Origin of the sequence: Nocardioides sp. NPDC057767, assembly GCF_042798275.1 — a bacterium.
Lineage (GTDB): Bacteria > Actinomycetota > Actinomycetes > Propionibacteriales > Nocardioidaceae > Nocardioides.
The window spans coordinates 112,132-167,934 of record NZ_JBHVKJ010000004.1; the positions used below are offsets into that span (position 1 = coordinate 112,132).

Below are 55,803 nucleotides of genomic sequence, written 5' to 3' on the forward strand. Positions count from 1 at the left end.
GGCCAGGTCGAGATCGACGGTGAAGTTGGCGGAGTTGCGGACCGCGCGGCGCAGGGGCGCCAGCGTCTCGGGGCCGGGGTCGTGGAGGTAGGCGGTGACCAGATCGGCGTACGTCGTCATTTCGACTCCTTCAGGAGGCGGTCGAGCTCAGCGGGCGTCAGGTTGTCGAGATATTCGCGGCCGGACTTGCGCGCATCGGCCTCGACGGGCTGGTTGTAGTAGGCATCGAAGTCCTGGTCGGAGGGCTTGTAGTCGTCGAAGTTGTCCTCCCACTCCTCGGCCTGCTCCTCGGTGATGCCGTCCTCCTCATGCATGGCGAAGGGGTCGTCCTCCCACCAGAACTGGAAGTCGTTGTTGTCCCTGATCGCCTCGTGCTGGCGCGCGTGGCGCAGCTCGTGGGCCACGGTGTGCAGGATGTCGGGGTTGTCGAGGTTGTTCGGGTTGAGGCGTACGGTGCGCTCACCCTCGCTCCAGGAGCCGTTGGTGCTGCCGAGCGAGCCGTCCCAGATGATGTCGTCGACCTCGAGCCCGTACTCGTCGGCCAGCTCCTTGATCTTCTGGTCGATGATCGCCCGCTTCTCGTCATCGGTGAGCTGGGCCCACCGCTCGGCGGTCTCGGGGGAAGCCATCCCGCGCTGGTCGCGGGTCTGGTCGAGACCTTGGTCGGTGCCGGTCGGGATGCCGTCGATGAGGAGCTGGTCCACGCCGGCTGCCTTGGCGAGGGCGTCGGTGATGTCGTCGGCGAGCTCCTGGGCGATGTTCTGGCGGCTGTTGCCCCACTCCTCGGCCTCGAACCGGCTCTTGAAGGTGGGCGGCGTGGCGGTGCTGGTCACCGAGCCGTCGTCGCCGACGGTGAACTCGTTCGTCTTGGCCCGGTCCAGGATCCCCTGCACGAGACGCTCGATGGCCTCGACCTCGGGCTCGGCGGCGTAGAGCGCCTTCTGCATCTGCTGCTTGCCGGTGATGTGGGTGCTCAGCTGGGCCACGATCGTGTCACGGTGGCCGCGCGCCGCGTCGGCGGCGGTGCCGGTCCAGGACTTGGGTACGCCGTTGGCCTCGAGCTCGTCGCGGCTGGTCTCCAGCTTGCGGAGGTCTGCCTTGAGCCCGTCGCCGGCGTCGCCCAGGGGCGCCGCCTTCCAGGTCTTGACCTGGCCGAACGTGATCGCCATCAGTTCGGGCCCATGACCTTTCCGCCCTTCTCACCGGCGGCCTTGTCGGCGGCCTCGAACTCGTTGAGCGCCTTCTGCATCTCGACGGCGAGCTTCTGGGAGCTGTCCGCCGCGGCCTTGGTCTCGTCGGTCCAGCGGGTGCCGAGCTCGGACATGTAGCCGACCGACTCCGCCCCGGGAACCGCTGCGCCAGCCTTGCTCAGATAGCCGGCGGAGTCGGCTTTGCGTACGGCGCTCTCGGCGTCGGTGGCGATGCCGATGGATGTCTTCATGTCCTTGGGGACGACATGAATTTCGCTCATGGTCTGCTGGTCCTCCTGGGCCCGAACGGGAGACGGCCAGGGCGTGTCTTCACAACAGACACGCCCTGGCCCGCAGACACTAACGGAAACTCGGGTCCAGCGTCTTCGTAAAAAGAGCACCGCCGTCGACGTCGCGGAGGGTGACGGTGAGCTGCTGCGTACGTCCGTCGATCTCGACCTCGCCGAAGAACTGGAAGCCGTCGGCGGGTGAGGTGTTGGCGGCCGGGGGAGCGGCCACGAACTCGGCGGCCGGACCGAAGGTCGGATCCAGCTTGTTGGGGCCGAAGGCGCCGGCGTTGAGCGGGCCGGAGACGAACTCCCAGAACGGGTCGAAGTCCTGGTAGGCGGCACGGTCGGGGTGGTAGGAGTGCGCGGCCGTGTAGTGGACGTCGGCGGTCAGCCAGACGTGGTTGCGGATGCCGAGGCGCTTGAGCCCGGTGAGCACCTTCGCGATGTCGAGCTCGCGCCCCAGCGGGGCACCGCCGTCGCCCTGGGAGATGCCCTCCTGCAGCGGGCCGTCGGGGACGACCAGGCCGATCGGCAGGTCGGCGGCGATGACCTTCCAGGTGGCGCGGGAGGCGGCCAGCTCGCGCAGCAGCCATGCGGTCTGGCGCTCGCCGAGCACGCCACCGTCGGCGGTCGGCTCCGCGTTGGTCGTGTTGGCGTCCTTGTGGGTGCGCATGTCGAGGACGAAGAGGTCCATCAGCGGGCCGTAGGAGAGCTTGCGGTAGATCCGGCCGTCCGGGTCGGGGGAGGCGTCGCCGACCGGGATGTACTCGTGGAAGGCCTGCTTCGCGCGGGCCGCCAGCACGTCCACGCGACGCTCGGTGTAGCGGCCGTCGTCGGGGAGGATCTCGCCCGGGTACCAGTTGTTGGTGACCTCGTGGTCGTCCCACTGCGCCACGATCGGCGTCCGGGCGAGGAAGGCGCGCCAGTTGTCGGCCAGCAGGTTGTAGGCGTACTGACCGCGGAACTCGGCCAGCGTCTCGGCGACCTTCTGCTTCTCCTCGGTGACGATGTTGTTCCAGACCCGCCCGTCGGGGAGGGTCACGGTCGAGGTGAGCGGGCCGTCGGCGTAGACGTTGTCGCCCGAGCTCAGGAAGAAGTCGGCCTCGCGCGCCGCCATCGCCGGGGCGATCCGGAAGCCGCCGAAGTCGGGGTTGGCTCCCCAGCCCTGGCCGGCGATGTCGCCGGACCACAGGAACCGGATGTCCTGGCGCTTGCTCGGTGCCGTACGCAGCCGGCCGATCTCCCAGGCGCTGCCGCGCCGCGGGTCGTCGGGGTCGACGGCGCGGACCCGGTAGAAGTAGTCGCGCCCCGCCTCCAGGCCGTCGACCTTCAGTTCGCCGGTGAAGTCGCTCTTCGCGGTCACCACGGGACCGCCGACCGGGCGCGCCCGGCGGAACGACTCGTCGGTCGAGATCTCCGCGACCAGGCGCGAGGTCTTGTCCGCGCGGCTCCACAGCACCCCGCCCCGGGCACCGACGTCGCCCGACTGGACGCCGTGGGTGAGGTTCGGGCGGTTGCCGCGTACGAAATTGGCGGCGCCGAAGGCGGGTGCGGAGGTGGGGACGGCGCGGGCGGCGTGCGCGGCTGCGGCGGTCGTGGGGACGACGAGTCCGGCACCGGCGGCGGCACCGAGGCCGAGGACGGAGCGGCGGTTGAGTGGGGTCATGAGCCAAACCTGCCGATGCCCGCGGAACTGCCGGTGAGTTCCGCGGGTCATGTCGGTGAACACGTACGCCCATCAGGGGTGCCTCGTTGGGATACGGCTGGCATCATCTGCGGTGATGTGGGCATGGAAGAAGACGTACGCTGCCGCGCTGCTGCTCCTGGTGGCGCCGGCGTTGTTCGGCTGCGCCGCCGAGCCGCGGGCCGAGGCGGAGTCGGCTTCGCCATCGGCCCCCGCGGAGCCTGAGACCGAGACGCCGGCCAGCCCGGCGCCGCGCGCGCCGGAGTCGCTCGACATCCCGTCCGTCGCACCCGCTCAGGACCGCGGGATCGTCGAGGGCGGTGATCTGAGCTGGCCGCAGTGTCCCGAGGGGATGGGCATCAAGGAGCGCCGGACGCTGGGCCTGCCGATGCCGCTCGAGTCGGCGGAGTACGTGATCATCGGGCTCACCAACGGCCCGGCGTTCACCCCCAACCCGTGCCTGGCCTCGCAGGCCGAGTGGGCCAAGACGAACAAGGTGATGACCTCGGCCTACGCGGTCGTCTCCTATCCCACCGCCGACACCCTCCGCGAGCGGGGCGAGGAGGGCCCTGGTGACCCGGAGACGAAGATCGGCCGGCTGACGAACGTGGGCTACCAGCAGGCTCGGTGGAACCTCGACCAGATGAAGCGTGCCGGGCTGGAGTCTCCCTCGGTGTGGCTCGACGTCGAGCCGGTCGCGGTGTGGGAGTGGTCCGATGACGTCGCGGCCAACCAGGCCGTCGTCCAGGGTGCCGTGGCCGGCTACCGAGACGCCGGGAAGCGGGTCGGGGTCTACTCGATCGAGGGGCTGTGGACACCGATCGTCGGAGACCTCCAGCTGCAGCTGCCCGAATGGCGCCCGGCGGGCGAGACGTCGCGGGCCGCGGCGCTCGAGCGCTGCGACGGCGAGTGGATGTTCCAGGGTGGTGCCGCGGTGATGGTGCAGTGGCTCGAGGACGGTCGCGACCGCAACGTGACCTGCCCGGGCGAGTCGGTGCAGCTGCCGCTTTGGTTCCATCAGCACTGAGCGTGGGAGGATGGCCCCCATCATGAGTGCTGCCCCGAAGCCCGGCTCCACGCCCCCGGCGATCATCCGCAACTTCTGCATCATCGCCCACATCGACCACGGCAAGTCGACGTTGGCCGACCGGATGCTGCAGCTGACCGGTGTGGTCGACGAGCGCGCCGCGCGGGCGCAGTACCTCGACCGCATGGACATCGAGCGCGAGCGCGGGATCACGATCAAGTCCCAGGCCGTGCGGATGCCGTGGACGGTCACCGAGGGTGAGAACGAGGGCGAGACGTACGTCCTCAACATGATCGACACCCCCGGCCACGTCGACTTCACCTACGAGGTCTCCCGGTCCCTGCAGGCCTGCGAGGCAGCGATCCTGCTCGTCGACGCGGCCCAGGGCATCGAGGCGCAGACCCTGGCGAACCTCTACCTGGCGATGGGTGCCGATCTGCACATCATCCCGGTCCTCAACAAGATCGACCTGCCCTCGGCGAACGTCGAGAAGTACGCCCTGGAGCTGGCCAACCTGGTGGGCTGCGAGCCGGAGGAGGTGCTCCAGGTGAGCGCCAAGACCGGCGTCGGCGTCGAGGACCTGCTCAACCACATCGTCTCCGAGACCCCTCCGCCGGTGGGCGACCCGGACGCACCCGCGCGGGCACTGATCTTCGACTCGGTCTACGACACCTACCGCGGAGTCGTGACCTACGTCCGGGTCTTCGACGGCTCGCTGAAGCACCGCGACAAGATCAAGATGATGTCGACCGGCGCCGTCCACGAGATGCTCGAGCTCGGCGTCATCTCCCCGGAGCCGGTGAAAGCCGACCACATCGGCGTGGGCGAGACCGGCTACCTGATCACCGGCGTGAAGGACGTGCGCCAGTCGCGCGTCGGTGACACCGTCACCAACAACGGCCGGCCCGCCGAGGAGATGCTCGGTGGCTACTCCCACCCCAACCCGATGGTGTTCGCCGGGCTCTACCCGATCGACGGCGACCAGTACCCGGACCTCCGCGAGGCGCTCGACAAGCTCCAGCTCAACGATGCTGCGCTGACGTACGAGCCGGAGACCTCCGGCGCTCTCGGCTTCGGCTTCCGCTGCGGCTTCCTCGGCCTGCTCCACATGGAGATCACTCGCGACCGGCTCGAGCGCGAGTTCAACCTCGACCTGATCTCGACCGCCCCCAACGTGGTCTACGACGTGGTCATGGAGGACGGCACCGAGCACATCGTGACCAACCCCTCGGAGTTCCCCGAGGGCAAGATCAACGAGGTCCGCGAGCCTGTCGTCAACGCCACCATCCTGGCGCCGTCCGACTACATCGGCACGATCATGGAGCTGTGCCAGAACAAGCGCGGCACCCTGCAGGGGATGGACTACCTCTCCGAGGACCGCGTCGAGATGCGCTACGTCCTGCCGATGGGCGAGATCGCCTTCGACTTCTTCGACCAGCTGAAGTCGAAGACCAAGGGGTACGCCTCGCTCAACTACGAGTTCTCCGGCGACCAGGCCGCCGACCTGGTCAAGGTCGACATCCTGCTCCAGGGCGAGCCCGTCGACGCCTTCTCCGCCATCGTCCACCGCGACGCCGCCTACAACTACGGCGTCATGATGGCCGGCAAGCTCAAGGAGCTCATCCCTCGGCAGCAGTTCGAGGTGCCCATCCAGGCCGCCATCGGCGCCCGTGTCATCGCTCGTGAGAACATCCGCGCCATCCGCAAGGACGTCCTCGCCAAGTGCTACGGCGGTGACATCTCGCGTAAGCGCAAGCTGCTCGAGAAGCAGAAGGAGGGCAAGAAGCGGATGAAGATGGTCGGTCGCGTCGAGGTCCCTCAGGAGGCCTTCGTCGCTGCGCTCTCCACTACTCAGACTTCCGGCGACAAGAAGTAGCTTCGCTGCTTGTCGAGACCACCCTTGAGGAAACCTCGCTTAGGTACTGTTTCTTCGTTTCAGGGTTCGCCGCCGACCCTTGCTTTGATTGTTTCTCGATCGGGCACCGCGTCAAGGACGGGCTTCGCCCGCCGCTTCGCGGTGGCCTTCGGCCATCCTTGACCCGGCACCCGATCGAGAAAGATTTCGCCTATATCGGGGCGGCGGCGAGGGTGTGGCGCAGCACTCACGCGTCTTGTTCGCTGACTGCTTAACTGGCTGCTGACCAGCAAAAACAGGTAGCGCGATGGTGTTCGATCGCATATAATAATCACTATGTACGAGACCATCGACCGCCTCCTCGACGGACCACCTCTGGGTGCGTCCGAGGGTGAGCTGGTCGACTGGATCTCTCGCCTCGAAGCGGTGAAGTGTCGCGCGGAGGCGGTGCAGGCAGAAGCAGCGGTACGTCTCGAGGAAGCCGCCCGCGCACGGCAATCAGCCGCGGGGGTTCCTGCCCGCAAGCTGGGCGAAGGGGTCGCCTCTCAGGTCGCGCTCGCCCGGCGGGTCTCTCCGGCTCGAGGTGTGAAGTTGCTCGGACTGGCGAAGATCCTTCTGGCCGAGATGCCGCACACCTTCGCGTTGATGAAGGCCGGGTTGTTCTCGCAGTGGCAGGCCACCATCCTGGCCCGCGAGACCGCGTGCCTGTCGTTGGAGGACAGGCGGGTCATCGACCACGAACTCTGCGCCACCGGGCCAGACGGTAAACCTGCCCGGGCGGTCGCGATGGGACTACGCCAGCTCGAGAACGCCGCCAAGAAACTCGCCATCACCCTCGACCAGGCCTCCGTCGTCGCCCGCGCCGCCAACGCCGCGAAAGACCGGCGAGTCAGTCTGCGGCCGGCACCGGACACGATGACCTGGCTCGGCGCCCTGCTCCCGGTCAAGGACGGCGTCGCGGTCTTCGCAGCATTGGACCAGGCCGCCAACGCCGCCCGCGTCGCCGGAGATCAACGCAGCCGGGGTCAGGTCATGGCCGACACCTCGTCGACCGCGTCACCGGCCGCAGCACCGCCGAGGCCAAGCGCCGGATCGAGGTCAAGATCGTCATGACCGCCGACACCCTCACCAACAACGCCGACCAGCCCGCCATGGTCGAGGGCTACGGACCCGTCCCCGCCACCTGGGCCCGCGAGGCCATGGCCGACGCCGACGTCTTCATCCGCCGCCTCTTCACCGACCCCGCCGGCCAACTCGTCGCGATGGAATCACGCTCCCGCAAAGCCCCCGACGGACTCGCGGAGTTCATCACCACCCGCGACGGTGGGATCTGCAGGACCGTCGGCTGTGACGCCCCGATCCGCAACATCGACCACATCCAACGCCACACCGACGGCGGCCAAACCAACGCCGAGAACCTCCAAGGGCTCTGCGAACGATGCAACCAAGCCAAAGAAGCCCTCGGATGGCAGACCAGACCCGGACCCGACGGCAGCATCACCACCATCACACCCACCGGCCACACCTACACCAGCCCACCACCCGACACCTGGCAGCCGGACCCACCACCCCTGTCCCGAGCAGAATTCACGCTGCGCAACGTACTCCTCGATCACACCCTCGCGGCCTGACTCCCGACGTCCTACTCTCGGAGGGGACAACCTTTCCCGGGGTCGAACTGGTCGTCCTTGATACGGGCGCCTCGTCGGAGGCGACGAGCGGGGAGGGGATGTGGACGCGACCCAGGTCTCGGGCAAGTGGAGCGGAGCGGGAGCTGCGCGGGAGTTCGACGACTTCGTCGAGGCCTGCTCCACGCGGTTGCTGCGGACCGCCTACCTGCTGACCCGCGACCGGGGGCGCGCCGAGGATCTCTTGCAGACGGCGCTGGTGAAGGCGTGGCTGTCCTGGTCGCGGATCGACGGTGACCCGGCGGCGTACGTGAGCAAGATCCTGGTCAACACCTACGTGACCTGGTGGCGCAGGTGGAGCGACGAGGACCATGCGGTGACCCATGACCTGTGGACGGCGTTGGGCAGGCTGCCGAGGAGGCAGCGGGCGGTGATCGTGCTGCGGTACGTCGAGGACCTCAGCGAGGAGGAGACGGCTCGGTTGCTCGGCTGCTCGGTCAGCACCGTGAAGCGCCAGCGGGTGAAGGCACTGGCCAAGCTGCGCCTCGATGACGCATCGGTCCAGGAGATTCAGGGGGAGGCGGCGCGATGAGCATCCAGCAGCTTCAGGACACGTTGCGCGCGCATGCCGATGCCGTCCAGGACACCGAGGTCGTCGGCCGGGGCGCGGCGGTCCGGCGACGTGCGGCCAGGGTCCGGGTCCGCCGTGCGCTGGTCGCGGCGGCCGTGGTGACGATCGTGCTGTCGACGGCCGGGTTGGCCGCTTTGGGAGTGAACCCGTTCGACCGCACCGCGCCGGTCGTGACTCCGCCCGGCCCGACGAACGCCCTGTTCGTCGAGGCGTTCGCCGGTCGCACACTGATCGACGCCGAGGTCGCCACCGGACGGAGCGAGATCGTGTTCACCGCCGAGGCCTCCCGCAACACCGAGTGGCGGGCCGTCTGCGAGGGCGTGGGTAGCGGGTACAACCTGCACGTCGCGATGGACGACGGAGAGCCGGAAGAGCTGCCGTGCGACGTCGAGCTGCTCTCGGGCCGCTGGATCGCCTACCAGTTCGGGCCGGAGTATCCGCCGGAGGGCGAGCACACGCTCCGGATCTGGCTCACCAAGGGATCCGGTGGTGAGAAGGCAGCGCCCGCTGACGGGCAGATCGGTGCCGCCGTCTACCGCATCCCCGAACCCGCGGCCACGGTCGCCGGCCACCAGGTGCAGGAGCTCGAGATGGACGGCGGGAGCGAGTTCCGCATGGTCCGTCACGACGAGTCCGCCCCGGGGTCACGGGAGCTCTTCTCGACGTACCGGGCCGGCGACATCCCTGTGGAGGTCGATTGGTACACCTCCGGATCGGCCGGCCCGAACGTACAGGTGTACGTCGACGGACGCCTGGAGACCAGTCTGCCGCTCGGCGAGGGAGGGCCGGGCCTCGTCCTGGCCGCGGGGAAGGTGCACACCGTGAGGCTGCAGATCCTCGGCGACGTACCGCCCGACGGCCTGCTCGGTCTGGTCTGGCGCGAGCAGAGATGAACCGAGCCGTTCTCCCCACGTCCTGGACGGTGGTCCCGACCTCGGGGGCTTTCGGCTCTCCCGGATGCCAGAGCGTCCGGAAAGCCTGGGTGGGTGAGCCAGAGCCTCCCCGCACACCTCCGTTTGTCGTCACCCGACTCGTCGGTGGGCACCCGCATCGATCTCGACGACCTCGCGAAGCGGTACGTCGTCGGCGAGTCGACGGTCACCGCCCTCTCCGGGGTGAACCTCCACGTCGACGAGAATGCGTTCGTGGTGGTCCTCGGGCCATCGGGGAGCGGCAAGACGACGTTGCTGAACATGATCGGGCTTCTCGACAGTCCCACCGAGGGCAGGGTCGCCCTCAACGGCCGGGACGTGTCCGGCGCGTCGCGGCGTGACCGGTTCGCTCTGCGGCGGCAGACCGTGAGCTTCGTCTTCCAGACCTTCAATCTGTTTCCAGGGCTGACCGCGGCGGAGAACGTCCAGTTCGGTGCCGACGTCGCCGGCCGTCCCGGCGCCATGGAGGTGGCCCAGGAGATGCTCGAACGGGTCGGCCTCGCCGACCGGACGGACCACTTCCCGCACCAGCTCTCGGGCGGGGAGCAGCAACGCGTCGCGATCGCCCGGGCGCTCGCCACCGACAACCCGATCCTCCTCGCCGACGAGCCGACCGGCGAGCTCGACTTCCGTACGGGCGTGCAGATCCTGGAGCTGCTCCAGCAGCAGGCCGAGTCCGGCAAGACGGTGCTCGTGGTGACCCACAACCGCGAGATCTCGAAGGTGGGCGACCGCGTCATCGAGCTGTCCAGCGGGCGCATCGTGAGCGACGGGCCACCCGTCGGGGGAAAGAGTCGCACAGAGAACGTGCGTTGGTAGCCGCCATGAGCACCTGGTCCGTTCGACTCTGGGTCCGCTGGTCGTGGCGCGACCTCCGTCGGCGCTGGCTGCTGGTGACGGCCCTGGCCCTGGTGATCGCGGTGGGGTCGGGCGTGTACGCGGGCCTGGGGGCCACCAGCGCGTGGCGGCTCCAGTCCAACGATCGCAGCTACAGCAGCCTGCGGATGCACGACCTGCGCGTGGAACTCCCGGACGGCGGGTTCGTCGCCGGAGGGACCCTGGAGCGTGCGGCCGGCGGGATGGAGGATGCCTCCTCGATCGAGGCGGCGGTCGAGCGACTCGTGGTGCCGACTCTGGTGGATGCCTCGACCCCGAGCGAGGACCTGCTCGTCCCGGGCGAGGTGGTCGGCATGTCGACGGGAGCATCTCGGGTCGATGATCTCCACATCGTCCATGGCCGAGGTCTGCGTGCTGGTGATGACGCAGAGGGTGTCGCCGTGCTCGAGTCCAAGTTCGCCGACGAGCACGGGCTTCCCTCGCAGGGCAGGCTGCTGGTCAGCGCAGGAAAGCCGGTCGAGTACGTCGGCACCGGCTACACGCCGGAGTACTTCCAGGTCACCGGCCGAAGCGGGATGGTGCTGGGGGAGACCGGCTTCGCCGTCGTCTTCATGCCGCTCGCCACTGCCCAGGAGATCAGTGGTCGCCCGGCCCAGGTGAACGACCTGGTAGTGCGGCTGCGGCCAGGTGCTGACGAGGACCGGGTGCGTGAACAGCTGACCGCTGCGGTGGAACCGTACGGTGGGACGGTCACGTCCAAGGCGGAAGATCCGGTCCATCGGGCGTTGTACGAGGACGCGCGCAACGACCAGACGACCTGGAACGTGTTCGCCTTCCTGATCCTCTTCGGTGCGGCGTTCGCGGCGTTCAACCTGGTGACGAGGATGATCGAGGCGCAACGCCGCGAGATCGGGGTCGGGATGGCCCTGGGCGTCTCGCCTGCGGTCCTGGCGATCCGCCCGATGCTCGTCGGGCTGCAGATCTCGGTGCTCGGCGTCGTGGCCGGAATCGGGGTGGGCTGGCTGACGGGGAACGCGATGCGTGGGGTGATGGCCGACCTGCTTCCGCTACCGGTCTGGGAGACGCCCTTCCAGTTCGGTCGCTTCGCCGAAGGCGCTGCGCTCGGCCTGGCCATCCCCGTGCTCGCCACGATCCTGCCGATCGTCCAGGCGCTGCGGATGGCGCCGGTCGATGCCATCCGGTCGGGTGCCTTCGGCTCCGCGCGATCGGGTGGACGTCTCCTACGGCTCATCACCAGGGTGCGTCTGCCGGGCAGGACCTACGTGTCGATGTCGCTGCGCAACGTGCTGCGCGCGCCCCGGCGCACCGTGCTGACCATGCTCGGGGTCGCGGCCGCCATGACGTCCCTGGTGGCAGTGCTGGGACTGCTGGACACGTTCAACGCTGCCGGTGACGCGAACGCCGCGGAGCTCGAGCACAGCAGCCCTGGGCGAGTGGTGGTCACTCTCGATACGTACCATCCCACCGGCTCGGACCTACCGCGTGCGGTCAGCGAGACCGACGGCGTCGCCGAGTCGCAGGCCCAGCTCGTCGTCCCCGCGACGCTCCGCCGTGGCGACGGCGACCTGGAGGCGGTCGTCCAGGTGGTGGACTTCGCGAACGAGATCTGGACGCCGACGCTGGTCGAGGACAGCGGCCCACGGGATGGCATCGTGCTGTCGGAGAAGGCGGCCGATGACCTCGAGGTGGCGCCCGGCGACGTGCTCGCCGTACGCCATCCGGTGCCGGAAGCGGCCGGGCCGCGGATCGTGACCAGTCAGATCCCGGTGCGGGCGCTCCACCCCGACCCGTGGCGTACCTTCGCCTATCTCGATGCGCAGGGTGCGGCCAGATTCGGTCTGACCGGGGTGGTCAATCAGATCGTCGTCGTTCCTGCCGGGGATGCCGACCAGGTCACTCGCAACCTGTTCCGCCTGCCTGGAGTCACCGCCGTCGAGCCGGCGTCGAGCTTCGCTGAGGTGCTCGACAGCGCCTTGGGGCAGTTCACCGGGATCTTGAGCGTCATCGAGGTGGCCACGCTGCTGCTCGCGATGCTGATCGCCTTCAACTCGGCGAGCATCAGCGCCGACGAACGCACTCGTGAGCACGCCACCATGTACGCATTCGGCGTTCCCACCCGACTCGTGATGGTCATGGCGATCGTCGAGAGCGCCATCATCGGGCTGCTGGGGACGGTGGTCGGGCTCGCAGGTGGCTATGCCGCGCTCAACTACGTCGTCTCCGGGTTCGACGACGTGACCCCCGAGTTGCTCGTCGTACCCACGCTCTCGACCGTGACCGTGCTGAGCACGCTCACCCTCGGTGTCCTCGTCGTCGCGGTGGCGCCCGTGTTCGGCATCCGCCGCGAGCGGCGGATGGACATCCCTGCCGCACTTCGCGTGGTGGAGTGACCGGTGCAGATCGGTGGGTCGGAGTCCGCACGTGACGCCGCTGGACGGATCTGGTTCGAGGACACGCTGGTCTACAGCGGGAGCCCGGAGACGCGTTGTAGTCTCCCGGGGATGCATTTCACCGAGTACGACACCCGGGTCGCCGCGTACGCCGTCATCATCGACGCAGGGCGGATCCTGCTGAGCTGGTTCAACGGCAACCACCGCACCGAGCCCGGCTGGACGCTCCCGGGTGGTGGCGTCGACTACGGCGAGCAGATGCCCGCCGCGGTCGCGCGCGAGGTGAAGGAGGAGACCGGCTACGACGTCGAGGTCGGGGCTCCGCTGACGACCAACGTGTACGTGGTGCCGTTCGAGCCGGGCCGCCGGCCCTATCAGTCCACCCGGGTGATCTTCGAGGCCCGGATCGTCGGGGGTGAGCTGGGCACGCTGGAGATCGACGGAACCACCGACTTCGCCGAGTGGGTCTCGCTCGAGAAGGCGGCCGAAGTGGCGGGGTCGTCCGCCGACATCGTTCGCCTCGGGATCGACGCCTGGAAGGCTCAGTCGACCCAGTAGTTGTCGTGGAGCTTGTAGAACTCGGCCAACTCGTCCGGACCGAGCTCGGTGCCCTCGGCAAGCTCGCGCAGCCCCTCGAAGTAACCCTCCCGTGGCGCGCCCGGGGTGAAGTGCAGCAGCATCGAGGCGGGCTCGTCGGTGGTGTTGCGGAATCCGTGCAGGCCACCCGCCGGCACGTGGACGAAGTCGCCGGCGCCGGCCGGGATCCACTCCTCGCCGTTGTAGATCCGCACCGTCCCGGTCAGCACGTAGAACGACTCGGCCACCGCACGGTGGAAGTGCGGCCCCGGGCCGGTCTCGTTGGGTCCGAAGTGCCAGCGGTAGAGCCCGTAGTCGCCCGCGGTGGTCGCCCCGGTGGCGAGATAGTCGACCTTCACGCCGTTGGGGTAGGTGAGATCGGGCGCGGTCTTGTCGGGACGGTAGAACGCCGAGACCTCACCGGCCTCGCCGTCGTAGCGCTCGGGCGGGTAGGGAACGCCCTTGGTCCCCATCGACTCAGGAAGTGACATGGGCCCAACCTGCCCGATCCGTCAGAGGTTGGGAAGCGGATTAGTGTTGCCGCCGTGACGCTCGTCCCGGACTCCTTCCTGGCGCTCGCGGCCAACGGGCCGTCGTGGACGGCGTGGCTCGACGAGCTCCCGGCGCTGCTGCGCGACCTGGTCGAGGAGTGGTCGCTGACCGTCGACGGTCCCTCCACCCACGGCAACTGTGCCGTCGTGCTCCCGGTGCGCACCGCCGAGGGCGAGTCGGCGGTGCTGAAGGTCGGCTGGCCGCACTGGGAGGCCGAGCACGAGGCGCTGGCGCTGCAGGTGTGGGGCGGTCGGGGTGCCGTACGCCTCCTCCGGGCCGACCCCAAGCGGTTCGCGTTGCTCCTCGAACGGCTGCATCCCGAGGAGGATCTCTCCGAGCTCTGGGACGTGCAGGCCTGCGAGATCGTGGGCGGGTTCTACCGGCGGCTGCACGTCGCGGCTCCGCCGCAGCTGCGTACGTTGTCGCAGCAGGCCGCGCGCTGGGAAGCCGAGCTGGGGGAGAAGAGCCGGCGGCTTCCGGTGCCGCCGCGGATGGTCGAGCAGGCCCGGTCGATCGCCCGCGACTTCGCCGCCGACGAGGCCACCGACGGGAAGCTGGTCCACACGGATCTGCACTTCGAGAACGTCCTCCGGGGTGACCGTGAGGAGTGGCTCGTGATCGACCCGAAGCCGCTCTCCGGCGACCCGCACTACGAGCTCGCGCCGATGCTGTGGAACCGCTTCGAGGAGTACGCCGGGCGGATCCGCGACGGCGTACGCGACCGCTTCTTCGCGTTGGTCGACGCCGCTGAGCTCGACGAGGACCGAGCCCGCGCGTGGGTGGTGCTGCGCCTGATGGTCAACGTCAAGGACGAGGTCGAGGACAACCCGGCGCCCGACAAGGACTGGATCACGTCCATGATCTCGGTCACCAAGGCCGTGCAGGAGTGAGAAACTCGCGTGCCTGAACCCGGCACGCCCGTGAGAATCTGCGCATGCCCATCGTGCGAAGCGTCAACGTCGGTCAGTCCCAGCCCGCCGAGTGGGCGGAGGTGGGCGCCACCTCGATGGAGAAGCTCGCGACGCCCGGGCCGGTGACCGTCGGGCGGGAGGGCATCGTCACCGACACCCAGACCGACCGCCGCCACCACGGCGGCGCGGAGCAGGCGGTCTACGCCTTCGCCCGCGAGGACCTCGACCTGTGGGGCTCGCGGTTGGGCGCGACGCTTCGTGACGGCCAGTTCGCGGAGAACCTCACCACCGAGGGGATCGACGTCAACGCGGCGCTCGTGGGCGAGCAGTGGCGGATCGGGACGGTGCTGCTGCAGATCTGCAGCGTGCGTACGCCCTGCAACGACTTCAAGAACTGGATGGGCGTCTCCGGCTACGACAACGCCCGGTGGGTCAAGCGGTTCGCCCAGGAGGCCCGCCCCGGGCCCTACCTGCGCGTCCTCGAGGAGGGGCAGCTGCAGGCCGGTGACGAGATCGTCGTCGTCCACCGCCCCGAGCACGACATCACCGTCTCGACCCTCTTCACGGCCCTCAACACCGACCGGTCCCTGCTACCGAGGCTGATCGGCATCGATGGGCTCGGAGACAAGCCGCGCGCCGCGGCGGAGAGGTACGTCGCGGCCGAACCGAGCTGAGGACCGCGCGGACTCCACTGACTCGTTGGGTGAAGGGTTCCGCCGCACGAAAAACGAGTACCAGGAACCGCAGATGTGCGGAAGAGTTCCCGCCGTGAGCATCCGGGAGAGCCTCTTCGTCCTCAAGGAGCGCGACTTCGGGTGGTTCTTCGCCTCACGGTTCGTGAACCTCGCCGGGTCGTCGATGTCGCACGTGGCGCTCGCGTTCGCGGTGCTGGAGGTGACCGACTCCGCCTCGGCGCTGGGCTATGTGGTGGCCGCGCACACCATCCCGATGGTGATCTTCCTGCTGGTCGGAGGCGTGATCGCCGACCGGTTCCCGCGGCGGATGGTGCTGCAGCTGAGCAACGTCGCCTCGGCCGCGACGCAGGCGGCGGCAGCGGCGCTGATCATCACCGGGCAGGCCGAGATCTGGCACCTGGTCGTCCTGGAGGCGATCAACGGCACCACGATGGCGATGGCCTTCCCGGCGATGCAGGGGATGGTGCCGCAGCTGGTGGCGAAGACGGACCTGCAGCCGGCCAACCTGCTGCTCTCGATGTCGCGTGGCACCCTGACGATCCTCGGCCCCTCGGTCGCCGCGGCGCTCGTGGTCGGCGTCGGTGCCGGGTGGGCGCTGGCGGTCGATGCCCTGACCTGGCTGCTCGCGGCGATCTTCCTGCTCCCGGTGCGGATCCCACCGCGTCCGGCGGACGCAAAGAAGACTTCCGCGCTCGAGGACCTGCGTGCCGGGTGGACCTACTTCCGCAGCACCACCTGGCTGTGGGTCGTGGTGGTCGCCTTCATGGTTCTCAACGCGATCCAGTCGGGTGGGCTCAACGTGCTGGGCCCCGCGTACGCCAAGTCCACCTCGCTCGGCGTCGGGGGCTGGGGGCTGGCCAACTCTGCGCTCGCCGCCGGGATGCTCGTGATGACGATCGTGCTGATGCGAGCCACGATCCGGCGCCCGCTGCGGGCGGGGATGTTCGGGATCATGACGTTCTCGCTGCCCTTCTTCACGCTCGCGCTGTGGCCGGAGACCCTGCCGCTCATCGTGGCGATGGCCGTCGCCGGCGCCGGGATCGAGATCTTCAGCCTCGGCTGGAACCTCGCCATGCAGGAGAACGTCCCGGACGAGATGCTCTCGCGCGCCTACTCCTACGACGCGCTCGGCTCGTTCCTCGCGATGCCCGTCGGGCAGCTCCTCTTCGGGCCGCTGGCGGGGTGGTTCGGGGAGCGGCCGGTCTTCCTGGTCAGCGGCGTGCTCTATGCGTCGGTCTGTCTGGTCACGCTCGCGGTGCCTTCGGTGGTCAGGCTGCAACGGGTCGAGCAACCTGCCACCGAAGGGGCGCCGCGATGAGTCACAACCGGCTGGTGCCGTCCCATCCCGCCTTGGTCGGTGCCTTGATTCCGAAGTAGGTGCCGAGGGTGGGGGCGACGTCAGCGGTGGTGGCGTACGCCGAGCTCGCTGTCGCCGTCGGTACGACGGGGTGCCCGCCCGAGATGAAGAACGGGATCGGCGTCGTCGCGGGGTGTCCGTGGTTGCCCGGGATCGGGTTGGAATAGATCGCAGGGTCGGAGAACCGCCATCCGGCCCGACAGTAGACGAGGACGTCTCCGGCATTCGCGCCGAGCCTGAGGTCGGGGGAGTTGGCCCGGTCATGGGCGGCCAGGACGCCGTCCTGGGCGCTCGAGATGGCGATGATGCGCTTCACCGCCTCGTCGCGATCGGCCTCGGCACCGGTGAAGTAGACCAGGTCGGCGCCACCGTTCTGGGCGATCTCGATGCGCCCGGTGAGCAGTGGGTCGGCGGTGAGCTTGTCCTCGAGCGAGATCACGTTGGTGGGCACCGACCAGTCCATCGAGTGGTCGGCGAGCACGATCAGGATCGAGCTCTCCCAGCGGCCGGGCACCTCCTTGATCTTCGAGACGAGCCTCGACACCTGCAGGTCCGAGTCGGCGAGTGCCGCCTGCCGGGCGGCCTGCACCGAGGTGCCGGTGACGTCGGCGTGGCCGAAGCGGTCGTTGGAGCCCAGGTTGATGAAGACCAGGTTGGGGTCGAACTCGTCGATCATCGTCAGGGCCGCGTCCATGGTGAAGACGTCGAGCGCGTGGCCGGTCAGCGGGTCGGTCGGGGTCGGCTCCCAACGGTGGGTGGCGCGGGTGCCGAAGATCCCGTAGAGGTAGTTCTTCGACAGCACCGTGCCGGTGGTGGCGCCCGCGGCGTCGAGCTGCTCGAGGATCGTGGTCGCGACCAGGTCGCTGGGCCTGTCCAGGGTCCGCACCGTGGTGCCGTCGAAGACGGAGTTGGCGGGGACGCCGGACCGGTCGGGACGTACTCCGCTCATCATCATCACGTGGTTGGGGATGGTCTCCATGACCGGGAGCGAGCCGGCCCGGGGAAACCGGTACCCCGCGTCACGCAGCGCTGCGAGGTTCGGCATCAGCGGCCCGTCGATCTCGCCGGGCTTGGTGCCGTCGAGCACCACGACGTACGCCCGCTTGGTCAGGTCGAACCGCGACGAGGCTCGGGACGCGTTGTCGGGCACGGCCGCGGCGGTGCGCTCGGGGACGGCTGCCACCGAGGAGAAGAGCAGGCCGGCGGCGCCCAGCTTGAGGAACGTACGCCGCTCCGACCGTGCTCGGACGAGGCCGTCGGTGAAGGCGGCGGTGGAGTTGTCGTTGCACATCTCAGAACACCTTCGTGTCGAGGGGAATGTCGAGCGGAAGCGGGCTGTCCACCGCGGTGACGCGGGACGTGCCGGCGTCGGTCTTGTAGGAGGCGGTCCAGGTCAGCCCGGTCTCGGCGTCGGTCCGGTCGCCGATGACGTACCAGTCCATCTGAGCGCGTGCGGAGGTGATGTCGAGGACCGAGAACCCGTGGTCGTCGAAGTTCAGGTACTTGACGTGAGGGTTGTTGGCCTGGAGCACTCCCTCGACCGCGAGCGACGTCGTCCGGCGCGGCGTGTCGGTGATGTCCTTGAGGTTGTTCGAGGTGACCGAGGTGCCGACGAACTCCACGCCGACCGAGGGGGAGAGCGGGTTGGTCTTGTCCGTCGGAAGCTCGCACGCCCAGCCGGAGTGGATGTCTCCGGTGACGAAGAGTGCATCGGTGACGCCGTGGTCGCGGATGTGGTCGAAGACCTGACGACGATCGTGGGTGTAGCCGTCCCACTGGTCCACGTTGTAGGGCAGCCCGTCGGCCGGGAGGTGCCCGACGACCTCGTTGACCGCGGCGATGTCCGCGTCCGGGAGGCCGGCGAGCGTGACCGGGGCGATCATCACCGGGTTGCCGATCACCTTCCACTGGGCACGCGCGTTGTCCAGCGAACCCTTCAAGAAGGCCATCTGGTCGCTGCCGGTGATGGTGCGGCCCGGGTCGTTGACGGCGGGGTCCACCAGGGGCGTGGAAGCCTGCTTGTCGCGGTAGGTGCGCAGGTCCAGCATCGAGATCTCGGCAAGCTGGCCGAAGGCGATGCGACGGAAGAGCTGGTCGCCGTCCCCGGACGCAGCGGTGCCGGACATCCGCACCGGCATCCATTCGTCGTACGCCTGGTGTGCCGCGGCGCGGCGGGTGTGGAAGTCGCCCTCGGTGGCGTCCTGGTGGTTCTCGGCACCGCCCTTGTAGGCGTCGTTGACGGACTCGTGGTCGTCCCAGGTGACGATGAACGGATATCTGCGGTGCAGGGTCTGCAGGTCGGTGTCCGTCTTGTACTGGGCGTGGCGCTGACGATAGTCGGCGAGCGTCACCATCTCGTGGGCCGGCACATGGGAGCGGATGTCGACATCGCCGTTGCCGTAGCCGTACTCGCCCGGGCCGTACTCGTAGATGTAGTCCCCCATGTGCAGGACCGCGTGCAGATCCTCGCGAGCAGCCAGGTGCCGATAGGCCGAGAACCATCCGGCCTGGAGGTTGGAGCAGGAGACGATTCCGAGGCGTACGTTGTCAGGCGTGGCCGAGGCCGCGGGGGCCGTGCGGGTGCGGCCGACGGCGGAGAAGGCGTCGTTGTAGCGGAACCGGTAGAAGTACCAGGTCTCAGGGGCGAGTCCGGCCGCGTCGACCTTGACGGTGTGGTCGCGTCCGGCGTCGGTCGAGACCGTACCTTTCGCGACGATCCGGGCGAAGTCGCTCGTCTTGCTCATCTGCCACGAGACCGAGATCTCGGGCCCGGCGCCAGAACCGGGGACGGCCTCGGCGGTCGGGGTGACCCGGGTCCACAGGACCACGGCCCCGGGGCGGGGGTCACCGGAGGCGACGCCATGGGCGAAGTAGGGGCTGGCCCCGGCGTACGCGGTGCTCGGCAGGCCGGCGACACCGGCCGCGGTCAGGGCCGCCGCGCCGGCCGCGGCGCCCATCAGGACCGTGCGGCGACCGAAGGCAGGGGGTGTTGGGTGTGGGGTCTTCACGGGGATGCAACGACCTCGTGCCACGGTCGTGATCACGATGCTGGGTAAATTACGCACTGTTCACGTGCTGTCCGCGCACGGGCCACGAGGATCGAGCGGCTCATCCGGGCACGAGCACCTGCGTGTCGATCGTGGCCGCCTCGGTAGTTAGGCTGCAGAGCACCGAGCAGCCTAGCCACGGAGGAACGCGTGAGCCTCAACACCGATGCTGTCGACTTGCTCTTCGCCGAACGTTTCGAGGAGAACCTGACTCCGGGGCTGGCCTATGGGGTCGTACGCGGCTCCGAGCTGCTCCACACCGGTGCGTTCGGGGCGACGACCGAGGGTGGTCCGGCACCGACCGCGGAGAGTGTCTTCCGGATCGCGTCGATGTCGAAGTCGTTCACGGCGGCCGCGGTGCTGCTGCTGCGCGACCGCGGGCTGGTCGACCTCGACGAGGCGATCGCGCAGTACGTGCCCGAGCTCGTCGACCAGGCTCCCTACTCCGCCGACTCGCCGGCGGTGACACTGCGGCTGCTGCTCTCGATGTCGGCCGGGTTGCCGACCGACGACCCGTGGGGTGATCGGCAGGAGTCGCTGTCCTACGACGCCTTCGGGACGTTCCTCGACGGCGGCTTCTCGACCGGGCGCGAGCCGGGGGTCGGGTTCGAATACTCCAACCTCGGCTACGCGCTGCTCGGGCGGGCGATCGAGAACGTCGTGGGTGGTTCGTCGCCTGAGGGAGCCAACCGGGATTTCGTCGAGCACGAGCTGCTGGCGCCACTGGGGATGACCTCCTCGGCCTACTCGCCGTCGGCGGTGCCGAATCTGGTTCCTGGGCATGTTCCGCCGCTGCATCCAGCCTGGGCGGGTGACCGGCTCGAGGGGCCGCCGACGTGGGCCCCGGCCGCGCCGGTGGCGTCGGGGTCGTTCGCCGCGATGGGCGGACTGCACTCCTCGGTGGCCGACGTGGCGCGCTGGGTCGGCGGGTTCCTGGGTGCCTTCTCCTCCGCCGCCGACGGGCATCCGCTGTCGAAGGCGTCACGCCGGGAGATGCAGCAGCTGCACCGGTTCGGCTCGGTGTCGGGCTCGCTGGAGCTCTCGGGGCCTGAGGCCGGGATCGGGGCGGTCGCGGCCGGCTACGGCTACGGCCTGATGGTCGACCACGACTCGCGTCTCGGGCATATCGTCCACCACTCCGGCGGCTACCCCGGCTACGGCTCGCGGATGGTCTGGCATCCTGCGACCGGTCTCGGCGTGATCACGCTGTCCAACAGCACCTACGCCGGGGCCTACCCGACCGCGATGACCGCCCTGCGCTCGCTGGTCTCCGCGGAGCTCTCCGCGGGAGGGCCGCACCGGTTCTCGACTGTGGTCAAGGGCCTGCGGCCGCGGCTCGACTCGGCACTGGAGGCCGCGATCGAGCGGCTGCGTACGTTCGATCCTTCGGGTGCTGAGGTGTTCGCGCTGCCGTCGCTGTTCGCCGACAACGTCGAGCTCGACGCCCCCGACGCCGGCCGCCGCGTCCAGATCACCCAGGCCCGCGCCAAGGTCGGGCTGCCCCTGGGCGGCGCGCCCTACGGCTACTTCTCCCGCGGCATGGGTGTCGCGCTGGCCGTCGTGCCTGCCGAGCGGGGCCGCTACGACATCGAGGTCATGCTCTCACCGGAGGCCGAGCCGCGCATCCAGACCCTGCGTGTCAACGCCGTCCCCGACGCCCACGGAGGCATCATCGCCGCCGCCCGCGCCGCCCTCGAGGAGGACTCCCCGGTCATCGCCGCGATGCGTGCCTTCGGCGAGCCCGAGCTGATCACCACGCCCCTGTCCGGTGATGGTTCGGCCAAGGCCGACTTCCTCGTCGTCGCCGGCACCACCTTCTGGAAGATCGCGGTCGCCAAGACAGCCACCGTCACCGCCCTCCCCACCGCCGACCACCCCCGCCTCACCTACCTCGCCTCTGCGCTGCGCGGCTGAGGTCTCGTCAGCCTGCCCACACCCGAGGTCCTTGGACAAGGGTGTCGGTGGCTGCATGTTCGTCGGTTGGCCACAGGTCGATCAGATAGTCGTAGTGGTCGCCGGATTCTTCCGGGGCTGACTCCGGCAGAGGATCGGTTCGAGGTAGATAAGTGATCCGAACGCGGTATCTGCCCGGGGTCACGCGGAGCGTGGTTTCGCTCACCGGGACATCATTCACGCCGTGAAGTGTGAGGTTGCCCGATGGAAGCAGCAGGTCGTTCTCGACGACGTGACTTGCTGAGAGGTCGGGCTCGGGGCGCTGGCTGACGACCCGCAGTCGCACAGGAACAACGTCGTAACGGGCGACAGCGATCTGAAGTTCGTACGGTGCCTCGCCGGGGCAGACCCGTTGAAGGTCGATGGCTTCGTTGTGCCAGTCATAGTCGTTGTCGTCAGGCTCGTCCATGTCGGCAAGAAAGATCGACATGTGTGAGGCGTATACGTTGCGTTCGATCGCGCTCACGATGGCCATGGGCAGAGTTTACTTACGGGACTCGCGGTGTGTCTTGCGACGGTGTCGGCTTGCGTACGTAACCTCAGCAAAGGCGAAACCCCGGCGATGTGGCCGAAGCCAGTGATCGTTCCGGGGTCTTCGTGAACAACTCTACCGGGAGAGCAGGCGATGTCAAAGGTCTTGGACGGCCCATCAGGGGGTGCGCCGGATCATGACTATGCGGCTCTTCGGCGTGTGCTGACAGGAGAACGTCTTGGCTCCTACATGACTTGGAGCCATCAGGACCTCAAGCATGCCTTCGCTCTGTATGAGTGGAACCTGATCGCGTCGGCTGCGGTAATGATGACGACTGGCATGGTGGAGGTCGTTGTTCGCAATGCGATGGACCAGGCGATGCAGGAACTGGCAGTCGCGCGTGGCTGGCCGTCTTGGTTCGACCCGGCGCCCTTGGATGCGCGAGGTCGTGCTGACATCGCGAAGGCACGACAGCGTGCCACGCGATTCGGGACTCGGCCTGAGGCGCACGGGAAGGTAGTGGCCGAGTTGTCGTTGGGGTTCTGGCGATATCTCGCGGCCTCTCGGTATCTGACCACACTGTGGACACCGGCGCTGTATCGGGCATTCGCACAAGGCCCGGCGGACAAGTTGCAGTGCCAGCGTCGAGTCGACAAAGGTCTGCAGACCCTACTGCTTGTCCGTAACCGAGCAGCTCATCACGAGCCGATCCATCGTCGAGATCTGAGACGAGACCTCGAGACGGCTATCGAGGTCACCAGATGGGTGGATCCACGAGTTGGGGAGTGGGTGAGGGACTTGTCGACGTTAGATGCCGTGATCACGGCAAAGCCTTCGCGACCTACGGCCTAACTGGCCTCTGCGGCCACACTGGTCACAGTGGCCTCGTCTGGTGCCCCCACTCTTGCTCGGTTCGAACAAATGTTCGATACTCGTTGAGTGGGAGTGGTAGCGGGGATCGAACGACACCAGAAGCTGGCTCAGATCGAGCAGCTTCGGTCCAAGGTGCGACGGCTGGAGCAGAAGCCGGGCCTCGGTGCCGAGCTGGCCACGCACGAGGCGCTCGGTGGGGTGGTGCAGCTGCGGGCCGGTGGGACGTACGCGGCCGACTCGCTGTCGCTGGCGATGCTGCTGCTCGCGGGACCCTCGGGGGCGGGGGAGTGGACCGCCGTCGTCGGGGTCGAGGACTTCGGGGTCGAGGCGGCGGCCGAGGCCGGGGTCGACCTGGAGCGGACCATCCTGGTGCCGCGGCCCAAGGACTCCTGGCTGGAGGCGACCGCGGCGCTGGTCGACGTGGCCACGCTGGTGCTGGTCCGGCCGACCGGGCGGGTGACCCCGAGCGTCGCCGAGAAGATCGGTGCTCGGCTGCGCACCCGCGGCGCCGCGCTGGTCGCGCTGGGGGAGTGGCCGAGAGCAGACGTACGCCTCCGGGCGACAGAGCCGCGCTGGGTCGGGCTGGGCAACGGCGACGGCCATCTCCGGGCGCGAAGGATGGTGGTCGAGGCGGTGCGCGGGACGGCTCCGCCACGGCGTACGGCGCTCTGGTTCCCGGCCGAGGACGGCACCCTCGGGCGCGTCCTGGAACCCGTCACGGACCTCGCTGACCTGCGGAAGCAGGAGTCGGCATGAGCCGCACGCTGGTGGTCTGGTGCGCCGACTGGCCGGTGGCTGCGGCGCTGGGTGAGCAGGGGCTGCCGCGGCACCTGCCGGCGGCGGTCTTCGCGCAGAACCGGGTCCAAGCCTCCAACCAGGCGGCGCGGGAGTTCGGGATCAAGCGCGGGATGCGGCGCCGGGACGCGCAGTCGCGCTGCCCCGAGGTGCAGGTGCTCGCCGCCGACGACGCCCGCGACGCGCGGGTGTTCGAGGAGGTGCTGGTGCGCCTGGAGGAGCTGCGCCCGGGCGTCATGCCGCTGCGCCCCGGGCTGGTCGCGCTGCGTTCGCCGGCGCGGTTCTACGGCGGCGAGGCCGAGGCCGGCGCGGCGATCGCCGAGTGCGTGGTCGGGCTCGGGATCTGGGACGTACGGATCGGCATCGCCGACGAGCTCTTCACCGCCGAACAGGCCGCGCGGAGCGCCGGGCTGCAGGAGACGTACGCGGTCCCGGCCGACGGCGGCTCCACCACGTTCCTGCGCTCCCTGCCGGTTCATGTCCTCGAGGACGCCAACGCAGTCAGCCTGCTGCAGCGGCTCGGCCTGACCACGCTCGGCGGCCTCGCCGACCTGCCCGGCGCCGACGTCAAGGCGCGCTTCGGGGCGCAGGCCGCCTGGGTCCGCCGGGTGATCCACGGCGAAGGGGCGCGGCCGGTGACCGGGCGTACGCCACCGCCCGAGCTCACCACCGAGGTCGCCTTCGAGCCGCCGCTCGACTCGGCCGAGGCGGTCTGCTTCTCGGCCCGGCAGGCGGCGGAGGGCTTCGTGAAGGGCCTGGCGGCGCGGCAGGAGGTCTGCACCGAGGTGCGGATCGAGGTCGCGATGGAGGACGTCTCGGACTCCTGCCGCACCTGGGCACACCCGCGCTGGTTCTCCGCCGTCGATCTCATCGACCGGCTGCACTGGCAGCTGGCCGGGGTCGTGTCGGGCGGGGCGGTGACCGGCGTCAGCTTCGTCCCCGAGGTCGCCGTTCCCGAGGCGGTCCACGCCGACGGCCTCTGGGGCGGCACCGACGAGCGCGTCGACCGCGGCATCGCCCGGGTGCAGGGACTGCTCGGCCACGAGGCCGTCGTCGCCCCGGTGCTGCAGGGCGGCCGGAGCCCGCGTGACCGGCAGGCGTACGTCCCCTGGGGCGACCGCCCCAGCACGCTGCGTGACCGTGCGCTGCCCTGGCCAGGAAGCATTCCGCCGCCGGCGCCCGCCCGGGTGCTGGCCGACCCGTGGCCGGCAGAGGTCTGCGACCAGGCCGGGCGCCCGGTCGTGGTGCTCCCGCGCGGTGGTGTCTCCGGTGACCCCGTCCGCTACCGGCCCTCGGCGGGGCAGCCCTGGCAGCGAGTCGCCTCCTGGGCCGGCCCGTGGCCGGTCACCGAGGCGTGGTGGGAGCCTGGCGGCGGGCGGCGGGTCGCCCGCTTCCAGCTCGTCGGGGTCGACGGCCGTGCCTGGCTGGCCACCTTCGACACCGACCACTGGGTCACGGAGGCCTCCTATGACTGAGCTGGTGTGTGGCGGTTCGTCTAGGTATGCAGCCGAACCGTCACTTCCCTCGCGGAACTCCGCACGGGAAGTGACGGTTCACCTGCATACCTTGATGAACATCCGGGGTGCCTGATGGGCTGGAACAACCCCGAGATCCCCTGGAAGGAGCTGGAGCGGCGGCTCTCGGGCCGCCCGCCGAGCGACCCCTACGGCGACGCTCCGATCTCGCGGCGCAAGAAGCGGCTGAGCGAGGAGGAGGTGCGCGGGCCGGAGGGCCCGGTGGTGCCGTACGCCGAGCTCCATGCCCACTCCGACTTCTCCTTCCTCGACGGAGCGAGCTCGCCGTCGGCGCTGGTCGCTGAGGCGATCCGGCAGGGGCTGCGCGGGATCGCGATCACCGACCACGACGGGTTCTACGGGGCGCCTGCCCTAGCGGAGGCGGTAAATGTGTACAGCGCCGAGGCGGCGCAGAAGCTGGGCCCGGCAGGCGGGAGCGACCGGCTGCTGACCGTCTACGGCGCCGAGCTGTCCCTGGGCCTGACCAAGCCGCAGAACGGAGTCGCCGACCCCGAGGGCAGCCACCTCCTGGTGCTCGCCAGGGGCGTCGAGGGCTACCGGCAGCTGGCCGGCGCGATCACCGAGGCGCAGTTGCGCGGCGACGAGAAGGGCCGGCCGACCTATGACCTCGACGAGCTCGCCGACCGGGCTCGCGCCGGCCACTGGCTGATCCTGACCGGCTGCCGCAAGGGCGCCCTACGCCAGGCGCTCACCGGCACCGGCCCGATCGCAGCCGCCCGGGCGCTGCGTGAGCTCACCGACAGGTTCGGTCGCGACAACGTCGTCGTCGAGCTGACCGACCGCGGTCACCCGACCGACGCCTACGACAACGACCTGCTCGCCGGCATCGCCCGTGAGGCCGGTCTGCCCACGGTCGCCACCAACAACGTCCACTACGCCACGCCCGACCGGCACCGGGTGGCCGACGCGCTCGCGGCGGTCCGCGCCCGGCGCACCCTGAGCGACATCGCCGGCTGGCTCCCGGCCGGGCCGGTGGCGTACGTCCGGTCGGGGGAGGAGATGGAGCAGCTCTTCCGGCGCTACCCGGGGGCGGTGGCGCGTAGCGTCGAGATCGCCGAGGAGTGCGCCTTCGACCTGCGCAAGGCCACCCCGAAGCTGCCCAAGCGCGGGATCCCCGAGGGCGAGACCGCCGCGAGCCGGCTGCGCCACCTGACCGAGGAGGGCTTCGCGGAGCGCTACGCCCAGGCGTACGCCACCGACCCGGAGTTCGTCGAGAAGGCCCGTGAGCGCGTGGAGCACGAGCTCGACGTCATCGAGAGCAAGGACTTCCCGGGCTACTTCGTGATCGTGCACGACATCGTCGAGTTCGCTCGCGGAGAGGGGATCCTGTGCCAGGGGCGAGGATCGGCGGCCGCGTCCGCGGTCTGCTACGCGCTCGGGATCACCGCGATCGACCCGGTCTTCTACGAGCTTCCGTTCGAGCGGTTCATCTCCGTGCATCGTGAGGAGGAGCCCGACATCGACGTCGACTTCGACTCCGACCGGCGTGAGGAGGTGATCCAGTGGGTCTATGACCGCTACGGGCGCCGCAACGCCGCACAGGTCGCCAACATCGTCGGCTACCGGCCGAAGATGGCGGTACGGGACGCGGCCAAGGCGCTGGGTCACTCGCCCGGGCAGCAGGACGCCTGGTCGAAGCATGTCGGCTACTCACGCGTCGAGGCGCCCGACGACGTGGGCATCCCTGCGCCCGTCCTGGCGCTGGCTGCCGAGATCCACGGAGCGCCACGCCACCTCGGCATCCACTCCGGCGGGATGGTGCTGACCGAGGAGCCGATCGGGGAGGTGGTGCCGATCGAGCGGGCGCGGATGGACAAGCGCACCGTGATCCAGTGGGACAAGGACGCCGCCGAATACATGGGCCTGGTGAAGTTCGATCTGCTCGGGCTCGGGATGTTGGCGGCGCTCGACCACATGATGCGTCTGGCTCGCGAGCATCTGGGGGAGGGCTGGACCCTGGCAACGATCCCCAAGGAGGAGTCGGCGGTCTACGACATGCTCTGCCGGGCCGACTCGATCGGGGTCTTCCAGGTCGAGTCGCGCGCACAGATCGGCACCCTGCCGCGGCTGCAGCCGCGCTGCTTCTACGACCTGGCCATCGAGATCGCGCTCATCCGGCCCGGGCCGGTGCAGGGCGGAGCGGTCCACCCTTATGTACGCCGCGCCACCGGGCGCGAGCCCGTCAGCTACTCCCACGAGCTGCTGATCCCGGTGCTGGAGCGCACCCGTGGGGTGCCGCTGTTCCAGGAACAGCTCATGGAGATGGGGCGGGTGCTCGGCGACTTCTCGCACGACGACGCCGACCTGCTGCGCCGGGCGATGGGCTCCAAGCGCGGCGTCGAGCGCATCGACTCGCTCAAGGAGAAGCTCTACCGGGGCATGCGTGCCAAGGGGATGACCGAGCAGACCGCCAAGGCGGTCTACACCCAGATCCTCTCCTTCGCGAACTTCGGCTTCGCCGAGTCCCACGCACTGAGCTTCGCCAAGCTCGTCTACGCCTCGTCGTGGTTCAAGCTCCACTACCCGGCCGCGTTCCTGGCCGGCCTGCTCCGCGCCCAGCCGATGGGCTTCTACTCACCGCAGTCGCTGACCCAGGACGCCCGCCGCCACGGGGTGGAGGTACGCCGCCCCGACCTCATCCGCAGCCAGGCCGCCGCCGACCTGGAGCCGCTCGGCAGCGACGTGTCGCCGACCGGGAAGGACGCGTGCCGGGTCGACGGCACCCGGACCGAATGGGTGCCGGGCACCCCCGACCCCACCCCGGAGCACCGCCGCGACGGCAACTTCGCGGTGCGGTTGGGCCTGGACTCCGTACGCGGCATCGGCAAGGACGTCGCCGAGCGGATCGTGAAGGCCCGGGTCGAGGCGCCGTTCAAGGACTCCCTCGACCTCTCCCGTCGCGCCGGTCTGGAGCGGACCCAGCTCGAGGCGCTGGCCACCGCGGGATGTTTGGAGGTGTTCACATCGAGCCGTCGACAGGCGCTGTGGCAGGCGGGCTGGACCGAGACCGAGGACCAGCTCGAAGGGGTACGGTTCACCGCCGAGACGCCCGCGCTGCCCGGTCTGGACCCGGTCGAGGAGACCCTCGCCGACCTCTGGGCGACCGGCGTGACCCCCGGCAGCCACCCCTTCGCCCACCTCCGGGCCGGCCTGACCGCGGCCGGGCTCCCGAGCATCGGCGAACTCCCCACTGCCGAGCCCGGCCGGCGCATCACCGTCGCCGGCCTGGTCACCCACCGGCAGCGCCCCGGGACCGCGGGCGGCGTCACCTTCATCAACCTCGAGGACGAGACCGGCATGCTCAACGTCGTCTGCTCCGCCGGCCTGTGGCGGAAGCACCGCAAGATCGCGGTCTCCACCTCCGTCATGCTCATCCGCGGCATCCTGGAGCGCAACGACGGGGTGACCAACCTGGTCGCCGACCGCCTCGCCCCGCTCGAGGAGATCCATCCCGAGGCCGCCCAGGCCATCGCCGCCCGTCACCGCTCCCGCGACTTCCGTTGACAACCGAGACGTCAGCTAGGTCGGTCGAAGCGTCGGCTAGGTCGGCCGAGACGTCACTCCCGTCGGCCGAGATGGCACTCCCGTCGGTCGAGATGGCAGTCGGTGACGGCTCGGCCGACGTACGTGACGTCTCGGCAGGGGTCAGAGGGGAGCGCGGAACAGCTCGAAGGTCGTACGCCGCCGCTCCTCGAACCCGAGGCCGAGGTAGACCGAGATGGCGCCGGTGTTGGCGACCGAGGCGTGCATCAGCGCGCGGGAGCCGCGGGCGTGGATGTCGGCGGTGACCGCGCGGACGAGGCGGCCGGCGAGGCCGCGACCGCGGGCCTCGGGGGCGGTGCAGACGGCGCTGATCTCGATCCACCCGCCCGGGTGCATCCGCTGACCGGCCATCGCGACGAGGCGGCCCTCGTGGCGCAGCCCCAGATACGTACCCATCGTGTGGGTCGCCTTCTCGAACGGCCCCGGCTCGGTGCGGGCGACGAGATCGAGCATCTCAGGCACGTCGTCGGCGCCGAGCACGACCGCCTCGGGATCGGGCGCCGCGGTGACCCGAGCAGTCTCGACGAGCTGGACCCCTTCGCCGCCGCCGACCAGCTCCCATCCCTCGCCGCAGACGCCCGCGGCCCCGGTGATCAGCGCGGTCCCACCGGGCCCGACGGCCGCGGCCAGGTCGCGCCATGCCTGAGCCGAAGCCGGGTCGGAGACCGCGGCGAAGGGGGAGACGTCGGGCCGGTAGCGGCGAGCGAGCCCCGTGCCCTCGGCGAGCGAGGCGTGCGCACCGGTCAGCGAGTGCCAGACCGGGTTGTCGAGAACATCGAGAGCATCGTCGAGAAGAGCTGGCTGCGAGACGGACACGCCGGAATTTTCGCACCACCGCCCCAGGCGCGGTTAACCCTTTTCGACAGGTGGATCCGATAATGGACGAGTGCCTTCCGCTTTGCCTCCCGGCGACCCCGCCCCCGCCGACGGGTCGCTCCCGGCCGACTCGCTGAGCACGCTGGGGGAGAAGGGCCTGGGCTTCTACGTCCACGTCCCGTTCTGCACGGTCCGGTGCGGCTACTGCGACTTCAACACCTACACCGCGATCGAGCTCGGCGAGGGCGTGAGCAGGCAGACGTACGCCGACCAGGCCATCGAGGAGATCAGGCTGGCGCGCCGGGTGCTGGCGGGTCTCGACAAGCTCGACCACCCGCCCAGCGTCGACACCGTCTTCTTCGGCGGCGGGACCCCGACGCTCCTGCCGGCGACCGACCTGATCAGCATGCTCGCAGCGATCAAGGACGAGTTCGGCCTCGCCGACGACGTCGAGGTGACGACCGAGGCCAACCCCGACTCCGTCGACCTCGACTACCTGCGCGCGCTGCGCGAGGGCGGCTTCACCCGGCTCAGCTTCGGCATGCAGTCCGCGGTCCCGCACGTGCTGCACACCCTCGACCGCACCCATGACCCCGAGCGGGTCCCCCTGGTCGTCGAGTGGGCCCGTGAGGCGGGCTTCGAGCAGGTCTCCCTCGACCTCATCTACGGCACCCCGGGCGAGTCGGTCGACGACTGGCGCACCAGCCTCGACACCGCCCTCGCCAGCGATCCCGACCACATCTCGGCCTACTCCCTCATCGTCGAGGACGGCACCGCCCTGGCCCGACGGGTCAGGCGGGGCGAGCTCGAGATGCCCGACGAGGACGACCTCGCCGACAAGTACGAGCTGGCCGATGCCACCCTCCGAAAGCACGGCCTGACCTGGTACGAGGTCTCCAACTGGGCCACCGACGAGAGCCAGCGCTGCCGCCACAACATGCTCTACTGGCAGGGCGGCGACTGGTGGGGCGTCGGCCCGGGCGCCCACAGCCACGTCGGCGGCACCCGCTGGTGGAACGTCAAGCATCCGAAGGCGTACGCCGACCGCATCGGCAGCGGCCAGAGCCCCGCCCACGCGCGCGAGATCCTCGCCGAGGAGGACCGCCGGGTCGAGCGCGTCCTGCTGGAGCTGCGACTCGCCGACGGGCTCTCGACCCGGACCCTGGACGACGAGGGCCGTGCCGCCCTCCCCGAGCAGGTACGCCGCGGCCTGGTCACCGTCGACGGCGACACGATCGTCCTCACCGACACCGGGCGGCTCCTCGCCGACGCCGTCGTCCGAGACCTGCTCCCCTGAGGCTGGGACCTTGGTCCTGACCGAAGGATCAGGGGTGATCCTGATTGGTGAAGAGCCTCCGACAGGGGAGAGTGGAGCCATGGCAACCACAACCCTTTCCCGTCCTCAGAACGACAAATGGATCGCCGGCGTCTGCGGCGGCCTCGGTCAGCGGTTCGGCATCAACTCGAACCTGATCCGGCTGGCCTTCGTCCTCTCCTGCCTGCTCCCCGGACCGCAGGTCATCGTCTACCTCGTGCTGTGGATCATCATGCCGAAGCAGTCGTCCTACTGACGGAGCCTCAGACCGGCTCGGTGACGAAGTCGATCAGCTCCTCGACCCGCCCGAGCAGCTCGGGCTCGAGGTCGCCGAACGAGTTCACCCGTCCCAGGATGTGCTTCCAGGCCCGGGCGATGTCGGCCTGGTCGCGGTGGGGCCAGCCCATGTGCTGGCAGATGCCCTTCTTCCACTCCACCGAGCGAGGCACGGAAGGCCAGGCCTCCAGCCCGAGCCGGGCCGGCTTGACGGCCTGCCATACGTCGATGAACGGGTGCCCGACGATCAGCACGTGCTGACCCACGGCGGAGCGCCGGATCGACTCCGCGATCCGGGCCTCCTTCGAGCGCTTGACCAGGTGGTCGACGAGCACCCCGACCCGCCGCTCGGGCCCCGGCCGGAACGAGACGAGGTGGTCGGCGAGGTCGTCGACGCCCCCCAGGTATTCCACGACGACACCCTCGATCCGCAGGTCGTCACCCCAGATCTTCTCGACCAGCTCGGCGTCGTGACGTCCCTCGACGAAGATCCGCGACTCGCGCGCGACCCGCGCTTTCACGCCGGCGACGGCGACCGACCCAGAGGCCGTCCGCGTCGGCGCAGCAGGAGCCGCGCGGGTCACCGGGGGAGTGAGGATCACCGGCTTGCCCTCGAGCCAGAAGCCCGGGCCGAGCGGGAACGTACGCCGCTTGCCGTGCCGGTCCTCCAGGGTCAGCGTGTGCAGGTCGCGGTCGATCCGCACGATCTCGCCGACGAAGCGATGTCCTGAGCTTGTCGAAGGGTCGGTCGTCAATATTGCTTCCACCACCGCACCCAGCTCTGCGGGAGTCTCGACGGCGCGCCCGTGCTTGGGCTTCTTCCAGTCGCCGGCGAGTACGTCGGAGCCGTAGCGATCGCTCATCCGGAGAAGGTTAGTGGAGTCAGCAGCGCGAACCGGTCAGCACGCGCCCGAGCTGCTCGAGAACCTCGTCCGGCGTGGCCGCGGTCTGCGGGAACCGGAAGGTCACGTGGTGGCCGCCGTCGAGGGTGATCCAGGAGACGTCGACGCTCTCCGCGGTGAGGTGGGAGAGGCGTACGCCCACGATGTGACGCGGCCGGAGCCCCAGCCGCGCCGAGAGCGAGCGGCACAGGTCGGCCTGGTGCTCGTCGTTGGCGTGGGCCGTGATGCGGACCAGCAGATCGTCGGCGATCATAGGACTCTCCAGTGGGGGCGGAAGCGGTGAAGCAATGGCTCTAAGGTCAGCCTAACCTAAGGCTATCTCGATAGCGAGAGAAGTAATCCGTGCCACAGAACGGAGCGCCACCGGAAACTGGTTCCTGTGATACGAACCGGTAGGATTGGCACTCGCACGGAATGAGTGCCAGGCAGCCGGGACGATAGGAGCGCAGATGCAGAACGAACGCAGGCTCTCCGTCCTCCGGGCGATCGTCGAGGACTACGTGAAGACCGAGGAGCCGGTCGGCTCCAAGGCGCTCGTGGAGCGTCACGGCCTGGGCGTCTCGCCGGCGACGGTACGCAACGACATGGCCGCGCTGGAGGAGGAGGGCTACATCACCGCCCCTCACACCAGCGCGGGACGGGTGCCCACCGACAAGGGCTACCGGCTCTTCGTCGACCGGCTGACCACGGTCAAGCCGATGACCGCGGCCGAGAAGCGGGCGATCGCCGGATTCCTCGACGGCGCGGTCGACCTCGACGACGTCGTCACCCGCTCGACCCGGCTGCTCTCCCAGCTGACCCGCCAGGTCGCGGTGGTGCAGTATCCGACGCTGAGTCGTTCGACCGTCCGTCACGTCGAGCTGGTCTCCCTGGCCCCGACCAGGCTCCTGCTCGTCCTCATCCTCAGCACAGGTCGCGTCGAGCAGCGGCTGCTCGAGGTGACCGAGGAGGTCTCCGAGGAGGCCCTGGCCACGCTGCGCGCCCAGATCAACTCCGCGGTCGCCGGCGTCGTCATCGCCGAGGCCGGCGAGGCGCTGCGCACGATCGCCCGCCCGGTGGACCAGTCCGACGCCCCGCGGGACCCACTCGCGTCCGCGGTGGCGGAGGCCCTGATCGAGGCGATGAACGACCACCGCTCCGACGAGCGGATCTCCATCGGCGGCACCAGCAACCTGGCCCGTTTCGGCGACAGCTTCGACACCGCCGTACGCCCGCTGCTGGAGGCTCTCGAGGAGCACGTCGTCCTGCTGAAGCTGATGGGCGAGGCGACCGCGGGCGGGCTGGTCACGGTGCGGATCGGTGCCGAGGGCCCCTACCAGGAGCTCTCGCAGACCAGCGTGGTCGCGACCGGCTACGGGCCTGGCGACGAGGCGCTGGCCACGCTCGGCGTGGTCGGGCCGACCCGGATGGACTACCCCGGATCCATGGCAGCGGTGCGCGCGGTCGCGCGCTACCTCTCCCGGATCCTCGACGAGGCCTGAGCAGCAGACTCGATTCAAGGAAGATCAGCGAACTTCGATGGCAGGAAGACCCACGTTGGACCCCTATGAGCTCCTCGGTGTCGACAAGGACGCCGACGACGCAACGATCAAGAAGGCGTACCGGAAGCTGGCGCGCCAGTATCACCCTGACGTCAACCCCGACGCGGAGTCGCAGGAGAAGTTCAAGGAGATCTCCCACGCCTACGAGGTGCTGAGCGACCCGCAGAAGCGGGCTGCGTACGACCGCGGCGGTGACCCGTTCGGCGGCGGTTTCGGCGCGCAGGGTGCCGGCTTCTCCTTCACCGACATCATGGACGCCTTCTTCGGTGGCGCCGGTGCGGGCACCGGAGGCGCCGGGCGCGGCCCCCGCCCCCGCGTACGCCGCGGGCAGGACGCCCTCATCCGGCTCGACATCGACCTGGCCGAGGCCGCCTTCGGTGTCACCCGCGACCTCAAGGTCGACACCGCGGTCGTCTGTGACACCTGTGGCGGCGAGGGTGCCGCCGAGGGCTCCCACCCGATCCCGTGCGAGACCTGCCACGGTCAGGGCGAGGTCGCAGTCGTGCAGCGCTCCTTCCTGGGCGAGATCCGCACGCTGCGCCCGTGCTCGGCCTGCAACGGCTTCGGCACCGTCATCCCCGACCCGTGCCGCGACTGCAGCGGCGAGGGCCGGGTCCGTTCCCACCGGACCCTGACCGTCAAGATCCCGCCGGGCGTCGACGACGGCACCCGGGTGCAGCTCGCCGAGCAGGGCGAGATCGGCCCCGGTGGCGGCCCCGCCGGCGACCTCTACGTCGAGATCCACGTCGCCAAGCACGCCACCTTCACCCGGAGGGGCAACGACCTGCACTGCACCGCGAAGGTGCCGATGACCGCGGCCGCGCTCGGCACCACGCTCAACCTGCCGACGCTCGAGGCCGACCTCGTCGGTGACGGCAGCGACCAGATCGATCCTGAGGACGCCTCGATCCAGATCGACCTCAAGCCCGGCACCCAGTCCGGCACCGACCACGTCCTGCGTGGCCGCGGTGTGCCCGGCCTCCGTGGCGGCCGCGGCGACCTGATCGTGACCATCAACGTGGAGACCCCCACCAAGCTCGACCTCGAGCAGGAGGCGCTGCTGCGCCAGCTCGCCGAGATGCGCGGTGAGGAGTCCGTCCAGGGCCAGCTCAAGGCGGCCCACAAGGGCGGCGTCTTCTCCTGGTTCAAGGACACCCTCAACGGGCACTGAGACAGGCATACCGAGACAGGCATACTGAGCCATGACCCTTCCCGTTCACCTCGTCGAGTCGCTCGTCGGCACCCGCGTCGGCGACGCCGTCGAGGTGAGCGGTGACGAGGGCCACCACGCGGTGGTCGTACGCCGCCTCCGGGTGGGCGAGGAGGTCGTGCTCACCGACGGCGCCGGCGAGGGCGTCACCGGCACGATCACGCAGACCACCAAGAAGTCGATGACCGTACGTGTCGACGAGATCATCCTCGGCGACGCACCACCCGAGCCCTCGCTGACGGTGGTCCAGGCCTTGCCCAAGGGCGACCGCGGCGAGCTCGCCGTCGAGATGGTCACCGAGATCGGGGCCGCTCGCATCGTCCCGTGGGCCGCGGCCCGCTCGGTCGCCGTCTGGAAGGGCGAGCGGGCGGTCAAGTCGCTCGCCCGCTGGCGGGCCACCGCCCGCGAGGCCGCCAAGCAGTCCCGCCGGCTGTGGCATCCCGAGGTGACGCCGCTGGCCACCACCGATGTCGTCGTGTCGATGATCGAGGCCGCCGACGTCGCCGTGGTCCTCCACGAGGAGGGCACCCTGCCGCTGGGCGCCGTGCCCGTCATCGACGAGGGTTCCATCCTCGTCGTGGTCGGGCCCGAGGGCGGCCTGACGGTGGAGGAGATCGCGCTGTTCGAGAAGGCCGGAGCCACCACCATCCGTCTCGGCGGCGAGGTCCTGCGCACCTCCACGGCCGGCGTCGCGGCCTGCGCCGCACTGCTGGCCCGCACCCGTCGCTGGGACTGACCTCCCACTGCCCGGCGTGGTGCGTTTCGCGTTCGGGGGCGGCGAGTGAGTATGGAGACATGAGCACACGTACTCGTCCGGCGGGTCTGGTCATCGCTCTCGCGCTCTGCGGCGTGCTGGCCGCCGGATGCGGCGAGGAGGACGTCGTCGCCGAGGACCCGGAGACGACGGCCCAGCCCTCCGAGCAGCCGTCGACGCTGCCCCGCACCTCCGGGCTGATCACGCTCGCGGCCCCGGCAGAGGGCGCGACGGTGTCGGGCAGCTTCGAGGCCACGGGCAAGGCCAACTCTCCCGAGGCGAACGTGCCGTGGGAGATCCGGGACACCTCCGGTGCGACGGTGCTCGAGGGGCACGCGACCGCGGAGGGCTGGATGGACAAGCTCTACCCGTGGACGACGACGGTCGACGTCTCCGAGCTCGAGCCCGGGACCTACCTCTTCATCGCTCGCACCGACGACACCTCCGACGGCGAGGGGAAGCCTTCGGAGGAGGTTGGCGCCCGGATCACCGTCGAATAGGACATCATCGCTACCGTGATCCTCACCGAACGGCAGCTCAACCGGACCCTCCTGCTCCGCCAGCACCTGCTCTCGCGGGTCTCGCTCACCCCTGCCGAGATGATCGAGCACCTGATCGGCCTGCAGGCGCAGGAGCAGCTGCCGCCCTTCATGGCGCTGGCCGCCCGGCTGGAGTCGTTCGACCCCTACGCGGTCAGCGCCCAGCTCGAGTCGAGCGCGCTGGTCAGGCTCTCCACCCTGCGCTCGACGATCCACATGCACACCGCCGCCGACGCCGCGCTGATCAGGGCGTGGGCCCAGCCCGTCCACGACTTCTACACCCAGCGGATCGAGATCGTCCGCCCGGCGGCGCAGCTGGAGGGCTTCGCGGCCGCCGTCGAGGACGTACTCGCTCTCGGTGCGCTGCCCAACGCCTCCCTGGAGGCCGGGTTGGTCGAGCACTTCCCGGGCGTCCCGGCCAAGGCCCTGGGCCTGCGGGCGCGCAACGAGCTGCCGCTGGTCCAGCTGCCGCCGCGGGGTCTGTGGAAGGGCTCGGGCGGGCTGGTCTACGACCTGCTGCCGCGCTGGACCGGTGTGCCCCCGGTGATCGCCGACGACGTCGTCCGGGACCTGGCCCCCGAGATCGTCCGCCGCTACCTGCTCGCCTTCGGGCCCGCGACCGCCGCCGACATCACCGCGTGGTCCTCGTTGACGCGACTGGGCCCGGTGGTCAAGCGGATCGAGGGCCTGGTGACCTACCGCGACGAGGCCGGCAAGACCCTCTACGACCTGCCGGACGCTCCGCTCGCCACCGGCGAGGAGCATGCACCGGTGCGGCTGCTGGGGAAGTTCGACAACGTCTGGCTCTCGCACGCCAACCGGGAGCGGATCACCGCCGAGGGGACCCGGAAGGAGTGGGCCTTCGGTGGTGGCGGCTCGGTCATCATCGCCGGCGGCCACCTCATCGGTCTGTGGAAGCCGGTCGACGGCAAGGTGGAGGTCCTCAAGCTGCTGCGCGACCTCACCCCCGACGAGCGTGACGAGCTCGCCGAGGAGACCGTGCGCGTCGAGTCGCTGCTCGTGACCTGACGCCGGAACTATCCAGTAGGAGCGGGGCGGACGGCCCGCGTAGCATGGAGGCATCAGCCTCGTGACGAGAAAGGGCCCGCTCCGGGCATCCATGACCGATCGACACCCAAGTCCGCAACCGATCGACACCGCTACGACCAAGCACACCGTGGTCGTTCCGAACAGCGTCGACATGGTGACCGTCCTCGGCCCGGCCGATGAGCACCTCGGGATCATCGAGGCACACTTCGACGCCGACGTGCACGTACGCGGCAACCGGATCACCCTCCACGGCGCCCCGAGCGAGATCGCGATGATCGAGCGGGTCCTGGAGGAGCTGGTCCAGATCATCCGCACCGGCCAGGGCGTGAGCGGCGAGACCGTCGAGCGTGTGATCAGCATGCTCCAGGCCGACACCACGGAGAAGCCTGCCGATGTGCTGAGCCTCAACATCCTCTCCAACCGTGGCCGCAGCATCCGTCCCAAGACGCTCAACCAGAAGCGCTACGTCGACGCGATCGACAAGCACACGATCACCTTCGGCATCGGCCCCGCCGGCACCGGAAAGACCTACCTCGCGGTCGCCAAGGCGGTGCAGGCGCTGCAGTCCAAGCAGGTCAACCGGATCATCCTCAGCCGGCCCGCGGTCGAGGCAGGGGAGAAGCTGGGCTTCCTGCCCGGCACCCTGACCGAGAAGATCGACCCTTACCTGCGCCCGCTCTACGACGCGCTGCACGACATGATGGACCCGGAGATGATCCCCAAGCTGATGGCGTCGGGGACCATCGAGGTCGCCCCGCTCGCGTTTCTCCGCGGACGCAGCCTCAACGACTCCTTCATCATCCTCGACGAGGCGCAGAACACCACGCCCGAGCAGATGAAGATGTTCCTGACCCGGCTCGGCTTCGGCTCCAAGATCGTGGTCACCGGTGACGCCACCCAGACCGACCTCCCCTCGGGGCAGAGGTCGGGGCTGCGGGTCGTCGAGGGCATCCTCGAGGACGTCAAGGACATCAGCTTCAACAACCTGACCAGCCACGACGTCGTCCGTCACCGGCTGGTCGCGAAGATCGTCGCCGCCTACGAGGAGCACGACGTGCAGACTCAGGCCAAGCGCGAGCGGGCCTTCGGAGACGAGCGATGAGCACCGAGATCATCAACGAGTCCGAGCAGGAGATCGACGTCGAGCACGTCGCCAAGCTCGCCCGGTTCCTGCTCGAGCAGCTGCGGGTGCACCCGCAGGCCGACCTCCGGATCAAGTTCGGCGACGAGGCCACGATCACCGAGCTCAACGAGCGCTACTTCGACACCGAGGGCCCGACCGACGTGCTCTCCTTCCCCGGCGACGAGCTCCTTCCGGGCCGCCTCGACGAGGAGCCGGAGGAGGGCGACCTGGGCGATATCATCATCGCCCCGACGATCGCGGCCAAGCAGGGCGAGGCAGCCGGCCACGGCACCGTGGCGGAGATAGAGCTGCTGACCACCCATGGCATCCTCCACCTGCTCGGCTACGACCATGTCGACCCCGACGAGCACGCCGAGATGTTCGGGCTGCAGGCCAAGCTGCTCAAGGCCTGGGGCTCGACCGCCACAGCACCCGAGTAGGAGCACGAACCAACACCCATGGACGATGCGAGGCTGCTGATCGCAGCCGCAGTTCTGGTCCTCATCGCCGGCCTCTTCTCCGCCGCCGACGCGGCGCTCAGCGCCTTCTCCCGCGCCCGGGCCGCCGAGCTCGTCTCCGAGGGCCGCGCCGGCGCCAAGCGTCTGGTGGCGGTGGTCGGTGACCCGGCCCGCTACCTCAACACGGTGCTGCTGCTGCGGCTGCTGTGCGAGATCGGGGCCACCGTGCTGGCCGCGCTATGGGCCTACGACCTCTACCAGGGCCGCTGGTGGCCCACGGTGCTCACCACGACCGCGACGATGACCGTGGTCTCCTTCGTCGTCATCGGTGTCGGGCCGCGTACGCTCGGACGCCAGCACCACGAGGGCATCGCGCTGGCCGTCGCCGGCCCGATCGGAGTCATCGCCACCGTCCTGGGCCCGATCCCGAGCCTGCTGATCATGCTCGGTAACGCCCTCACCCCCGGCAAGGGCTTCCGCAAGGGACCGTTCTCGACGGAGACCGAGCTGCGCGAGCTCGTCGACATCGCCGAGGCCAGCGACCTGATCGAGGCCGAGGAACGCCGGATGATCCACTCGGTCTTCGAGCTCGGCGACACCCGTGCCCGCGAGGTGATGGTGCCCCGCGGTGACATCGTCTTCCTGGAGCGCCGCAAGACCCTGCGCCAGGCGCTGTCGCTGTTCCTGCGCTCGGGCTACTCCCGGATGCCGGTGATCGACGAGAGCCTCGACGACATCATCGGGATGGTCTACCTCAAGGACGTCGTCGCCCGGGACTTCGAGGCGCCCGAGGTCGAGACCACCCAGCGGGTCGAGTCGCTGATGCGGCGGCCGACCTGGGTGCCCGACTCCAAGCCGGTCGACGAGCTGCTCGCCGAGATGCAGAAGCATCGGCAGCACATCGCGGTCGTCGTCGACGAGTACGGCGGCACCGCCGGCCTGATCACCATCGAGGACATCCTGGAGGAGATCGTCGGCGAGATCACCGACGAGTACGACATCGAGGACCGCGAGCCCCTCCACCTCGGTGACGGCTCCTGGCGGGTGCCCTCCCGCTTCCTGGTCAGCGACCTCGAGGAGCTCATCGGGTTCCCCGTGGAGGAGGACGACGTCGACTCCGTGCGCGGCCTGATGGCCAAGCATCTCGGCCTCGTGCCCATCCCCGGCACCGAGGTCGAGGCGCACGGACTCCGCTTCGTGGCCGAGGAGGCTGCCGGCCGGCGCAACCGGATCGGTACCGTACGCATCAGCGCCGTCGTCCCGGACGAGCCCGAGGCCGACGACGAGGACGAGCAGAGCGAGAAGACGGACCGCGTGAAGCCGGAGCGGTCCAGGACGGACCGGTCCAAGGCGGACCGGGTGAAGACGGACAGGACGAAAGAGGCCCATGCCTGAGCAGAGTGAGCTGTCGGCGGAGGACCGCAAGCTGGTGACCCTGGCCCGCGCGACGCGTGCCCGCACCGGCGCGGCCGAAGGAGCAGCCGTACGCGACCTCGACGGCCGCACCTACGCCGCCGCCACCGTGGATCTGCCCTCGCTCCAGGTCTCCGCGATCGGCGTCTGCGTGGCGATGGCGGTGGCCTCCGGCTCCAAGGGCCTCGAGGCCGTCGTCGTGCTCGGCGAGGCCGAGGCGCCGGCCGCTGGCGACCTGGCGGCCGTCAAGGAGTTCGCCGGCGAGGACGTCCCGGTCCTGCTCGGCGACCCGCGCGGCACGCTGGTCGCCTCCGCGCGCTCATGACCCCGAGCCGGTGCGGCGCGCGGTGAGGGCCGCGTGCAGCAGCGGCAGGTCCTCGGCGCGGGTCGCGTCCAGGCCGGTCAGCTCGGCCACCCGCCGGATCCGGTTGTCGACGGTGTTGGGATGGACGTGCAGCGCCGAGGCGGTCCGGCGGCGGTTGAGCCCGCTCGCCAGGAAGACCTGCAAGGTCTCGCCGAGGTCGTCGTGGCCCTCGAGCGGGTCGAGCAACGTCTCGAGCAGGTCCCGGCCGGCTCCGGCTCGGGACAGCTGGTGCTCGAGCACCACGTCGACCAGCCGGTAGAGCCCCGGCGGTCTGCCCAGCTGCCGCGCGACCTCGAGGACCTCGCGCGAGAGACGTGCCGCCTTCGGGACCTCGGACGGTGCCGCGACGGTGACGCCGACGTGGATGTCGGCCCCCGCGGCGCGGCGTACGTCGGCCAGGATCCGCTCCAGCCGAACGATGTCCGTCGCGGAGCTCTCGTCGGGGGCCGTCGGGAGCGGGATCAGTGCCTGACCACCGTCGGTGGCCGGGATCCAGAGCACCGTCTCGCGGTAGTGCCTGCTCAGCTCCTCGTGGATGCGCCGCAGCTTCCACCGGGCGGCCACGAGCGGGTCGATGTCCGGGTCCGACTCGTCGGGGTGTGCGCCGGCCGCCAAGGTGGCGACCAGGTAGGAGGCGGGCAGCACCATCCCGGCACGGCCGGCCGCCTCGTGGATGTCCCCACCCTCCACCAGGGTGTTGACCAGGAGCGTCCGTGAGGCCGCCTGCTCGGCCAGTGCGGTCCTGGTGTGCTGGGCGTACCCGGCCGCCACAGCTACGGCGATGTGCTCGAGGAAGCTCATCGCGATGCGCAGCACGGCGTGCACCGTCTCCACCTCCTCGGGTTGCGCCCCGGCGAGCGCCGTGTCCGCACAGACCCGCACCCCGCGGTGGTAGGCGGCGACCACCATCTCGAACGGCACGCCCTCCTCGGCACGGCGTGCGGCCGACTCGGCCAGGTCCGCCAGCGCCGCGTCGGCAGGCCGTCCGTCGGTGTCGAGCGCAGCCACGAAGAGCCGGATGGCACGCACCACGACCCGGCGTACGTCTCCTTGGAGCAGGTCGGTGGGCAGACGGGCATAGACGGGCAGCTCCGCCATGAGCACACGGAGCACCTCGTCGGTCAGCTCGGGGGTCCGGGTCGACAGGATCTGGGTGACCTCGTGGCCGCCGATGAGCCAACTGCTGGGACCTGTCACAAGGCCATCGTGACAGACGGTGACGTGCCTTGCCCTCACCGTTGTGATCTGTCACAGCCCCCGCCGGGAAACTCTGGCTCCGGTCCCACCTCAGAGCACCGGCGTGGTGCCCCAGCATCGTGGGGACGGCTCTTCGGCCGTGACGACGATCTGGGAGGAAGAGATGAGACGGTACGTACGGCATGGTGCGGCCCTGCTGGGAGCGATTGCGGCAACGGTCGCCCTGGTCATCGGGCCGGGCGGAGCGGCGCCGGCCTCGGCGGCCGGTTCGGTGAAGATGGTCGCCCTCGGTGACTCCTCGGCCGCGGGCCCGCTGGTGGGGACCCAGAGCAGCCTGGACTGCCTGCGCTCGACCTCGAACTGGCCGACCGTCGCCGCCCGGGCGCTCGGCGCACAGCTCACCGACGTGACCTGCTCGGGTGCGACGACCGCCGACCTGACCGGACGGCGGTTCGGCTACATCGCCCCGCAGGTCGACGCGGTCACCGCCGACACCGACATCGTCACGCTGGCGATCGGCGCCAACGACATCAACATGGGCGGCACCGTGGTCGGCTGCACCCAGCCGCTGCCCGAGCCGCTCGGCGTCTCGTGCAAGTCGTGGATGACGGCGGGCGGGGACACCACCGACGCCCAGCTCGCGGCCGTCCAGCCGAAGATCGTCGATGTGGTCAACCGGATCCAGACCAGGGCGCCCGGGGCCACCGTCCACCTGGTCGGCTACCTGCGCTACTGGGACGCGACCGGCTGCTATCCGACCGACCCGATCTGGACCGTCGACGCCCAGTGGCTGCAGTCCATCTTCGACCGGACCAACGCGATGATCCGTCGGGCAGCAGTCGAGAGCGGGGCGACCTACATCGACATCGCCACGCCGAGCACCGGCCACGGTGTCTGCGCCCCTTACGCGAGCAAGTGGGTCGAGGGTCTCATCCCCACCAGCGCCGCGGCGCCCTACCACCCCAACCAGAGCGGCATGGACGCGGCCGGAGCCGTCGTCGCCGCGGCGATCGGCCGGTAGGTCCTAGCGAGCGGCTCGGTGCCCGCCCGTGCCGCCGGCCCCGCCGGACTCGGCGAGGAGCGGGAGGGTGCCGAGCTCGATCGTGACGTGGATACCGTCCTCGTCACGGTAGGCGGTGAGGCCGTTCATCGTGGCCATGTCGACGCCCTTCTCGCGCATGTGCACCACGATCTGGTCGATCGCCAGCGCGAGCCGTGCCTGGGACACGGACTTGTTGCGCCACTTGACCTGGTTCTCGGTGAAGTAGGGGGTTGCCTTCTCGGCGAGCGTTGCCACAGCGTCACGGTGGGCAGCACTGGACATGGGACCCTCCAGGGTGCGCGATATGGGGGGAGTCGACGGGAGCAGTCGGGGCTTGCGACTGTAAGCGAACTGACCAAAAAATCGAAACCGGAGATCCATTGCGAGCGTAAAGTGGAGCGAGTGACGGGTGAGACTGGTTGGGAACGACACAACGAGGCCGTCGAGCGGCTGACGACCTCCTACGCGAAGATCCCCGACGGGGCACCCGTCAGGCTCGCCAAGCGCACCACCAACCTCTTCCGGGCCCGGGCCGCGACCAGCGCCCCGGGCCTCGATGTCTCCGGGCTGGGTGGTGTGATCGAGGTCGACGCCGAGGCGGGCACCGCCGACGTACAGGGCATGTGCACCTACGAGGACCTGGTCGACGCCACCCTGGCGTACGGGATGATCCCCTACGTCGTCCCGCAGCTGCGCACGATCACCCTCGGCGGCGCAGTGACGGGCATGGGCATCGAGTCGACGAGCTTCCGCAACGGCATGCCGCACGAGTCGGTGCTGGAGATGGACATCCTCACCGGCTCGGGGGAGATCGTCACGACCCGTCCCGGTGAGGACCTCTTCGACACCTTCCCCAACTCCTACGGCTCCCTCGGCTACGCCACCCGGCTCAAGATCAAGCTGGAGAAGGTGCCGGGATACGTCGCGCTGCGACACGTACGCTTCGACGACCTCGGCCTGCTCACGAAGACGATCGCGCAGATCACCGAGACCAGGACGTACGAGGGTGAGCGGGTCGACGGGCTCGACGGGGTCGCGTTCGAGCCGGGGGAGTACTACCTGACGCTGGCGACCTGGACCGAGAGTGCGACGCAGACGCCCAGCGACTACGGCGGCCAGCAGATCTACTACCGGTCGATCCAGCAGCGAGACACCGACCTCCTGACGACCTACGACTACCTGTGGCGCTGGGACACCGACTGGTTCTGGTGCTCGGGGGCCTTCGGCGCGCAGAACAAGTACCTGCGCCGCGTCTGGCCCCGCCGACTGCGGCGCTCCGACGTCTACATGAAGCTGGTCGGCCTGGACCGGAGGTTCGGCATCGCCGACAAGCTCGACGCGCGTGCCGGGCGGCTGCTGCGGGAGCGGGTGATCCAGGACATCGAGGTCCCGGTGGAGAACCTCCCGGCCTTCCTGGAGTGGTTCGACGCCGAGATCGGGATGCGGCCGGTGTGGCTGTGTCCGCTGGTCTCCACAGGCATCTCGACAGGCTCGATGACCGAAGAACCCCGCAAGTGGCCGACCTACCCGCTCGAGGCCGGCCGGACGTACGTCAACGTCGGCTTCTGGGGCACGGTCCATGTCGGTCCCAGCGCCGTCAACGCCCCGAAGAACCGGGCGATCGAGACGCAGGTGCACGAGCTCGGCGGGCATAAATCGCTCTACTCCGAGGCGTTCTACGACAAGGATGTCTTCGACGCGCTCTACGACGGGGACAACCTCGCGGCCGTGAAGGCGAGGTATGACCCCGGCAACCGGTTGACCGATCTGTACAGCAAGGCGGTGAAGAGACTGTGAACCATATTGCAGAGACCATCAACGAACTCTTCGACGGTGGGCTGCCGATCAAGCTCACCGCGTACGACGGCAGCGTGGCCGGCGACAGGGACTCCGAGTTCGGCATGGAGATCCTCAACCCACGCGGGCTCGCGTTCCTGCTGACCGCGCCGGGCGACCTCGGTCTGGCCCGTGCCTACGTCAGTGGTGACATGGCCCTCCATGGCATCCATCCGGGCGACCCCTACCCGCTCCTGAACCTGATCCTGGACAAGACCGACTTCAAGCGGCCCAGCCCTCGCGAGACGATCGACCTGGTCCGCACCCTCGGGGTGACCAACTTCGTCCCGCCGAAGCCACCGCCGCAGGAGCATCTGCCCGCGTGGCGGCAGCGGGCCGAGAACGTACGCCACCTCTCCGGGCGCGCGCTCAGCGCACTGCCGTGGACGAGGCACTCGCCGGAGCGCGACGCCGACGCGATCCACCACCACTACGACGTCTCCAACGCCTTCTACGAGTACGTCCTGGGCCCATCGATGACCTACACCTGCGCCCTCTACCCGACCGACGACGCCACCCTCGAGGAGGCGCAGGCGGCCAAGTACGACCTGATCTGCCGCAAGCTCGGGCTCGAGCCCGGGATGCGGCTGCTCGACATCGGCTGTGGCTGGGGCGGGATGGTGCGTCACGCCGCCAAGCACTACGGGGTGAAGGCGCTCGGCGTGACCCTGTCGCGCGAGCAGGCCAACTGGGCCCAGCAGGCGATCAAGACCGACGAGCTCGACGACGTCGCCGAGGTGCGCTTCTCCGACTACCGCGACGTGGTCGAGGGGGGCTTCGACGCCGTCAGCTCCATCGGGCTCACCGAGCACATCGGCGTGGCCAACTACCCGTCCTACTTCGGCTCCATCAAGGACAAGCTGCGCGACGGCGGCCGGCTGCTCAACCACTGCATCACGCGTCCCGACAACGTCTCGCGGGCGACCGGAGCCTTCATCGACCGCTACATCTTCCCCGACGGCGAGCTGATCGGCTCGGGGACGATCGTCTCCGCCATCGAGAACACCGGCCTCGAGGTGCAGCACCACGAGAACATCCGGGTCCACTACGCCAAGACGCTCACCGCGTGGAACGCCAACCTCCGCGACAACTGGGACGCCTGCGTCGACGAGGTCGGCCTCGGCACCGCGAAGGTCTGGGGGATCTACATGGCCGGTTCCCGGATCGGCTTCGAGCGCAACAACATCCAGCTCCACCACGTGCTCGCGACCAAGACGGTCGACGGCGTCTCGGGCTACCCGCTGCGGCACACCTTCTGAGCGACGGAATGGGCGAAAGTGGCAGGTCGGACAGCGATCCGCCTGCCACTTTCGCCCACTCCTCGATCGCCTCAGATCGCGGCTGGCCCTCCGCCGATGCCGATCTCGTTGCCGTCGGGGTCGCGGAAGACGATCTTGCGCACTCCGTTCTCGTAGGTCTCCTCCGAGGCCGGTCGCAGCCCTCGGTCGGCGAGCGTGGCCAGGCGGGTGTCGAGGTCGTCGACGAAGAGGGTGACGAACCCGTGGCCGGCGATGTCCGGCTTCTGCTCGATGTAGACGTAGCGGTGCTCGGCCGCCTCGAAGACGACCTCGACCTCGTTCGGGTGGAACGCGGCCTCGCCGAGCAGCTTCTCGTACCACGGCACGGCGGCGGCGATGCTGGTCACCGGGATGCCCGCGAAGAGGTCGACCATGTCAGAACCTCCACCGGGTCGCGGCGTACGGCTCGACGCACTGGACCGCGTGGGCCGAGGTGGCCTCGAGCCGGTGCACGTGCCACGGCGCGGGGCCGGCGCTCTGGGCGTTGAACGGCGCGGTCAGCGCGTCGCCGGACTCGTGGACCTCGGCCGGCCAGCCTTCGTCGTGGTAGCGCTTCGCCACGCGGGCGAGGTCCTCACCCAGCACCCGGGTGGCGGCGCCCTCGACCACCAGGTCGAACTCGCGCACCGACAGCGACATGGCACAGCGCGGGTCGTGCGCGAGGTTGCGGCCACGGCGGGTCTTCGGCCCGGTGACGAGGTGGAAGGCGCCGTCGAACCAGATCGCGCCCACCGCGTTCACGTGCGGACCGCCGTCGTCGTTGATCGTGCTCACCCAGGTCGTGTAGCGCCCCGGCTCGCCCTCCTGAGACCCGGGCCCCTGGTCGAACCCGGCCTCCAGCCGCCTGGTCACCTCCTCCCAGGACATCGGTGGCGCGTCGTACATCTCGGCGAGGTTGTAGGTCTCCATGAGCTGTCTCCTTCGACTGGACAGGACTATTCACCTGCTCCACGAACGAGTCACGCCCAATTCGACAGTGCGCTGATGCGGGCGGGGGCGCCCGGCGCGGATAACCTTGAGCTGATGAGTGTCAAGGCCCAGCAGTACGCCGCGGAGGTGCTGCGGCGCGAGCAGATCACGCCCCACCTCGTACGCCTGGTGCTCGGCGGTCCCGGGCTGGCCGGGTTCGAGTCCACCGGGATCCCGGACGAGTGGGTCGGCCTGATCGTGCCGGGACAGTTCCAGTCGCGCTACTACACCGTGCGGTCGTGGCAGGAGGGTGAGCTGACCCTCGATGTCGTCGTCCACGACGTCGGTCTGGTGACCGAGTGGGCCACGCGTCTCGACCCGGTGGGACAGACCGTCACGATCACCGAGCCCAAGGGCTCCTACGCCGTGCCGGAGGCCGCCGAGTGGCTGCTGCTGGTCGGCGACCTGACGGCGATGCCGGCCATGGCGCGGATCGCCGAGACCACCGCCCTGCCGACCCGGATCTGGGCCGAGGTGCCCGACGACCTGCCCGGATACCTCCCCGAGTCCGCCGAGGTCACCTGGTCGGCGCCGCCCTCGGAGACCTCGTCCGACCTGGCCGCGGCCGTGGAGAAGATCGAGTGGCCGGCCGGCGACGGCTACTTCTGGATGGCCGGTGAGTCGAGCCAGATGCGGGCGATCCGCAAGCATCTGATGCGGGAGCGCAAGCTCGACTCGCACGCCTACGACGTGATGGGCTACTGGCGCGGAGGCGGCCAGAAACGGCAGCCGCGCGCGGTCGATCCCGGACCGGTGTGGCGCGAGGGCAAGGCCCAGGGGCTCACCGACGAGCAGATCTGGCAGCGATACGACGAGCAACAGGAGCAGCAGTGACCGAGCCAGCTTTCCGGAGCGGCTTCGTGTCGTTCGTCGGACGTCCCAACGCGGGCAAGTCGACCCTGACCAACGCACTGGTGGGTACGAAGGTGGCGATCACCTCCGACAAGCCGCAGACGACGCGCACCGTGGTCAAGGGCATCGTCCACCGCCCCGACGGCCAGCTGATCCTGGTCGACACCCCCGGCATCCACCGGCCGCGTACGCTGCTCGGCGAGCGGCTCAACGACCTGGTCGAGGCGACCTGGACCGAGGTCGACGTGGTCGCGATCTGCTTCCCCTGCAACGAGAAGATCGGCCCCGGTGACCGCCGGATCGCCGAGAACGCCAACAAGCTCAAGAAGGGCATCAAGCGGGTCGCGGTCGCCACCAAGACCGACCTCGCCACTCCCGAGCAGATCGGCGAGCACCTGATGTCGATCCAGGCGCTGGGCCAGGAGCTGGGCATCGAGTGGGCCGAGATCGTGCCCGTCTCCAGCGTCGGCGGCGACCAGGTCGATCTCCTCGCCGACCTGCTCATCAAGCTGCTCCCCGAGGGGCCGCCGCTCTACCCCGACGGCGAGCTCACCGACTCTCCCGAGGAGATCATCGTCGCCGAGCTCATCCGCGAGGCAGCCCTGGAGGGCGTACGCGACGAGCTCCCGCACTCCATCGCCGTCGTCGTCGAGGAGATGCGCCTGCGCGAGGACCGCCCGGAGAACAAGCCGCTGATGGACATCCACGCCTTCCTCTACGTCGAGCGCGACTCCCAGAAGGGCATCGTGATCGGCCACAAGGGGTCCCGGCTCAAGGACGTCGGCCAGCGCGCCCGCCTGCAGATCAAGGAGCTGCTCGGGATGCCGGTCTACCTCGACCTGCACGTCAAGATCGCCAAGGACTGGCAGCGCGACCCGCGTCAGCTGCGCAAGCTGGGCTTCTGAGGCCTGTTGATCAGCTCGGCGCCCAGCAGATCCCGTACGACTGCCCGCCCTGCCACTGCTCGGCGCTGGGGAACTCCCAGGACCACTCGTACTTGAGCGGGTCGTCGGCGACCTCGGCGGCAGCGGCCTTGCAGTCCTCGGCGCCGGCGCTGTTGACCTTCGACTCGCCGGGGTACTTGCCGGAGCCGAGGTCGATGACCGACAGCGCGCGCCAGGAGTGCTTCAGGGAGCACGGGACGCGCTTGAACGAGTCGGACTTCGGCGAGGCGGTGCCGCACATCCGGAACGGCTCGGCGGTGTCGGAGTCGCCCAGGACGCCCTTCATGTTGCCCTTGAGCGTCATCAGGGCCTTCGGGCCGGCGATGCCGATGACGTCGCAGCGGAACCAGTTGGCGCCCGCCTCGGACTCCTTGATCGTCGGCGTGAACCAGACCGGGCGCAGCATCGAGAGCCGCAGGTCGTCGGCGTTGCCACCGAGATACTTGGTGACCTTGTTCGGGCACGCCTCCGCGACCTGGGCCGCGACCTGCTCCGAGTCCACCGCGACCAGGTGGCCGTCGACCACGTTCTTCAGCCGGCCCACGGCGTAGGTCTGGGTGGTGTGCTTGCCCTTGCAGGACACCGCGGTGCCGCCGGCGGTCGGGGCCAGCGCCTCCTCGTAGCTGAGGTTGTAGCAGGCGCCCTCCTTGGGGGACGGCGCAGCAGATGCCGACGGGGACGGAGGGGCCGAGGATGCCGAGGGCGCGGCCTCCGGCTCGCCTCCGCCACATCCGGCCAGAGCCATGGCTCCGACGACGACGAGAGCCCCCCAAAGCTTGTGTCGCATGCTCACTCCTCTGTCACCGCCCAGCAGACCGCCCAGCGGTTGCCGGCCTTCCACTCCTTCTCTCCGAACCATGTGTACCCGTAGTCGAAGCTTTCCGGGTAACCCAACCAGGCCTGGACCGAGCCCTTGCAGTACTGCGCGGCCTTCTTCTTGGACTCCGCCACACCGAGGAACGGCGTCTTGTCCTCGCCCAGCTTGATGGTCGTCACCGCCCGCATCTGGTGCGGGTCGGAGCAGGGCACCTTCGCGGAGGTGACCGACTTGCCCTGTGCGCACACCATCCAACGGTCCTCGATGTCCTCGATGTTCTTGACCTTGAGGAGGTTGCGGGTGGTGGTCGGCAGGTCGACGTACTCGGCGCCCTGCTGGCCGCCGCCGACCACGTCGCAGCGGATCCAGCGCGCGCCCTCGTCCCAGGCCTTCTCCGACGGGCCGAAGTAGACGTGGGAGAGCATCGAGCGCATCAGCACGCTCTGGTTGGTGCCGACGTACTTCTCCAGCAGCTTGCGGCACTGGCTGAAGGCCCACTCGTTGACCTTCTCGTCGCCGTACTCGGCGTCCTTGAACTCGTCCGGGAGCGGTCCGGCGCCGAAGGTCTCGGCGTTGTGCGGCTCGTCGCAGCCCACGTACTCGTCGAAGTTGTAGGCCTCGGCGACGTCCTCGTGGGTGAGGTTGCGGCACTTGCCGACCTCGGGGAGCGCCGTCGAGTCAACCTGCTTCGGGTCCTCGCCCTTGGCGGCCGCTCGATCGCCGCCGCACCCGCTGAGCGCGAGGGCGGCGAGCGCCACGATGACGACGGACAAGGAGGTCGTACGTCTGGGGGTATGGCCGATCACGGGGACCGACTCTACTTGCGAACCCATGAGCGGGCCGAAAGGAGAGATCAGTCCAGGACGGCGGCCAGCGTCGCTCCGAGCTCGTACGCCGCCTCGACATGCGCGTCCTCGACGTCTCCGAGGACGTCGAGGATGTCGAAGGACTGGGCCCAGCCCAGCGCGCCGACGATGGACTGCACCGAGCGGATCGCGCCGGTGGTGTCGTAGCGGCCGTGGACGTAGAGACCGTAGGGCCGCTTCGCGGTCTCTCCGGCGGACTCCCCGGCCGCCCCGGCTGCTCCCGACGGATCGAGCGCGCCGCCGACGGCCAGGAAGGTCGAGTCGAAGAAGTGCTTGAGGGCACCCGACATGTAGCCGAAGTTGGCGCTCGTGCCGAGCACGTAGCCGTCGGCGGCCAGGACGTCCTCGGCCGTCGCCTCCAGCGCGGGACGTACGACGACCTCGACGCCCTCGATCTCAGGATCGTTGGCGCCGGAGACCACCGCATCGGTCAGCCGCTGCAGCGACCGGGTGGGGGAGTGGTGGACGACGAGCAGGCGCGGCATCAGCCGGCTGCCAGACGGCGGCCGGTGACCTCCTTGGGGTGCAGTCGCACCCACAACGGACGAGATCCGGCGGGCCAGGCGTGGAGGTTCTTGACGACGTCGGGGATCTGGTCCTCGCGGTAGAGGATCTCCGCACGGCCCTTGAACTGCACCGACCAGCCCACGTGGGTGTCCGGGTCGAGGTCGTCGACCAGCAGGGCGACCGCACTCTCGTCGATCTGCTCGGCCATCGAGGAGTGGGCCGAGGTGCGGATCCAGACCGACTTCTCGTGCACCACGTGGTTCACGGGCAGCACCACCGGGCCGCGTGGTCCGTTCCAGCCGATCCGGGAGACCTGGGTGTCCGTCGCGAGCCGCCAGGACTCCTCGACCGTGAGCTCTTCCAGTTGGGCCACGCCCGTTCCTCCACTTCGTCGTCGGTTCGGTGCCAGTCTGCCAGTTCTGTTCTGTTATTGTTACCGAGTCATGATGCGCAGCCTCCTCCTTAGCTGCCGCAGCGGGGTCTGAGAAGCCGGACTCCCTCGCTGCGGAGGTCTTTCGCGTGCCGGCGTCCACTCAAGCGTGGTCTCGACAAGCTCGACCACCGATCCAGCGAGGACTCCATGACCAACCTGAGCAACGCCCGCAACCAGCAGAAGCCGTCGGGGATGCCGCATCAGCGCTACCGCGCGTTCGTGCCCGTCGACGTACCCGACCGCACCTGGCCCGCCAAGAAGATCACGAAGGCTCCGCGCTGGCTCTCCACCGATCTGCGTGACGGCAACCAGGCCCTGATCGACCCGATGACGCCGGCCCGCAAGCTGCGGATGTTCGAGCTGCTGGTCGCGATGGGCTACAAGGAGATCGAGGTCGGCTTCCCGAGCGCGAGCCAGACCGACTTCGACTTCGTGCGCAAGCTGATCGAGGAGGACCGGATCCCCGATGACGTACAGATTTCGGTCCTGACCCAGGCGCGCGAGGACCTCATCGCGCGCACCGCCGAGTCGATCGCCGGCGCCCCGCGCGCCACGATCCACCTCTACAACGCCACCGCCGAGCTGTTCCGTCGGGTCGTGTTCAACGTGACCCCGGCCGAGTGCATCGGGATCGCGGTGCGCGGCACCGAGATGGTGATGAAGTACGCCGAGGAGCACGTCCCCGAGCTGATCGGCACCGAGGACTTCGGCTACCAGTACAGCCCGGAGATCTTCACCCAGACCGACACCGACTACGCGCTCGAGGTCTGCGAGCGGGTCTCCGACGTGTGGCAGCCGGAGGCCGGCCGGGAGATCATCCTCAACCTGCCCGCCACGGTGGAGATGTCCACCCCGAACACCTACGCCGACCAGATCGAGTACTTCGGCCGCGGCCTGACCCGCCGCGAGCACTCCGCGATCTCGCTGCACCCGCACAACGACCGCGGCACCGCGGTCGCGGCCACCGAGCTGGGCCTGATGGCCGGCGCGGACCGCGTCGAGGGCTGCCTGTTCGGTCACGGCGAGCGCACCGGCAACGTCGACCTGGTCACCCTGGGCATGAACCTCTTCTCCCAGGGCATCGACCCGCAGATCGACTTCACCGTCGGCGGTGGCATCGACGAGATCCGCCGCACCGTCGAGTACGTCACCAACATCAACGTCCACCCGCGCCACCCCTACGCCGGCGACCTGGTCTACACCGCCTTCTCCGGCTCCCACCAGGACGCCATCAAGAAGGGCCTGGAGGATCTCGACCGGATCGCCGCCGAGGCCGGCAAGCCGACCAGCGAGATCCCGTGGGAGGCGCCCTACCTGCCCATCGACCCCAAGGACGTCGGCCGCACCTACGAGGCGGTCATCCGGGTCAACAGCCAGTCCGGCAAGGGCGGCGTCGCCTACCTGCTCAAGACCGAGCACTCCCTGGACCTGCCGCGTCGCGCGCAGATCGAGTTCTCGCGTGTGGTCCAGCAGCACACCGACTCCGAGGGCGGCGAGGTCAGCCCCGAGGAGATCTGGTCGATCTTCTCGGCTGAGTACCTCGAGCGCGAGGAGCCGTACGCCCTGGAGAGCTGGTCCTCGGTCACCGACGCCGAGGGTGGCGACGAGCAGGTCGTCGACCTGAGAGTGCGCGGTGAGGAGCGCACCTACAAGGGCGTCGGCAACGGCCCGGTGGCCGCCTTCGTCGACGCGCTGAAGGAGGCCGGTGCCGAGATCCGGGTCCTCGACTACGCCGAGCACGCTCTCTCAGCCGGTGGCGACGCGGCCGCGGCTGCGTACGTCGAGTGTGAGATCGCCGGCGAGATCGTGTGGGGCATCGGCATCCACGAGAACATCGTCACCGCCTCCCTGCGGGCCGTCGTCTGTGCGGCCAACCGCGCCCAGGCGGTCACGATCCCGCAGCGCTGACGCCGGGCGCCGCTACGGGGTCACCCGCAGCGGCGCCGCCGCGCAGGCCGATGACCAGGCCCAGTGCGACGACGGCCGTGCCGAGCCAGACCATCGGGCCGGGCACGACCCCGTTGAGAGGTACGCCGAGGCCGGCCGCCGCCACGGGCACGACGCCGGTCAGCAGGCCGGCGCGCCCGGAACCGAGGCGCCCGACTGCGGTGAACCAGAGCAGGAAGGCGAGCGTGGTGACGACCACCGCCAGGTGGAGCGCCGCGAGCAGGTCGACGGTGTCGAGCGTGGTGACCGCCGCCGGTCCCTCCGTCACCACGCCCACGACGGCCATGCCGGCGGCCGCCATCCACACCGAGTGGAACGAGACCCCGAAGGCGCCCAGACGCCGCAGCGCCGGCACTGCCAGGAGCGTGAAGCCCGCCTCGCAGACGAGCACGAGGAGCGCGTAGCCGACGCCGGCCGCATCGGTCCGGCCGAAGCCCTGGACCAGGACGGCTCCCGTCGTCACGACGGTGGCCCCGAGGATGACCCCACGCGTGGGGAGGTTGCGGGTCGCGATCGCCGGGACGACCGCCAGCAGCATCGGGACCGCAGCCACGGCGACCCCGATCACCGCCGGTTCGGCATGGGCGACGCCCCGGACGACCCCGACGTTGAAGAGCACCAGCCCCACGGTCGCCACCCCGGCCAGCCAGAGCCACTCGCGGCCACGCGGGCGCGGCACCCGCCAGCCGGTGACGCGCGCGACCACGAGCAGGAGCAGGGCGGCGAGGGCGTAGCGGACCGACTGGAGGGTGAAGAGCGGGGCATCGGTGATCGCCGCCGAGACCGCGACGCTGCTGCCCACGCAGACCATCCCGGCCGCGGCGTACGCGATGCCGAGCAGGGCGCCACGGTGGGGCGATGCTCCGCCGGAGTCAGTGGCGGGGATGGCGGGGGTGTCTGGACGCGGGAGGGCATCGGTGCTCATGACTACGAGGTTCGCCCCGACTTGGTCTGGCAGACAGATCCAAGATCGACATGGCAGAGTGGACCAAGTGACCGGAGCGGACTTCCTCCAGCTCGACCCGGCCGGGGTGCCGCCGGGCGGGCTGGCTGCCTGGCTCACCGGCGCCCTGCGCGACGCGGTGGCCGACGGTCGGCTCGCGGTCGGCGCCCGGGTGCCGGCATCGCGCACCCTCGCCACCCAGCTCGGCGTCTCGCGCGGGGTGGTCGTCGAGGCGTACCAGCGGCTCACCGACGAGGGGCTGCTCTCCGCCCGCAGCGGGGGCGGCACGCGGGTGAGCGCGGTTCCCGGAGCCGTACGCCGCCTCGGTGCCGCGACGCGACTACCGACTCCCGAGCTGGACCTCTCCCCGGGAGTTCCGGACCTGTCCGCCTTCCCGCGAGCCGCTTGGGCGAAGGCGTCGCGGGAGGTGCTCGCCGAGGTCGGCAGCGCCGAGCTCGGCTATGGCGATCCGCGGGGCGTGCCGGCGCTCCGGGAGGCGCTCGCGGTCTGGCTGGGGCGTACGCGCGGCATCACCGTCTCGCCCGACGAGATCTTGGTGGTCAACGGTGTCGCCCAGGGGCTCGTGCTGATGGCGCGCTGGCTGGAGGAGCGCGGCCGGACCAGGATCGGCTTCGAGGAGCCGGGGTCCTACGGCGGCCGGGTGCACCTGCAGCGATGGGGGATGACGACGGTGCCGGTGCCGGTGGACGACGACGGCCTGGACGTGGCCGCGCTCGCCGTCAGCGGGGTCGACTCCGTCGTCGCCACGCCCGCCCACCAGTTCCCGACCGGGGTCGTGCTCTCACCGCAGCGGCGGCGGGAGCTGGTCGAGTGGGTCCGGGCGGCGCCGGACCGGCTGGTGGTCGAGGACGACTACGACGCCGAGCACCGCTACGACCGGCCGCCGGTCTCGGCGGTGAAGGTGCTCGCGCCCGACCGGGTCGTCCATCTCGGCAGCGTGTCCAAGACGCTCGCGCCGGCGATGCGGATCGGCTGGCTGATCGCCCCACCCGGCATGCACGAGGAGCTGGTCGAGGCTCGCTACTGGCTCGACCTGGCCAGCCCGGCACTGCCCCAGATCACCTTGGCGCGGATGCTCACCTCGGGTGCCTTCGAGCGGCACCTGAGGCTGGTGCGGCAGCGACACAAGGTCCGGCGCGACGCCCTGCTCGAGGCGCTCGCCGAGCATCTGCCCACCGTTCGGGTCCGGGGCGTCGCGGCCGGGCTGCACGTCCTGGCGACCCTTCCTGACGGTGTCGACGACGCGGCGGTCGCCGAGGCCGCGCTCGCGGCGGGCATCGCGGTCCATCCGCTGTCCCGGCACCGTCAGGGCGAGGGGCCGCCGGGTCTGGTGATCGGCTATGCGGCGACGACCCCGGATCGCCTTCGGGAGGCCGTCCGGCGGCTCGCGCCGCTGATCTCCTGACGGTCTCTCACGGATCTCCTAGGAGCCGACGTCGTACTTCGCGCAGAGGCCGATCCGGCTGCCGGAGTTCCACGCCGACTCGAACGGCGGCTTGAACATGGTCGCGTCCGACGGGCAGCCCGCCAGACCCTGGACGTTGGTCTCGGCCTGGTCGGGGTAGCTGTCGCCGGT

The 55,803-nt window shown here is 69.7% G+C and carries 55 protein-coding genes (2 of these 55 cut by a window edge); 34 read left to right on the forward strand and 21 right to left on the reverse strand.

The window, feature by feature from the left end; genetic code table 11:
- The 4 genes from ACFVDI_RS03780 to ACFVDI_RS03795 all read right to left on the reverse strand — a co-directional run.
- Positions 1-120, reverse strand: partial view of a DUF4919 domain-containing protein gene (locus tag ACFVDI_RS03780; RefSeq protein ID WP_378900747.1) — the start only. Its footprint begins 378 nt before the window's first position; 120 of the gene's 498 nt are visible here — the first part of the coding sequence; the start codon lies at positions 118-120; the stop codon falls past the left edge of the window.
- Positions 117-1,169, reverse strand: a complete 1,053-nt coding sequence (locus ACFVDI_RS03785; protein ID WP_378900751.1) for a hypothetical protein — start codon at positions 1,167-1,169, stop codon at positions 117-119. The genes ACFVDI_RS03780 and ACFVDI_RS03785 overlap by 4 nt, the downstream gene beginning before the upstream one ends.
- Positions 1,169-1,471, reverse strand: a complete 303-nt coding sequence (locus tag ACFVDI_RS03790; protein WP_378900754.1) for a hypothetical protein — start codon at positions 1,469-1,471, stop codon at positions 1,169-1,171. Before ACFVDI_RS03790 ends, ACFVDI_RS03785 begins: the two co-directional genes overlap by 1 nt.
- A gap of 79 nt (positions 1,472-1,550) precedes the next feature.
- Entirely contained in the window at positions 1,551-3,146 is a 1,596-nt protein-coding gene (locus ACFVDI_RS03795) for an alkaline phosphatase D family protein (RefSeq protein ID WP_378900757.1), read from the reverse strand.
- A 115-nt stretch (positions 3,147-3,261) separates the two neighbouring features.
- Between ACFVDI_RS03795 and ACFVDI_RS03800 the strand changes: the two genes are divergently transcribed.
- The 9 genes from ACFVDI_RS03800 to ACFVDI_RS03840 all read left to right on the forward strand — a co-directional run bounded on the left by ACFVDI_RS03800 (position 3,262) and on the right by ACFVDI_RS03840 (position 13,043).
- Positions 3,262-4,191, forward strand: a complete 930-nt coding sequence (locus tag ACFVDI_RS03800) for a hypothetical protein (protein ID WP_378900760.1) — start codon at positions 3,262-3,264, stop codon at positions 4,189-4,191.
- Positions 4,192-4,213: 22 nt separating this feature from the next.
- A complete protein-coding gene (lepA, locus tag ACFVDI_RS03805) occupies positions 4,214-6,067 on the forward strand; it encodes a translation elongation factor 4 (RefSeq protein ID WP_378900763.1) in 1,854 nt (617 codons plus the stop codon).
- Between the two features lie 315 nt (positions 6,068-6,382).
- Positions 6,383-7,159 carry a DUF222 domain-containing protein gene (locus ACFVDI_RS03810; RefSeq protein ID WP_378900766.1) on the forward strand — a complete coding sequence of 259 codons (777 nt, stop codon included), beginning with the start codon at positions 6,383-6,385 and terminating at the stop codon, positions 7,157-7,159.
- The gene (locus ACFVDI_RS03815) at positions 7,156-7,677 is read left to right on the forward strand and encodes an HNH endonuclease (RefSeq protein WP_378900769.1); all 522 of its coding nucleotides are present in this window, start codon (positions 7,156-7,158) and stop codon (positions 7,675-7,677) included. The genes ACFVDI_RS03810 and ACFVDI_RS03815 overlap by 4 nt, the downstream gene beginning before the upstream one ends.
- Positions 7,678-7,777: 100 nt before the next feature.
- Positions 7,778-8,266: a SigE family RNA polymerase sigma factor gene (locus ACFVDI_RS03820; RefSeq protein WP_378900772.1), complete on the forward strand. Its 489-nt coding sequence runs from the start codon at positions 7,778-7,780 to the stop codon at positions 8,264-8,266.
- Positions 8,263-9,198, forward strand: coding sequence for a hypothetical protein (locus tag ACFVDI_RS03825; RefSeq protein WP_378900775.1), 936 nt, complete (start codon positions 8,263-8,265; stop codon positions 9,196-9,198). The genes ACFVDI_RS03820 and ACFVDI_RS03825 overlap by 4 nt, the downstream gene beginning before the upstream one ends.
- 93 nt (positions 9,199-9,291) lie before the next feature.
- Positions 9,292-10,056 carry an ABC transporter ATP-binding protein gene (locus ACFVDI_RS03830; RefSeq protein ID WP_378900778.1) on the forward strand — a complete coding sequence of 255 codons (765 nt, stop codon included), beginning with the start codon at positions 9,292-9,294 and terminating at the stop codon, positions 10,054-10,056.
- Between the two features lie 5 nt (positions 10,057-10,061).
- A complete protein-coding gene (locus ACFVDI_RS03835; RefSeq protein WP_378900781.1) occupies positions 10,062-12,485 on the forward strand; it encodes an ABC transporter permease in 2,424 nt (807 codons plus the stop codon).
- A gap of 111 nt (positions 12,486-12,596) precedes the next feature.
- A complete protein-coding gene (locus ACFVDI_RS03840; RefSeq protein WP_378900784.1) occupies positions 12,597-13,043 on the forward strand; it encodes an NUDIX domain-containing protein in 447 nt (148 codons plus the stop codon).
- Here the strand turns inward: ACFVDI_RS03840 and ACFVDI_RS03845 are convergent.
- The gene (locus tag ACFVDI_RS03845; RefSeq protein ID WP_378900786.1) at positions 13,028-13,552 is read right to left on the reverse strand and encodes a cupin domain-containing protein; all 525 of its coding nucleotides are present in this window, start codon (positions 13,550-13,552) and stop codon (positions 13,028-13,030) included. The genes ACFVDI_RS03840 and ACFVDI_RS03845 overlap by 16 nt on opposite strands.
- A 54-nt stretch (positions 13,553-13,606) precedes the next feature.
- Between ACFVDI_RS03845 and ACFVDI_RS03850 the strand changes: the two genes are divergently transcribed.
- The 3 genes from ACFVDI_RS03850 to ACFVDI_RS03860 all read left to right on the forward strand — a co-directional run bounded on the left by ACFVDI_RS03850 (position 13,607) and on the right by ACFVDI_RS03860 (position 16,537).
- Complete coding sequence (locus tag ACFVDI_RS03850; protein ID WP_378900789.1) at positions 13,607-14,503, forward strand: aminoglycoside phosphotransferase family protein; 897 nt, start codon at positions 13,607-13,609, stop codon at positions 14,501-14,503.
- A 44-nt stretch (positions 14,504-14,547) separates the two neighbouring features.
- Positions 14,548-15,198, forward strand: a complete 651-nt coding sequence (locus tag ACFVDI_RS03855; RefSeq protein ID WP_378900792.1) for an MOSC domain-containing protein — start codon at positions 14,548-14,550, stop codon at positions 15,196-15,198.
- 94 nt (positions 15,199-15,292) lie between these two features.
- A complete protein-coding gene (locus ACFVDI_RS03860; protein ID WP_378900795.1) occupies positions 15,293-16,537 on the forward strand; it encodes an MFS transporter in 1,245 nt (414 codons plus the stop codon).
- Between the two features lies 1 nt (position 16,538).
- Here the strand turns inward: ACFVDI_RS03860 and ACFVDI_RS03865 are convergent, their stop codons facing one another.
- Together ACFVDI_RS03865 and ACFVDI_RS03870 are read right to left on the reverse strand one after the other, a co-directional pair.
- Positions 16,539-17,867 (reverse strand): alkaline phosphatase family protein, encoded by a 1,329-nt coding sequence (locus ACFVDI_RS03865; protein WP_378900798.1) that lies wholly within the window; start codon positions 17,865-17,867, stop codon positions 16,539-16,541.
- Between the two features lies 1 nt (position 17,868).
- On the reverse strand, positions 17,869-19,584 hold the full coding sequence (locus ACFVDI_RS03870; protein ID WP_378900801.1) for an alkaline phosphatase D family protein: 1,716 nt from the start codon (positions 19,582-19,584) through the stop codon (positions 17,869-17,871).
- A gap of 189 nt (positions 19,585-19,773) precedes the next feature.
- Between ACFVDI_RS03870 and ACFVDI_RS03875 the strand changes: the two genes are divergently transcribed.
- Positions 19,774-21,537 carry a serine hydrolase domain-containing protein gene (locus ACFVDI_RS03875; RefSeq protein ID WP_378900804.1) on the forward strand — a complete coding sequence of 588 codons (1,764 nt, stop codon included), beginning with the start codon at positions 19,774-19,776 and terminating at the stop codon, positions 21,535-21,537.
- A 7-nt stretch (positions 21,538-21,544) separates the two neighbouring features.
- On the opposite strand, the gene ACFVDI_RS03880 is transcribed toward ACFVDI_RS03875, so the two are convergent.
- Positions 21,545-22,051 carry a hypothetical protein gene (locus ACFVDI_RS03880; RefSeq protein WP_378900807.1) on the reverse strand — a complete coding sequence of 169 codons (507 nt, stop codon included), beginning with the start codon at positions 22,049-22,051 and terminating at the stop codon, positions 21,545-21,547.
- A 936-nt stretch (positions 22,052-22,987) separates the two neighbouring features.
- On the opposite strand from ACFVDI_RS03880, the gene ACFVDI_RS03885 reads away from it, so the two are divergent.
- From ACFVDI_RS03885 to ACFVDI_RS03895, 3 genes are all read left to right on the forward strand, one after another.
- Positions 22,988-23,677, forward strand: a complete 690-nt coding sequence (locus ACFVDI_RS03885; RefSeq protein WP_378900810.1) for a hypothetical protein — start codon at positions 22,988-22,990, stop codon at positions 23,675-23,677.
- Complete coding sequence (locus ACFVDI_RS03890; RefSeq protein ID WP_378900813.1) at positions 23,674-25,191, forward strand: Y-family DNA polymerase; 1,518 nt, start codon at positions 23,674-23,676, stop codon at positions 25,189-25,191. The genes ACFVDI_RS03885 and ACFVDI_RS03890 overlap by 4 nt, the downstream gene beginning before the upstream one ends.
- Positions 25,192-25,305: 114 nt before the next feature.
- Positions 25,306-28,755 (forward strand): error-prone DNA polymerase, encoded by a 3,450-nt coding sequence (locus tag ACFVDI_RS03895; RefSeq protein ID WP_378900816.1) that lies wholly within the window; start codon positions 25,306-25,308, stop codon positions 28,753-28,755.
- Between the two features lie 141 nt (positions 28,756-28,896).
- Here the strand turns inward: ACFVDI_RS03895 and ACFVDI_RS03900 are convergent, their stop codons facing one another.
- Positions 28,897-29,610, reverse strand: coding sequence for a GNAT family N-acetyltransferase (locus ACFVDI_RS03900; RefSeq protein ID WP_378900819.1), 714 nt, complete (start codon positions 29,608-29,610; stop codon positions 28,897-28,899).
- 70 nt (positions 29,611-29,680) lie between these two features.
- On the opposite strand from ACFVDI_RS03900, the gene hemW reads away from it, so the two are divergent.
- Together hemW and ACFVDI_RS03910 are read left to right on the forward strand one after the other, a co-directional pair.
- Complete coding sequence (gene hemW, locus ACFVDI_RS03905; protein WP_378900822.1) at positions 29,681-30,907, forward strand: radical SAM family heme chaperone HemW; 1,227 nt, start codon at positions 29,681-29,683, stop codon at positions 30,905-30,907.
- A 79-nt stretch (positions 30,908-30,986) separates the two neighbouring features.
- Positions 30,987-31,181 carry a PspC domain-containing protein gene (locus ACFVDI_RS03910; RefSeq protein ID WP_378900825.1) on the forward strand — a complete coding sequence of 65 codons (195 nt, stop codon included), beginning with the start codon at positions 30,987-30,989 and terminating at the stop codon, positions 31,179-31,181.
- Between the two features lie 7 nt (positions 31,182-31,188).
- Here ACFVDI_RS03910 and ACFVDI_RS03915 read toward each other — a convergent pair whose 3' ends face one another.
- Positions 31,189-32,064 carry a DUF3097 domain-containing protein gene (locus ACFVDI_RS03915; protein WP_378900827.1) on the reverse strand — a complete coding sequence of 292 codons (876 nt, stop codon included), beginning with the start codon at positions 32,062-32,064 and terminating at the stop codon, positions 31,189-31,191.
- Between the two features lie 19 nt (positions 32,065-32,083).
- Positions 32,084-32,356 carry a hypothetical protein gene (locus ACFVDI_RS03920; RefSeq protein WP_328529506.1) on the reverse strand — a complete coding sequence of 91 codons (273 nt, stop codon included), beginning with the start codon at positions 32,354-32,356 and terminating at the stop codon, positions 32,084-32,086.
- Between the two features lie 196 nt (positions 32,357-32,552).
- Here ACFVDI_RS03920 and hrcA point away from each other — a divergent pair, with 196 nt between their 5' ends.
- The 9 genes from hrcA to ACFVDI_RS03965 all read left to right on the forward strand — a co-directional run bounded on the left by hrcA (position 32,553) and on the right by ACFVDI_RS03965 (position 40,516).
- Positions 32,553-33,584 carry a heat-inducible transcriptional repressor HrcA gene (hrcA, locus tag ACFVDI_RS03925; protein WP_378900829.1) on the forward strand — a complete coding sequence of 344 codons (1,032 nt, stop codon included), beginning with the start codon at positions 32,553-32,555 and terminating at the stop codon, positions 33,582-33,584.
- 37 nt (positions 33,585-33,621) lie between these two features.
- Positions 33,622-34,815 (forward strand): molecular chaperone DnaJ, encoded by a 1,194-nt coding sequence (gene dnaJ, locus ACFVDI_RS03930; protein ID WP_378900832.1) that lies wholly within the window; start codon positions 33,622-33,624, stop codon positions 34,813-34,815.
- Positions 34,816-34,846: 31 nt separating this feature from the next.
- Complete coding sequence (locus ACFVDI_RS03935; RefSeq protein ID WP_378900835.1) at positions 34,847-35,590, forward strand: 16S rRNA (uracil(1498)-N(3))-methyltransferase; 744 nt, start codon at positions 34,847-34,849, stop codon at positions 35,588-35,590.
- 59 nt (positions 35,591-35,649) lie between these two features.
- Positions 35,650-36,108: a Gmad2 immunoglobulin-like domain-containing protein gene (locus tag ACFVDI_RS03940; RefSeq protein WP_378900838.1), complete on the forward strand. Its 459-nt coding sequence runs from the start codon at positions 35,650-35,652 to the stop codon at positions 36,106-36,108.
- Positions 36,109-36,123: 15 nt separating this feature from the next.
- A complete protein-coding gene (locus tag ACFVDI_RS03945) occupies positions 36,124-37,176 on the forward strand; it encodes a winged helix DNA-binding domain-containing protein (RefSeq protein WP_378900841.1) in 1,053 nt (350 codons plus the stop codon).
- A 91-nt stretch (positions 37,177-37,267) separates the two neighbouring features.
- Complete coding sequence (locus ACFVDI_RS03950) at positions 37,268-38,299, forward strand: PhoH family protein (RefSeq protein WP_378900844.1); 1,032 nt, start codon at positions 37,268-37,270, stop codon at positions 38,297-38,299.
- Complete coding sequence (gene ybeY / locus ACFVDI_RS03955) at positions 38,296-38,760, forward strand: rRNA maturation RNase YbeY (RefSeq protein ID WP_328529513.1); 465 nt, start codon at positions 38,296-38,298, stop codon at positions 38,758-38,760. The genes ACFVDI_RS03950 and ybeY overlap by 4 nt, the downstream gene beginning before the upstream one ends.
- 18 nt (positions 38,761-38,778) lie before the next feature.
- Positions 38,779-40,173, forward strand: a complete 1,395-nt coding sequence (locus ACFVDI_RS03960; RefSeq protein ID WP_378900848.1) for a hemolysin family protein — start codon at positions 38,779-38,781, stop codon at positions 40,171-40,173.
- Entirely contained in the window at positions 40,166-40,516 is a 351-nt protein-coding gene (locus tag ACFVDI_RS03965) for a cytidine deaminase (RefSeq protein WP_378900851.1), read from the forward strand. Before ACFVDI_RS03960 ends, ACFVDI_RS03965 begins: the two co-directional genes overlap by 8 nt.
- On the opposite strand, the gene ACFVDI_RS03970 is transcribed toward ACFVDI_RS03965, so the two are convergent.
- Positions 40,511-41,752: a PucR family transcriptional regulator gene (locus ACFVDI_RS03970; RefSeq protein WP_378900853.1), complete on the reverse strand. Its 1,242-nt coding sequence runs from the start codon at positions 41,750-41,752 to the stop codon at positions 40,511-40,513. The genes ACFVDI_RS03965 and ACFVDI_RS03970 overlap by 6 nt on opposite strands.
- Positions 41,753-41,915: 163 nt before the next feature.
- Here ACFVDI_RS03970 and ACFVDI_RS03975 point away from each other — a divergent pair, with 163 nt between their 5' ends.
- Entirely contained in the window at positions 41,916-42,773 is an 858-nt protein-coding gene (locus ACFVDI_RS03975) for an SGNH/GDSL hydrolase family protein (protein WP_378900856.1), read from the forward strand.
- A 3-nt stretch (positions 42,774-42,776) separates the two neighbouring features.
- Here ACFVDI_RS03975 and ACFVDI_RS03980 read toward each other — a convergent pair whose 3' ends face one another.
- Entirely contained in the window at positions 42,777-43,076 is a 300-nt protein-coding gene (locus tag ACFVDI_RS03980; protein ID WP_328529518.1) for a hypothetical protein, read from the reverse strand.
- A gap of 120 nt (positions 43,077-43,196) precedes the next feature.
- Here ACFVDI_RS03980 and ACFVDI_RS03985 point away from each other — a divergent pair, with 120 nt between their 5' ends.
- Together ACFVDI_RS03985 and ACFVDI_RS03990 are read left to right on the forward strand one after the other, a co-directional pair.
- A complete protein-coding gene (locus ACFVDI_RS03985; protein WP_378900860.1) occupies positions 43,197-44,591 on the forward strand; it encodes an FAD-binding oxidoreductase in 1,395 nt (464 codons plus the stop codon).
- Positions 44,588-45,889 (forward strand): class I SAM-dependent methyltransferase, encoded by a 1,302-nt coding sequence (locus ACFVDI_RS03990; RefSeq protein ID WP_378900863.1) that lies wholly within the window; start codon positions 44,588-44,590, stop codon positions 45,887-45,889. The genes ACFVDI_RS03985 and ACFVDI_RS03990 overlap by 4 nt, the downstream gene beginning before the upstream one ends.
- A gap of 71 nt (positions 45,890-45,960) precedes the next feature.
- Here ACFVDI_RS03990 and ACFVDI_RS03995 read toward each other — a convergent pair whose 3' ends face one another.
- Both ACFVDI_RS03995 and ACFVDI_RS04000 read right to left on the reverse strand, forming a co-directional pair.
- A complete protein-coding gene (locus ACFVDI_RS03995; protein WP_378900866.1) occupies positions 45,961-46,302 on the reverse strand; it encodes a VOC family protein in 342 nt (113 codons plus the stop codon).
- A gap of 1 nt (position 46,303) precedes the next feature.
- Positions 46,304-46,837, reverse strand: a complete 534-nt coding sequence (locus ACFVDI_RS04000; protein ID WP_378900869.1) for a pyridoxamine 5'-phosphate oxidase family protein — start codon at positions 46,835-46,837, stop codon at positions 46,304-46,306.
- Positions 46,838-46,951: 114 nt separating this feature from the next.
- Here ACFVDI_RS04000 and ACFVDI_RS04005 point away from each other — a divergent pair, with 114 nt between their 5' ends.
- Together ACFVDI_RS04005 and era are read left to right on the forward strand one after the other, a co-directional pair.
- On the forward strand, positions 46,952-47,731 hold the full coding sequence (locus ACFVDI_RS04005) for a siderophore-interacting protein (protein ID WP_378900872.1): 780 nt from the start codon (positions 46,952-46,954) through the stop codon (positions 47,729-47,731).
- On the forward strand, positions 47,728-48,654 hold the full coding sequence (gene era, locus ACFVDI_RS04010) for a GTPase Era (protein WP_378900875.1): 927 nt from the start codon (positions 47,728-47,730) through the stop codon (positions 48,652-48,654). Before ACFVDI_RS04005 ends, era begins: the two co-directional genes overlap by 4 nt.
- Positions 48,655-48,664: 10 nt before the next feature.
- On the opposite strand, the gene ACFVDI_RS04015 is transcribed toward era, so the two are convergent.
- From ACFVDI_RS04015 to ACFVDI_RS04030, 4 genes are read right to left on the reverse strand one after another with little or no spacing between them, the layout of a single operon-like run.
- Positions 48,665-49,480: a septum formation family protein gene (locus ACFVDI_RS04015; protein WP_378900878.1), complete on the reverse strand. Its 816-nt coding sequence runs from the start codon at positions 49,478-49,480 to the stop codon at positions 48,665-48,667.
- Between the two features lie 2 nt (positions 49,481-49,482).
- Positions 49,483-50,316, reverse strand: coding sequence for a septum formation family protein (locus tag ACFVDI_RS04020; RefSeq protein WP_378900881.1), 834 nt, complete (start codon positions 50,314-50,316; stop codon positions 49,483-49,485).
- Between the two features lie 47 nt (positions 50,317-50,363).
- On the reverse strand, positions 50,364-50,861 hold the full coding sequence (locus tag ACFVDI_RS04025; RefSeq protein WP_378900884.1) for a flavodoxin family protein: 498 nt from the start codon (positions 50,859-50,861) through the stop codon (positions 50,364-50,366).
- On the reverse strand, positions 50,861-51,256 hold the full coding sequence (locus tag ACFVDI_RS04030; protein ID WP_378900887.1) for a pyridoxamine 5'-phosphate oxidase family protein: 396 nt from the start codon (positions 51,254-51,256) through the stop codon (positions 50,861-50,863). The genes ACFVDI_RS04025 and ACFVDI_RS04030 overlap by 1 nt, the downstream gene beginning before the upstream one ends.
- Before the next feature lie 207 nt (positions 51,257-51,463).
- Between ACFVDI_RS04030 and leuA the strand changes: the two genes are divergently transcribed.
- Entirely contained in the window at positions 51,464-53,224 is a 1,761-nt protein-coding gene (leuA, locus tag ACFVDI_RS04035; protein WP_378900890.1) for a 2-isopropylmalate synthase, read from the forward strand.
- On the opposite strand, the gene ACFVDI_RS04040 is transcribed toward leuA, so the two are convergent.
- On the reverse strand, positions 53,205-54,188 hold the full coding sequence (locus ACFVDI_RS04040) for a DMT family transporter (protein ID WP_378900893.1): 984 nt from the start codon (positions 54,186-54,188) through the stop codon (positions 53,205-53,207). The two genes, leuA and ACFVDI_RS04040, sit on opposite strands and share 20 nt — an antisense overlap.
- A gap of 67 nt (positions 54,189-54,255) precedes the next feature.
- Here ACFVDI_RS04040 and ACFVDI_RS04045 point away from each other — a divergent pair, with 67 nt between their 5' ends.
- Positions 54,256-55,632: a PLP-dependent aminotransferase family protein gene (locus ACFVDI_RS04045; RefSeq protein ID WP_378900896.1), complete on the forward strand. Its 1,377-nt coding sequence runs from the start codon at positions 54,256-54,258 to the stop codon at positions 55,630-55,632.
- An 18-nt stretch (positions 55,633-55,650) separates the two neighbouring features.
- On the opposite strand, the gene ACFVDI_RS04050 is transcribed toward ACFVDI_RS04045, so the two are convergent.
- Positions 55,651-55,803 carry the final stretch of a protein kinase gene (locus ACFVDI_RS04050; protein ID WP_378900899.1) on the reverse strand. The gene runs 1,545 nt beyond the window's last position, so only the last 153 of its 1,698 coding nucleotides appear in the window; its start codon lies off the right edge, out of view — the gene reads right to left on this strand; its stop codon occupies positions 55,651-55,653.

Coding starts and splice junctions, on each gene's coding strand:
- ACFVDI_RS03785 (WP_378900751.1), bottom strand. CDS start 1,169: ATGGCGATCACGTTCGGCCAGGTCAAGACCTGGAAGGCGGCGCCCCTG.
- ACFVDI_RS03790 (WP_378900754.1), bottom strand. CDS start 1,471: ATGAGCGAAATTCATGTCGTCCCCAAGGACATGAAGACATCCATCGGC.
- ACFVDI_RS03795 (WP_378900757.1), bottom strand. CDS start 3,146: ATGACCCCACTCAACCGCCGCTCCGTCCTCGGCCTCGGTGCCGCCGCC.
- ACFVDI_RS03800 (WP_378900760.1), top strand. CDS start 3,262: ATGTGGGCATGGAAGAAGACGTACGCTGCCGCGCTGCTGCTCCTGGTG.
- lepA (WP_378900763.1), top strand. CDS start 4,214: ATGAGTGCTGCCCCGAAGCCCGGCTCCACGCCCCCGGCGATCATCCGC.
- ACFVDI_RS03810 (WP_378900766.1), top strand. CDS start 6,383: ATGTACGAGACCATCGACCGCCTCCTCGACGGACCACCTCTGGGTGCG.
- ACFVDI_RS03815 (WP_378900769.1), top strand. CDS start 7,156: ATGACCGCCGACACCCTCACCAACAACGCCGACCAGCCCGCCATGGTC.
- ACFVDI_RS03825 (WP_378900775.1), top strand. CDS start 8,263: ATGAGCATCCAGCAGCTTCAGGACACGTTGCGCGCGCATGCCGATGCC.
- ACFVDI_RS03835 (WP_378900781.1), top strand. CDS start 10,062: ATGAGCACCTGGTCCGTTCGACTCTGGGTCCGCTGGTCGTGGCGCGAC.
- ACFVDI_RS03840 (WP_378900784.1), top strand. CDS start 12,597: ATGCATTTCACCGAGTACGACACCCGGGTCGCCGCGTACGCCGTCATC.
- ACFVDI_RS03845 (WP_378900786.1), bottom strand. CDS start 13,552: ATGTCACTTCCTGAGTCGATGGGGACCAAGGGCGTTCCCTACCCGCCC.
- ACFVDI_RS03855 (WP_378900792.1), top strand. CDS start 14,548: ATGCCCATCGTGCGAAGCGTCAACGTCGGTCAGTCCCAGCCCGCCGAG.
- ACFVDI_RS03865 (WP_378900798.1), bottom strand. CDS start 17,867: ATGTGCAACGACAACTCCACCGCCGCCTTCACCGACGGCCTCGTCCGA.
- ACFVDI_RS03880 (WP_378900807.1), bottom strand. CDS start 22,051: ATGGCCATCGTGAGCGCGATCGAACGCAACGTATACGCCTCACACATG.
- ACFVDI_RS03890 (WP_378900813.1), top strand. CDS start 23,674: ATGAGCCGCACGCTGGTGGTCTGGTGCGCCGACTGGCCGGTGGCTGCG.
- ACFVDI_RS03895 (WP_378900816.1), top strand. CDS start 25,306: ATGGGCTGGAACAACCCCGAGATCCCCTGGAAGGAGCTGGAGCGGCGG.
- ACFVDI_RS03910 (WP_378900825.1), top strand. CDS start 30,987: ATGGCAACCACAACCCTTTCCCGTCCTCAGAACGACAAATGGATCGCC.
- ACFVDI_RS03915 (WP_378900827.1), bottom strand. CDS start 32,064: ATGAGCGATCGCTACGGCTCCGACGTACTCGCCGGCGACTGGAAGAAG.
- ACFVDI_RS03920 (WP_328529506.1), bottom strand. CDS start 32,356: ATGATCGCCGACGATCTGCTGGTCCGCATCACGGCCCACGCCAACGAC.
- hrcA (WP_378900829.1), top strand. CDS start 32,553: ATGCAGAACGAACGCAGGCTCTCCGTCCTCCGGGCGATCGTCGAGGAC.
- dnaJ (WP_378900832.1), top strand. CDS start 33,622: ATGGCAGGAAGACCCACGTTGGACCCCTATGAGCTCCTCGGTGTCGAC.
- ACFVDI_RS03935 (WP_378900835.1), top strand. CDS start 34,847: ATGACCCTTCCCGTTCACCTCGTCGAGTCGCTCGTCGGCACCCGCGTC.
- ACFVDI_RS03940 (WP_378900838.1), top strand. CDS start 35,650: ATGAGCACACGTACTCGTCCGGCGGGTCTGGTCATCGCTCTCGCGCTC.
- ACFVDI_RS03950 (WP_378900844.1), top strand. CDS start 37,268: ATGACCGATCGACACCCAAGTCCGCAACCGATCGACACCGCTACGACC.
- ybeY (WP_328529513.1), top strand. CDS start 38,296: ATGAGCACCGAGATCATCAACGAGTCCGAGCAGGAGATCGACGTCGAG.
- ACFVDI_RS03960 (WP_378900848.1), top strand. CDS start 38,779: ATGGACGATGCGAGGCTGCTGATCGCAGCCGCAGTTCTGGTCCTCATC.
- ACFVDI_RS03965 (WP_378900851.1), top strand. CDS start 40,166: ATGCCTGAGCAGAGTGAGCTGTCGGCGGAGGACCGCAAGCTGGTGACC.
- ACFVDI_RS03975 (WP_378900856.1), top strand. CDS start 41,916: ATGAGACGGTACGTACGGCATGGTGCGGCCCTGCTGGGAGCGATTGCG.
- ACFVDI_RS03980 (WP_328529518.1), bottom strand. CDS start 43,076: ATGTCCAGTGCTGCCCACCGTGACGCTGTGGCAACGCTCGCCGAGAAG.
- ACFVDI_RS03995 (WP_378900866.1), bottom strand. CDS start 46,302: ATGGTCGACCTCTTCGCGGGCATCCCGGTGACCAGCATCGCCGCCGCC.
- ACFVDI_RS04000 (WP_378900869.1), bottom strand. CDS start 46,837: ATGGAGACCTACAACCTCGCCGAGATGTACGACGCGCCACCGATGTCC.
- ACFVDI_RS04005 (WP_378900872.1), top strand. CDS start 46,952: ATGAGTGTCAAGGCCCAGCAGTACGCCGCGGAGGTGCTGCGGCGCGAG.
- ACFVDI_RS04015 (WP_378900878.1), bottom strand. CDS start 49,480: ATGCGACACAAGCTTTGGGGGGCTCTCGTCGTCGTCGGAGCCATGGCT.
- ACFVDI_RS04025 (WP_378900884.1), bottom strand. CDS start 50,861: ATGCCGCGCCTGCTCGTCGTCCACCACTCCCCCACCCGGTCGCTGCAG.
- leuA (WP_378900890.1), top strand. CDS start 51,464: ATGACCAACCTGAGCAACGCCCGCAACCAGCAGAAGCCGTCGGGGATG.
- ACFVDI_RS04040 (WP_378900893.1), bottom strand. CDS start 54,188: ATGAGCACCGATGCCCTCCCGCGTCCAGACACCCCCGCCATCCCCGCC.